The sequence below is a fragment of the Mycobacterium sp. NGS67 genome, from assembly GCF_059812185.1.
Map to the genome: position 1 here is coordinate 1 of NZ_JCALCF010000034.1, position 51541 is coordinate 51541.

The following is a 51541-nucleotide window of genomic DNA, read 5'->3' on the forward strand; positions in this document are numbered from 1 at the left end:
TGAAGTCGCCGGCCAGGTCGACCAGGGCGTTCAGGCCGCCCGTGACAGCAGCGTTGAGCGCGGGCAGTCCACCGGTCAGCACAGCGGAAAGGTTGCCGATGAGTCGTCCGCCGGTCGCCGCAAGTTCGGCCAGGTTGGGGAGGATGCCGCTGAAGTTTGCCGACAGATTCAGATTGAGGTTGGCGCCCAGAGCTGCATTCGCGAGTGCGGACAGCGCTGCATTCGCCTGGCCACTCAAGGCGGCACCAGATGCCGACAGGCTTGCCCCCAGGCCCTGGAAGGCCGCGCCGGCGCCGATGATGGCCTGACTGGTCTGCGCCAGTCCAGTGCCCAGACCAGAAGCCAACGCGCCACCAGTCTCAAGAGCAAGTCCCGCACCGAGGCTGGGAAGAGCCGTGAGAGCCCGCAATGCGGTGGCGGCGTTCAGGCCCAGAGACCCCGAACCTCCGATCGAGCCGCCGAAGCCACCGAGCGATCCGCTCAGGGCCCCTTGGAAACCAGCGGCGACGTTGTTGAGGCCGATCTCGATGTTGGCCGCAATGTTGTTCAGGTTGAACAGCGCCGAAATATTCAGCGCTTCCGCGGCGGCGTAGGACGTCGCGCCTCGGGTCAGTAGAGTGACGAACTCCTGGTGATACGCCGCCGCTTGAGCGTTGACGGCCTGGTATTCGCTACCGAAGGTGCCAAACAGCCGCGCAATAGCGGTCGATACCTCGTCCGCCGCGGCCGGCGCCAGCTCGGTCGTGGCGAGTACGGCCGACGAACTTACCTCGACTAGTGAAGACCCGATACCGGCCAACTGGTCGGCCGCAGCTTCCACGAACGCAGGTACAGCGATAACAAATGACATGTCCATCTCCCCAGATGACCCAAATAGACAAGCCTTGACTCGGCGACGCCCGAACGCCGCTGAGACAACACGTGCCCAATAGGTCCCCAAAGGGGAGGGCGCTTAAACCAGTTATTTCTAAGAGTTTCCGGCCCTGAATCTTAGGGTCTGCGATCGCCGCCGCAGTCCTACCTTTTGGCCGAAAACCGTTGTGCCCGAGAGCATTTGCTCCGATGTGAATGGGGCGAAATCGACACAATGGGACAGTACGCCGCGGCGTGTCGGTTTGACAACGATAACGCCGATCCTCCTCGCATGTGGCAGAACGAAAAATCTGCTCACAACGAATGAATTTGCGATCGACTGCATAAACATGCACAATCGCCGGATGGTCGACGCGATACGGGTAGCGGTTGCCGGAGCCACCGGATACGCGGGCGGCGAGGTCCTGCGCCTGCTGCTCGGACACCCCTCTTACTCGGACGGCCGGCTGGTCATCGGATCAGTGACGGCAGCGTCCAGCGCCGGCAGCACGCTCGGCGAGCATCACCCGCACCTTGTTCCGTTGGCTCATCGCGTCGTCGAACCCACCGAGGTTGCCGTCCTGCGCGGTCATGACGTCGTCTTCCTCGGTCTTCCGCACGGGCACTCGGGAGCGCTCGCCGAGCAACTCGGACCCGAAACGCTCGTCATCGACTGTGGTGCGGATTTCCGACTAACCGATTCTCAGGCATGGGAGCGGTTCTATGGCTCTCCGCATTCCGGGAGCTGGCCTTACGGTCTGCCCGAGCTACCGGGAGCGCGGGAGCGGTTGAAAGGAACCCGCCGTATCGCAGTACCGGGCTGCTATCCGACGGCAGCACTGCTGGCCCTCCTGCCTGCGGTCGCCGACGATCTCATCGAGCCCGCAGTCACCATCGTCGCTGTCAGCGGCACTTCGGGGGCTGGGCGCACAGCCAAGGCCGACCTGCTCGGGGCGGAGGTCATCGGATCGGCGCGCGCCTACAGCGTCGGCGGCGTCCACCGGCATACCCCCGAGATCGCACAAGGATTGCGGGCGGTGACCGACCGCAACGTCACAGTGTCGTTTACCCCGGTGCTCATCCCGACTTCACGCGGAATCCTCGCGACGTGCACCGCACGCACCCAAGCGCCGATCTCGCAACTGCGAACGGCATATGAGAAGGCCTATGACGCAGAGCCCTTTGTCCATCTGCTGCCTGACGGGCAGCTGCCCCGCACCGGGTCCGTGATCGGTAGCAACGCCGCACACATCGCCATCGCGGTGGACGAAGACGCCGCGACGTTCGTGGCGATCGCCGCGATCGACAACCTCGTCAAAGGCACCGGTGGGGCCGCCGTACAGTCGATGAACCTGGCGCTGGGTTGGCCGGAGGGCGAGGGGCTTTCGATCGTCGGGGTGGCACCGTGACCGATACCGTCGACTCCACGAGGCTGGTGCGGGCGCAAGGGGTGACGGCTCCGGCCGGCTTCCGCGCCGCCGGAATCGCGGCCGGCATCAAGGCATCCGGTGCGCCCGACCTGGCGCTGGTCTTCAACGAGGGTCCCGACTACGCGGCGTCGGGGGTGCTCACCCGCAACAAAGTCAAGGCCGCGCCGGTGCTGTGGACACAACAGGTGCTGACGACCGGGCGACTGCGGGCGGTGATCCTCAATTCCGGTGGCGCCAACGCCTGTACCGGTCCCGGTGGCTTCCAAGACACCCACGCGACCGCTGAAGCAGTGGCAACTGCGTTGTCGGACTGGGGAACCGAGACCGGCGCCGTAGAGGTCGCGGTGTGCTCCACCGGGTTGATCGGCGACCGGCTGCCGATGGATAAGGTACTGGCCGGCGTCCGCGACGTGGTGCACGAGATGCACGGTGGACTTACCGGCGGCGACGATGCCGCGCACGCCATCATGACCACCGATACCGTGCCCAAACAGGTTGCACTGCACCACAAAGACAACTGGACCGTCGGCGGGATGGCAAAGGGTGCCGGCATGCTGGCGCCGTCCCTGGCCACCATGCTGTGCGTGATCACCACCGACGCCGTGGCCGACGCCCACACCCTCGGGCAAGCGCTGCGACGCGCCACCATCCGCACATTCGACCGGCTCGACGTCGACGGAACCTGCTCGACCAACGACACCGTGCTCCTGCTCTCGTCGGGAGCCAGTGAAATCGCCCCGGCGGCAGAGGATCTCGAAGACGCGGTGTTGCGGGTCTGTGACGACCTGTGCGCTCAGCTGCAGGCGGACGCCGAGGGTGTCACCAAGCGGGTCCACGTGACCGTGAAAAGCGCTCGCACAGAAGACGATGCGGTGACCGCAGCGCGGGTGATCGCTCGCGACAGCCTGGTCAAGACCGCATTGTTCGGTTCCGACCCGAACTGGGGACGGGTCCTGGCCGCCGTTGGATTGGCCCCGGTCTACCTGGAACCCGATCGGATCACAGTGTCCTTCAACGGTTTCGTCGTCTACCGCGACGGCGTCGGCACCCCGGGCGCGCGCGACGTCGATCTGACCGGCAGCGATATCGACATCGTGGTGGATCTCGCTGTCGGCGACGGCACCGCCACCATCCGGACCACGGACCTGTCGCACGGATATGTCGAAGAGAATTCGGCCTACAGCTCATGACGGAGACCACCGAATCGCTGTCAACCCAGGTCAAGGCGCAGGTTTTGGCCGAAGCGCTGCCCTGGCTCAAGCAGTTGCACGGCAAGATCGTCGTCGTCAAATACGGTGGCCACGCCATGCTCGACGAATCACTGCGGCGGGCGTTTGCCTCCGACATGGCATTCCTGCGCAACTGTGGCATCCATCCGGTGGTTGTGCACGGCGGAGGGCCGCAGATCAGCGCCATGCTGCGTCGGCTGGGTATCGACGGTGATTTCAAGGGTGGATTCCGTGTCACCACACCGGAAGTGCTCGACGTGGCCCGCATGGTGTTGTTCGGGCAGGTAGGCCGGGAACTGGTCAATCTGATCAATGCGCATGGACCGTACGCGGTCGGCATCACCGGTGAAGATGCTCAGCTGTTCACAGCCGTGCGTCGCAGCGTCACCGTCGATGGCGTGGATACAGACATCGGTCTGGTCGGTGACGTCGAGCTGGTGAACACCGCCGCAGTGTTGGATCTCATTGCCGCACGGCGGATTCCGGTGGTCTCGACGCTGGCGCCTGACGTCGATGGCGTGGTGCACAATATCAATGCTGACACGGCGGCCGCGGCGCTGGCCGAAGCGCTGGGAGCCGAAAAGCTGCTCATGCTCACCGATGTCGAAGGTCTGTTCACCAGCTGGCCGGACCGAACTTCGTTGGTCAGCGAGATCGACACGGCCACCTTGGCCCAACTGTTACCCCGTCTGGAGGCGGGCATGATCCCCAAAGTGGAAGCGTGCCTGCGGGCCGTCACCGCCGGTGTGCCCAGCGCACACGTCATCGACGGACGCGTCGAGCACTGTGTGTTGGTGGAGTTGTTCACGAATGCGGGAACCGGCACCAAGGTGGTGTCGGCATGACGCAAACCGAAGCGGTGCAGCAGCGTTGGCAGGCCGTCATGATGAACAACTACGGCACACCGCCGATGGCGCTGGCTAGTGGTGACGGCGCCGTGCTCACCGACGTGGACGGCAAGACTTACGTCGACCTGCTCGGCGGCATCGCCGTCAACGTGCTCGGGCACCGCCACCCCGCCGTCATCGATGCTGTCACACAACAGATGTCGACATTGGGGCACACCTCCAACCTCTATGCCAACGAACCCGGTATCGCGCTGGCCGAGCAACTGATCGCCCTGCTCGGCGCCGAAGCCCAAGCGCGTGTGTTCTTCTGCAACTCCGGGACCGAAGCCAACGAGGTGGCGTTCAAGTTGACCCGCCTGACCGGTCGCACGAAACTCGTTGCGGCACAGGAGGCGTTTCACGGCCGCACGATGGGTTCCCTGGCCCTCACCGGACAGCCCGCCAAGCAGGCGCCATTCCAACCGCTGCCGGGCAACGTGACACACATCCCATACGGCGACGCCGATGCGTTGGCCGCCGCGGTCGACAACGACACGGCCGCAGTGTTTCTCGAACCGATCATGGGGGAGAGCGGTGTCGTCGTCCCCCCCGGGGGCTACCTGACGGCCGCGCGTGAGATCACCACCCGGCACGGCGCCTTGCTGGTGCTCGACGAGGTGCAGACCGGGATGGGCCGCACGGGAACGTTTTACGCCCATCAGCACGACGGCATCACTCCCGACGTGGTGACATTGGCAAAGGGCCTCGGAGGTGGGCTGCCGATCGGGGCGTGCATCGCGATAGGGCGGGCCGCAGATCTGCTGACTCCCGGATTGCACGGCAGCACCTTCGGCGGCAACCCTGTCTGCACCGCGGCCGCGATGGCGGTGCTCAAGGTGCTGGCCGCCGACGACTTGGTGCGTGGTGCCGATGTCAAAGGCAAGGCCCTGCGGCACGGCATCGAATCACTGGGCCACCCGTTGATCGACCACGTGCGCGGTAGGGGGTTGCTGCTGGGGATCGTGCTGACCGTCGCGAGCGCCAAAGACGCCGAGGCGGCCGCCCGAAGTGCCGGCTACCTGGTGAACGCGGCCGCACCCAACGTTATTCGGCTGGCGCCGCCGCTGATCATCACCGAGCAGCAGCTGGACGGCTTCGTCGCCGCGCTGCCGCGCATCCTCGACGCGGCGGGAACACAGACGTGACAAGACATTTCCTGCGTGATGACGACCTGAGCGCTGCGGAACAGGCCGAGGTCCTCCAACTTGCCGCTGAGCTGAAGAAGGACCCGTTCGCCCGTCGTCCCCTCGAGGGGCCCCGCGGAGTCGCGGTCATCTTCGACAAGAACTCCACCCGGACCCGGTTCTCCTTCGAGATGGGCATCGCGCAACTCGGCGGCCATGCCGTGGTCGTCGACGGACGCAGCACCCAACTGGGTCGCGACGAGTCCTTGGAGGACACCGCACGGGTGCTGTCCCGCTTCGTCGATGCCATCGTGTGGCGGACCTTCGGGCAAGAGCGCCTCGTCGCCATGGCCTCGGCTGCCACCGTGCCCGTCGTCAACGCGCTGTCCGACGAGTTCCATCCCTGTCAGGTGCTGGCCGACCTGCAGACGATCGCCGAGCGCAAAGGAAGCCTCCACGGCTTGAAGTTGACCTACCTCGGCGACGGCAGCAACAACATGGCTCACTCGCTGATGCTCGGTGCGGTGACCGCCGGCATGCACGTCACCATCGCTGCACCGGAAGGGTTTACACCCGATTCCGGCGTAGTCGCCGCCACCGACCGCCGCGCCCGGGAGACCGGCGCCGAGCTGACCGTGACCGATGACCCGGACTCAGGCGCCGACGGCGCCGACGTCCTGGTGACCGATACCTGGACGTCGATGGGACAGGAAGACGACGGCCTGGATCGCGTCAAGCCGTTCCGGCCGTTCCAGATCAACCAGCGTCTGCTCGACCTTGCGCACCCCGAAGCCATTGTGCTGCATTGCCTTCCGGCGCACCGCGGCGACGAGATCACCGATGAAGTGATGGACGGGCCGGCCAGCGCGGTGTGGGACGAGGCCGAGAATCGACTGCACGCGCAGAAGGCGCTGCTGGTCTGGCTGTTGGAGCGGTCACGATGACGAACGGAAACATCAAAGCGTCACCGGAGATCAGCGCCAATCGCGCCGGACGGCAGGCTCGCATCGTGGCGATGCTGTCCACCCGGGAGGTGCACAGTCAAAGCCAACTCGCGGCCCTGCTGGCGGCGGAAGGAATCGAGGTCACCCAGGCCACCCTGTCCCGGGATCTCGAGGAACTGGGCGCGGTCAAGCTGCGCGGCGCCGACGGCGGTGTCGGCGTCTACGTCGTCCCCGAGGACGGCAGCCCGGTACGCGGGGTCGCCGGCGGTACCGGACGGCTTTCCAGGCTGCTCGCCGAGCTGCTGGTGTCCACCGACGCCAGCGCCAACCTCGCGGTGTTGCGCACCCCGCCCGGGGGCGCCCACTACCTGGCCAGCGCGCTCGACCGCGCCGCGTTACCGTACGTGGTCGGCACCATCGCCGGTGATGACACCGTGTTCGTGGCAGCTCGTGAGCCGATGACCGGCGCCGATCTGGCCACCGCTATCGAGAACCTCAGATAAAGGAGATTGGTTCATGTCAGAGCGCGTCATCCTGGCCTATTCCGGCGGCCTGGACACCTCGGTGGCCATCAGCTGGATCGGCAAGGAGACCGGCCGCGAGGTCGTCGCCGTAGCGATCGACCTCGGCCAGGGCGGCGAGGACATGGAGGTCGTCCGCCAGCGGGCACTGGACTGCGGCGCCGTCGAAGCCGTCGTCGTCGACGCCCGTGACGAGTTCGCGGACGGCTACTGCCTGCCCACCATCCTCAACAACGCGCTCTACATGGACCGCTATCCGCTGGTGTCGGCCATCAGCCGGCCGTTGATCGTCAAGCATCTCGTCGCCGCGGCACGCGAGCACGGCGGCGGCATCGTCGCGCACGGCTGCACCGGCAAGGGCAATGACCAAGTTCGATTCGAAGTCGGATTCGCTTCGCTGGCACCCGATCTCGAGGTACTGGCCCCGGTCCGCGATTACGCCTGGACCCGCGAGAAGGCCATCGCGTTCGCCGAGGAGAACGCCATCCCGATCAACGTCACCAAACGCTCGCCGTTCTCGATCGACCAGAACGTGTGGGGCCGCGCGGTGGAAACCGGCTTCCTCGAACACCTTTGGAATGCGCCTACCAAAGACGTCTACGACTACACCGAAGACCCGACCGTCAACTGGAACACCCCCGACGAGGTGATCGTCGGCTTCGAACAGGGCGTGCCGGTATCCATCGACGGCAAGTCGACGTCTGTCTTGCAGGCCATCGAGGAACTGAACCGGCGCGCCGGCGCACAGGGCGTCGGGCGCCTCGATGTCGTCGAAGACCGGTTGGTGGGCATCAAGAGTCGCGAGATCTATGAGGCACCCGGCGCGATGGTGCTGATCACCGCGCACGCCGAACTCGAGCATGTCACCCTCGAGCGCGAGTTGGGCCGGTTCAAGCGTCAGACCGACCAGCGCTGGGCCGAACTGGTATACGACGGCCTGTGGTACTCGCCGCTGAAGATCGCATTGGAGAGCTTCGTCGCCAAGACCCAGGAGCACGTCACCGGCGAGATTCGGCTGGTCCTGCACGGCGGTCACATCGCCGTCAACGGGCGGCGCAGTGCGGAGTCGCTCTACGACTTCAACCTGGCCACCTACGACGAGGGCGACACCTTCGACCAGTCCATGTCGAAGGGCTTCGTCTACGTGCACGGGTTGTCGTCGAAGCTGTCCGCCCGCCGGGATCTGCGGTGACCGTCGTCTGGCGAGCAGACGCAAAAGCCCCCGACACGCCGGGCGCAAAGGGGCTTTTGCGTCTGCTCGGCACAAAAAAGTGAGCACCAACGAGGGGTCGTTGTGGGGCGGGCGGTTCGCCGGCGGGCCCTCCGACGCGTTGGCCGCGCTGAGCAAATCGACGCATTTCGACTGGGTGCTGGCACCGTACGACATCATCGCTTCGCGCGCCCACACCGTGGTGCTCTACCGGGCCGGCCTGCTCACCGAAGAACAGCGCGATGGCTTGCTGGCGGGACTGGACAGCCTGGCCGAGGACGTCGCCGACGGCAGCTTCGGTCCACTGGTCTCCGACGAGGACGTGCACGCGGCGCTGGAACGCGGACTCATCGACCGCGTCGGGGCGGATCTCGGTGGCCGCTTGCGGGCCGGGCGGTCGCGTAACGACCAGGTGGCGACGCTGTTCCGGATGTGGCTGCGCGACGCGGTACGGCGGGTCGCTGACGGCGTGCTCGACGTCGTCGCCGCGCTGGCAGACCAGGCCGCCGCCCACCCGACGGACATCATGCCGGGCAAGACGCACCTGCAGTCGGCCCAGCCGATCCTGCTGGCGCATCATCTGCTCGCCCACGCGCAGCCGTTGCTGCGCGATGTGGACCGCATCGTGGACTTCGACAAGCGGGCGGCGATCTCGCCCTACGGCTCGGGCGCGCTGGCCGGCTCGTCCCTGGGCCTGGATCCCGACGCGATCGCCGCCGACCTTGGCTTCACCGCCGCCGCCGACAACTCGGTCGACGCCACCGCGGCCCGGGACTTCGCGGCCGAGGCGGCGTTTGTCTTCGCGATGATCGCCGTCGATCTGTCCCGGCTGGCCGAAGACATCATCTTGTGGAGTTCGACGGAGTTCGGCTACGTCAGCTTGCACGACTCGTGGTCCACCGGCAGTTCGATCATGCCCCAGAAAAAGAACCCCGACATCGCCGAACTGGCCCGGGGCAAGTCCGGGCGGCTGATCGGCAACCTGGCCGGGCTGCTGGCCACGCTCAAAGCCCAGCCATTGGCCTACAACCGTGACCTGCAGGAGGACAAGGAGCCGGTGTTCGACTCGGTGCTGCAGCTGGAGTTGCTGCTGCCGGCGATGGCCGGGCTGGTGGGCAGCCTGACCTTCCATGTCGAGCGGATGGCCGCACTAGCGCCGGCCGGTTACACACTCGCCACAGATATCGCTGAATGGCTTGTGCGACAAGGTGTTCCGTTCCGGTCTGCGCACGAGGCGGCCGGCGCGGCGGTGCGTACCGCCGAACAGCGCGGGGTCGGGCTGCAAGAGCTCACCGACGACGAGCTGGCCGCGATCAGCACCGACTTGACGCCGCAGGTCCGCGACGTGCTGACCATCGAGGGTTCGGTCATGTCACGTGATCGCCGGGGCGGCACCGCGCCTAACCAGGTTGCCCAGCAACTCACCGCGTTGCGCTCGGCGGCCGACCGGCTGCGGGGGCAGCTGCAGCGCTGAGTGTCGTCCTGCTTCTTTGCCGGTCGGATTAGGGCGGACTAAACTTTGACCTTTGCGCGATCCGATTGACCGATCTTGGTGAACAATGTGGCCTTGATGTTCGTATCAAAGGGGTGGGACCAATGAGCGTCATCGCAGGTGTCTTCGGCGCCTTGCCACCGTATCGCTACTCGCAGCACGAACTGACCGACACCTTTGTCAACATTCCCGATTTCGAGGGTTATGAAGACATCGTCCGGCAATTGCACGCCAGCGCGAAAGTGAACAGCCGCCACCTCGTGCTCCCGCTGGAGAAGTACCCGAAACTCAACGACTTCGGCGAGGCCAACGGGATTTTCATCGAGAAGGCCGTGGATCTGGGCGTCGAGGCGCTGATGGGTGCGCTCGACGAGGCGGGGCTGGCGCCCGAGGATCTCGACGTGCTCATCACGACCACGGTGACCGGACTCGCCGTGCCTTCGCTGGACGCCCGGATCGCCGGTCGGGTCGGGCTGCGTCCCGACGTGCGCCGCGTGCCGCTGTTCGGGCTGGGTTGTGTGGCCGGCGCGGCGGGGGTGGCCCGGTTGCACGACTACCTGCGGGGCGCTCCCGACGGCGTCGCAGCATTGGTCGCGGTCGAACTGTGCTCGCTGACCTTCCCCGGGTACAAGCCGTCGGTAGCCGGACTGGTAGGTAGCGCACTGTTTGCTGACGGCGCGGCAGCGGTGGTCGGCGTCGGGGATCGCCGCGCCGAACAGCTGGCGGCGGCCGGCCCGTCCATCCTCGACTCGCGCAGCCATCTCTATCCCGACTCGTTGCGCACCATGGGTTACGACGTCGGCTCGGCCGGGTTCGAGTTGGTCTTGTCCAAGGACCTGGCCGCGGTCGTCAAGCAGTATCTGGGCAACGACGTCACCGCGTTCCTGGGCGAGCATGGCCTGAACGTCGCCGATGTCGGTGCGTGGGTGACCCACCCGGGTGGACCCAAGATCATCGAGGCGATCACCGAGACCCTTGATCTGCCAACGGAAGCGCTGGAATTGACCTGGCGCTCGCTGGGGGAGATCGGCAACCTGTCGTCGGCGTCGGTATTGCATGTGCTGCGTGACACCATCGCCAAACCGCCGCCCAGCGGAAGTCCGGGCCTGATGATCGCGATGGGGCCCGGGTTCTGTTCCGAACTGGTGCTGTTGCGCTGGCACTGAATACTTTTCGTGTGGCATGACCAGCACCCAAGACGAGCTCATCCAGGCCCTGCGGAGATCTCTCAAAGAAAACGAGCGCCTCAAGCGGGAAAACCGCGACTATCTGGCGCAAAGCACTGAACCAATTGCGTTGGTGGGCATGGGTTGCCGGTATCCCGGCGGGGTGGATTCGCCCGAGGCGCTGTGGCAGATGGTGGCCGACGGCCGCGACGTGGTCTCGGAGTTTCCGACGGATCGCGGCTGGGACAGCGCGGCGCTGTTCGATCCTGATCCCGACGCGGTCGGTAAGTCCTACACCCGTGCCGGGGGGTTCCTCGGCGACGTCGCCGGATTCGACGCCGAGTTCTTCGGGATCGCGCCCAGCGAGGTGCTCGCGATGGATCCACAGCAGCGGCTGCTGTTGGAGGTGTCCTGGGAAGCGTTGGAGCGAGCCGGAATCGACCCGCTCACGTTGCGGGGCTCGCCGACCGGCGTGTTCGTCGGCATCTTCCATGGTTCCTACGGCGGCCAGGGCCGGGTGCCCGGCGACCTGGAACGCTACGGGTTACGTGGTTCGACGTTGAGCGTGGCGTCGGGCCGGGTGGCGTATGTGCTGGGTCTGGAAGGGCCCGCAGTGTCGACCGACACCGCGTGTTCTTCGTCGCTGGTGGCGCTGCACCTGGCCGTGCAGTCGCTGCGGTCGCGGGAGTGCGACCTGGCCCTGGTGGGTGGGGTGACGGTGATGGCCACGCCCGCGATGTTCGTCGAATTCAGCCGGCAGCGGGCACTTTCGGTTGACGGCCGGTGCAAGGCGTACGCCGCCGCCGCTGACGGCACGGCTTTCGCCGAGGGTGCCGGTGCGCTGGTCGTGGAACGGTTGGCAGATGCGCAGCGGTTGGGTCATCAGGTCCTGGCGCTGGTGCGGGGTTCGGCGGTCAACCAGGACGGAGCGTCCAATGGCCTGGCAACCCCCAACGGTCCGTCCCAGCAGCGGGTGATCCGCGCGGCATTGGCGAGCGCGCGGCTGGGCGCCGCCGACGTCGACGTGGTCGAAGGGCACGGGACGGGAACTACCCTGGGAGATCCCATTGAGGCACAGGCGATCCTGGCGACATACGGTCAGGGGCGCACCGAGCCCCTGCGGCTCGGCTCGATCAAGTCCAACATGGGGCACACGTCGGCCGCGGCCGGCGTGGCCGGGGTGATGAAGATGACGTTGGCGATGCGGCACGGCGTCATGCCCAAGACGTTGCATGTGGATGCGCCCACGCCGCAGGTGGATTGGTCTGCCGGTGCGGTGTCGCTGTTGACCGAGGCACAGGCGTGGCCACGCTCTGGACGGCCACGTCGTGCTGCGGTGTCGTCGTTCGGGATCAGCGGGACCAACGCGCACGTGATTCTGCAGGAGGCGCCTGCGGTCGAAAGGGCTGTGCGCGAAGGGGTTGACGGTGCAGCGCCGTGGGTGGTGTCGGCACGCTCGCCCGCCGCGCTGCGCAACCAGGTGCGACGGTTGTCGGCCTGGGTCAGCGCCGACGACGCCCTGAGTGCGCCCGATGTCGGCTTGTCGCTGGTTGGCACACGGGCAATGTTTGAACATCGCGCGGTCCTGGTGGGCACCGATCGTCAGCAGTTGCTGGCCGAACTCGCGGGATTGGCTGCCGGCGAACAGGGTTCCGGCACGGTGGTCGGCCGGGCACGCACGATGATGGGCAAGACGGTGTTCGTGTTCCCCGGGCAAGGCTCACAGTGGGCTGGCATGGGCGCCGAATTGCTGGGTAGTGCACCGGTTTTCGCCGAGCAGATGCAGCGTTGTGACGAGGCGCTGCGCGCACATGTCGACTGGTCGGTGATCGACGTTCTCCGTTGCGCCCCCGACGCCCCGCGTCTGGACCGGGTGGACGTGGTACAGCCGGCGCTGTGGGCGGTGATGGTGTCCTTGGCTGAGTTGTGGCGTTCGATGGGCGTCACACCCGATGCGGTGATCGGACATTCGCAGGGTGAGATCGCGGCTGCTTGCGTGGCCGGGGCGCTGTCGTTGCAGGAGGCGGCGCGTGTGGTGGCGCGACGCAGTCGGCTGCTGACCCAGCTGTCCGGGGCGGGCGGCATGGCTTCGCTGGCCGTCGGACCGTCCGAAGCCGAGAGGCTGGTGGCGCCGTGGGGCGGGCGCTTGAGTATCGCTGCCGTGAACGGTGTTTCGGCGGTGGCCGTGTCCGGCGAAGTGGACGCCGTCGCCGAATTGGTGCGGCAATGTGACGCCGACGGCCTGCGCGCCCGCCGGATCGACGTCGACTACGCCTCCCACTGCGCCCACATCGATGCGATCCGCACCCCGCTCCTCGAGGCGCTCACAGGTATCGAGCCGCAATCGTCCTCCGTGACGTTCTTCTCCACGCTGACCGGGCACGTCATCGACACCGCCGAACTCACCCCGGACTACTGGTACGAAAGCCTGCGGCGCACAGTGCAATTCGAAAGCGCGGTGAGCGCGGCATCGGAAATGGGCTACCAGGTGTTCATTGAATCCAGCCCCCACCCGGTGCTGACCGCGGCCGTCGAAGACACGCTGGCCGTGCGCAATCCCGCTTCCCAACCGGTAATCGTACCCACTTTGGGTCGCGACGACGGCGGGCTGCGACGGTTCTGGCTTTCGGCGGCCCAGGCCCACGTGGCCGGCGTGACCGTGGATTGGCGGCCTGCGTTCCGCGGCGCCGAGCAAGTGGCGTTGCCGACGTACGGCTTTGCGCGGCGGCGGTTTTGGCTTGCCGAGTCGACGGCGCGGGATATACGCCGGGACGGGCTGCAGGGCGCCGAGCACGCGCTGCTCGGCGCGGTCGTGGAGCGGCCCGACTCCGGCGGCGTGGTGTTGACGGGCCAATTGTCCGCGGCCGCGCAGCCCTGGCTCACCGACCACGCGGTCAACGGCACCGTGCTGTTTCCGGGCGCCGGATTCGTCGAACTCGCCATCCGGGCCGGAGATCAAGTCGGACTCCCGGTGCTCGACGAGCTGACCCTGTCGACCCCGCTGCCGTTGCCTGACGACGCGGCGGTGCGGATACAGCTGGTGGTCGGTGCCTCAGACGAGTCTGATCGACGTACGATCTCGATCTATTCCGCCGCCGCTCAACCGGATTCGGGATGGGTTCTGCATGCCCAAGGGATGCTGAGCGGAGGTGAGCTGAGTCCGCAGACCCACATGTCGTCGTGGCCGCCGCCGAACGCCGAGCCGATCGAGTTGGCCGACGCCTACGCTCGGCTGGCCGCGCGGGGATACGACTATGGGCCGGCGTTTCAGGGCCTGCAGGCGGTGTGGCAGTCCGGCGGCGACCTCTATGCCGAAGTCGTGCTGGCCGAAGACGCCGGTCTGACCGCAACGGGTTTCGGTATGCACCCTGCGCTGCTGGACGGCGCGCTACACGCTTTGGGTGTTTGCGGTCCGCAGACCGACACGGTGTTGCCGTTCGCCTGGCAGGGTGTGTCGCTACATGCCGCGGGCGCCACCCGGTTGCGGGTCCGGATCAGCCCCGCCGGCACCCACGCGGTCCGGGTGGAGCTGGCCGACCCGACCGGGTTGCCCGTACTGACCGTGCGCAGCCTCACTTTCCGTCCCGTCTCCGCGCAGTCGTCGGTTGTGCGTGACGACGCCGGACTGTTCGAGGTCGCTTGGTCGCCGGTCGCGCTCGCCGACGGCGGCGACACTCCGATCACGGTGTGGCAGCCGCCATCTGGGGACGCCGACGACCCGTCGGCGGTTTATGCCGCCACTCACGCGGCCCTCGCGAGGCTGCAGAACTGGTTGGCCGGTGACGAGCCAGGGTTGCTGGTCGTGCTGACGCGCGGCGCGGTGGCGTTGGACGACGAGGCCGTCTCGGATCTGCCCGGCGCGGCGGTGTGGGGATTGGTGCGTTCGGCCCAGGCCGAACACCCGGGCCGGGTGCTGCTCCTTGATTCCGACGGATCCGTCGATGTCGGCAAGGTAATCGGTTGCGGGGAGACGCAACTGATCGTGCGGAGTGGGGTGGCCTATCGGGCCCGGCTGAAGCCCCTGAGTCCGAGACTCACACTGCCCGAGGCCGATGACGGATGGCGTCTGGTCACCGACGGTTCGGGGACGCTGGAGGGCGTCCAGGTAGGTTCCTGTGCGCGATCCGCCCTCGCCGCCGGGCAGCTGCGCGTCGCGGTGGCCGCGGTAGGGGTGAACTTCCGAGATGTGTTGGTGGCGTTGGGGATGTACCCGGGCGGCGGCGAGTTGGGCGTCGAGGGCGCCGGGGTCGTCCTCGAAGTGGGGCCGGGGGTTTCCGATGTCGCCGTCGGCGACGCCGTGATGGGACTGTTGGGAGTGGTCGGACCCGAAGCGGTGGTCGACCGACGCCTGGTCACAGCGGTGCCGGCGGGCTGGTCGCTGGAGTCGGCCGCGGGTGTGCCCGTGGTGTTCCTGACCGCCTGGTACGGACTGAAGGTGTTGGGTGCAGCCCGAGTCGGCGAGCGGGTGTTGATACACGCCGCCACCGGAGGTGTCGGCATGGCGGCGGTGCAGCTGGCCCGGCATTGGGGGCTGGAGGTGTTCGCCACCGCGAGCCGCGGCAAATGGGACACGCTGCGCGCGATGGGTTTTGACGACGATCACATCGGCGATTCCCGAAGTCTGGACTTCGAGCACAAGTTCCGGGTCACCGCAGGCGGCGCCGGCGTCGATCTGGTGCTGAACTCCCTGACCGGTGAATTCGTCGACGCCTCGCTGCGACTGTTGGCGCCGGGCGGACGATTCATCGAGATGGGCAAGACCGACCTTCGCGACGCGAACGCACTCACCGGGCACGGAATCCGGTACCGGGCATTCGACTTGATCGAGGCGGGACCCGATCACACCGCACAGATGCTCAGCGAACTGACCGGCTTGTTCCGGACCGGCAGCCTGGCGCCGTTGCCGGTCAAGACCTTCGACGTGCGCTCTACGCGGCAGGCGTATCGGTACGTCAGCCAGGCCCGCCATACCGGCAAGGTGGTGTTGACTCTTCCGGGCACCATCGCCGCCGCGATCTCGGCCGGCACCGTCCTGATCACCGGCGGTACCGGGATGGCCGGTGCTGCGCTGGCCCGACACTTGGTGTCCCACTACCGGGTCCCGCACGTGCTGCTCGTCAGCCGCTCCGGCGCGCAAGGCTCTTCGGAGTTGGTGCGCGAGCTGGAGGCGGGCGCGGCGCGGGTGTCGGTGGTCGCCGCTGACGTGGCCGATCGCGACGCCGTTGCCGCGCTGCTGGAACAGATACCCGAGGAGTTTCCACTCCGGGCAGTCATCCATGCCGCCGGAATCCTCGATGACGGGTTGATCGCATCGCTGACGCCGGAGCGGGTGGACGCGGTGCTGCGCGCCAAAGTCGACGGAGCATGGAACCTGCACACCTTGACCCGTGATCTCGAACCGGCTGTCTTCGTGGTGTTTTCCTCGATGGCCGGCTTGCTGGGCACCCCCGGCCAGGGCAATTACGCGGCGGCCAACAGCTTCCTCGACGCGTTGGTGGCACACCGGCGCACTCAGGGATTGCCTGGCCTGTCCCTGGCGTGGGGACTGTGGGAGCAGGCCAGCGCGATGACGCGGCATCTCGACGATCGCGACAAGGCCCGGATGGGCCGGGTGGGATTGGCGACGCTGTCCACGCGGCAGGCGCTCGCCTTGTTCGATGCCGCGATCGCCGCAGACCCGGGAGTGGTGGCCGCCACTCGCCTCGATGCCGCCGCACTGGCCGATGATGCCCCGCCGCTGCTGCAAGAACTGATGCGCCGCCCCATTCGACGGGTCGTCGATACCGGCCAAACCGATTCTCCGGCAACAGGCTTGGCTACGCGACTACGTCGCCTCGACGCTGAGCAGCGCTATCGCGAACTGGTCGACGTGGTGTGCAGCAATGCCGCCACCGTCCTGGGTCGTTCGAGTACCGCTGACATCAACGCTCAGCGCGCATTTCAGGAACTGGGGTTCGACTCGCTCACCGCCGTCGAATTGCGCAACCGGCTCAAAACTGCTACCGGACTTACACTTTCGCCCACCCTGATCTTCGACTATCCGAGTCCCAGCGCCCTGGCCGAGCACCTCGGCGTCCGGCTGGCGACCCCGACTGAACAGGCCGACCCACTGGCGCGCTTCCACGACATCACCCGTGAACTGGACGCTCTGGTGGACCGGGCGGACTGGACCCCGCAGGAAAGAAGCCAGCTGTCCCACCGACTGCAGGCCATCCTGGCCAACTTGACCACCGACGACGACCTGGCCGCCGCCAGCGATGACGAACTGTTCGCCATCCTCGACGAAGAACTCGGGTCCTAGAGCATGGATCAGGGTACGGAGGGCACCGCCAAGCACGTCGATTACCTGAAGCGGCTCACCGCGGATCTGCGGCGAACCCGGCGACGGTTGTCCGAACTCGAAGGCAAGCTGAACGAGCCGGTTGCCGTGGTGGGCATGGCGTGCCGGTATTCCGGTGGCGTCGATTCGCCGGAAGCGTTGTGGGACATGCTGATGGCCGGTCGCGACGGCGTCTCCGACTTCCCCATTGACCGCGGCTGGGATATCGACGGCATGTACGACCCGGATCCGGACCAGCCCGGTAAGACCTACACCCGCCGCGGTAGCTTCCTGCAAAATGCGGGCGACTTCGACGCCGGCTTCTTCGGGATCGGACCCAACGAGGCGCTCGCGATGGACCCACAGCAGCGGGTGATGCTGGAGTTGTCCTGGGAAGCGTTGGAACGCAGCGGGATTGATCCGACCACCCTGCGCGGCACCTCGACAGGCGTATTCGCCGGGGTGATCCACGCCGGTTACGGCGGCGAAGTCAAGGGGGACCTGGAAGGCTACGGACTGACCGGGTCGACGTTGAGCGTGACGTCGGGACGGGTCGCCTATGTGCTGGGCCTCGAGGGGCCGGCGGTGTCGGTGGACACCGCATGTTCCTCGTCCTTGGTGGCGCTGCATCTGGCGGTCCAGTCACTGCGTTCGGGGGAGTGCGATCTGGCGTTGGTGGGGGGCGTGACGGTGATGGCCACGCCGGCGGCGTTCGTCGAGTTCAGCCGGCAGCGGGCTTTGGCCGCCGATGGCCGGTGCAAGGCGTACGCGGGCGCAGCCGACGGCACGTCCTGGTCGGAAGGTGCCGGCGTGCTCGTCGTTGAGCGGTTGGCCGACGCGCAGCGCTCGGGCCGCCCGGTGCTGGCGGTGGTGCGGGGTTCGGCCGTCAACCAAGACGGCGCGTCCAACGGTCTGACCGCGCCGAACGGTCCGGCGCAGCAGCGCGTGATCCGGTCGGCGCTGGCCAGCGCGGGTCTCGGCACGGCGGACGTGGACATCGTCGAAGGGCACGGGACGGGCACCAGATTGGGCGATCCCATTGAGGCGCAGGCGATTTTGGCGACCTACGGGCAGGACCGCGCCGAACCGCTCTGGCTGGGCTCGATCAAATCCAACATCGGCCACACCTCGGCGGCCGCGGGTGTGGCGGGGTTGATCAAGATGGTGCTGGCCATGCAGCACCAGGTGATGCCCAAGACGTTGCACGTGGATATGCCGACGCCGCACGTGGATTGGTCGGCTGGTGCGGTGTCGCTGCTCACCGACACCAGGCCCTGGCCGTCGCCGGGACGGCCGCGCCGGGCCGGTGTCTCGTCGTTCGGCATCAGCGGCACCAACGCGCACGTGATCCTCGAAGAACCAGCGACCGCCGAAAGCCCGGTCGCACAACAGTTCAGCGGAGCAGTTCCGTGGGTGTTGTCGGCGCGTTCCGCCGACACCCTGGCCAACCAGGCGCGGCGCCTGCTGGCACACGCCGGCGCCGACGCCGATGTGCGAGCGCTGGATGTCGGCTGGTCGTTGGCCAGCACCCGAGCGGTCTTCGAGCATCGCGCCGTGGTGGTCGGCGCCGATCGCGCCGAGCTGATGGACCGACTAGGACGGGTCGCGGCCGGCGAGCCGGCCGCTGGTGTCGCGGTGGGCCGCGCGCACACGGTGGGCAAGACGGTGTTCATGTTTCCCGGTCAGGGTGCCCAGTATCTGGACATGGGCCGTGCGCTGCACGAGCGATTCCCGTTGTTCGCCAAGCAATTTGACGAAGTTGCCCGGGCACTGGACATCCACCTCAGAGTGCCGCTGCGGCAGGTGATTTGGGGAACGGATGCGGCGTTGCTGGAAAGCACCGAGTTCGCGCAGCCGGCCTTGTTCGCCGTCGAGGTCGCGTTGGCGGCCCTGTTGCAGTCGTGGGGGGTGGTCCCCGACCTGGTGCTGGGCCATTCGGTAGGAGAGATCGCCGCCGCGCAGGTGGCCGGTGTGCTGACGCTGCCGGACGCGGCCCGCCTGGTGGTGGCCCGGGGTCGGCTGATGGCTGAATTGCCGGCCGGCGGGTCGATGGTGGCCGTGGCCGTCGGCGAGGACGAAGCCGCGCCGCTGCTCGGCGACGGTGTCAGCATCGCCGCGGTCAATGCGCCTGACTCCGTGGTGCTTTCAGGTGAGCGGGCGGCGGTCGCCGCGGTGGTCGAGCGGCTGCCCGGCCGGCGGACGCACCGGCTGGCGGTCTCCCACGCGTTTCACTCGTCGTCGATGGAGCCCATGATCGCGGAGTTCTCCGCGCTGCTGGCCGATGTCGGCGTGACTGCGCCGCGGATCGGGTTGGTGTCGAACGTCACCGGGCGCCTCGCCGACACCGGGTATGGCTCGGCCTCGTACTGGGTGGAGCACGTGCGAAAACCGGTTCGTTTTGCCGACAGTGTGCAACTGGCGCGGTCTCTGGGAGCCGAGATCTTCGTCGAGGCGGGTCCCAGTGGCGGACTGACCGGTCTGGTCGAACAGTGCCTGGGTGAGCACGCGGTTTCGGTCCCCGTGCTGGTCAAAGACCGTCCGGAAGTCTCGTCGTTGTTCACCGCGTTGGGCCGGTTGTTCATCGAGGGCGTCGGAGTGAACTGGTCCGAGACGTTTGCGGGCCTGGAACCACAGCGCGTCGAGTTGCCGACGTACGGCTTTGTCCGGCAGCACTTTTGGCTTTCCGACCTCGGGGTCGGCGCCGCCGGTCTGAGCGCGGTGGGACTGGCCGGGCTCGGGCATCCTCTGCTTGGTGCGGCGGTGGCCCGGCCCGACGATGGCGGAGTGGTGCTGACGGGTTCGTTGTCGCCAGGCGTGCAGCGCTGGCTGGCCGATCACGTGGTGAGCGGTATGACGTTGTTCCCGGGCGCGGGATTCGTCGAACTGGTGCTGCGGGCCGGCGACGAGGTCGGTGCGCAGGTGATCGAGGAGCTGACGTTGTTGGCCCCCTTGGGATTACCTCCCGGAGGGGTGCGGATCCAGGTGGTCGTCGGCGCCGTCGACGACGCCGGGCGCCGGAATGTGTCGGTGTACTCGGTTGCGGCCGAATCCGATTCATGGCTGTTGCATGCCGAGGGCGTGCTGGGTCCGGGTGGCGTTGGCGGGGGAGCGGACCTCTCGGCGTGGCCGCCGGTCGGGGCCACGGCGGTGGACATATCCGACGTGTACGAGCGGCTGACCGAACGGGGCTACGGCTACGGTCCGACATTCCAGGGTCTGCGCAAGGTATGGCGGCGCGGGCGGGAGGCGTTCGCCGAGGTGGTCGCTCCCAGGGGTCTGAGCCTGGGCGGCTTCGCGCTCCATCCGGCGATGCTGGACGCGGCATTACACGCCTGGGGGGTGGTCGACGGTGACCAGCAATTGGCGTTGCCGTTCTCCTGGCAGGGCGTGGCGTTACACGGCGCCGGGGCCTCCCGGCTGCGGGTCCGGATAGCGCCGACCGGTGCGGGATCGGTTTCGGTGGAAATGGCGGATTCTTCGGGGTTGCCGGTGTTGTCGGTGCGGGAACTGATCGTGCGCCCGATTTCCGCGCAGGCATTGTCGGCGGCGATCTCGGCGGGCCTGCCCGCCGGTGCTGAATTGTTGGACGTCGCATGGACACCGCTGGAGCGCGACGTCGTCGATGCCGACAGTGATCTGACGATCTGGGAGCTGGATTCGGACACCGTGCCCACGGCCACTCATCGGGCGCTGGAGGTGTTGCAGGCGCATCTGCGTAGCGACGGGTCTGGTCTCCTCGCTGTGCTCACCCGTGGCGCGGTGGGACTGCCGACTGAGGCCGTGTCGGATCTGGCCGGTGCGGCGGTCTGGGGGCTGGTGCGAGCGGCGCAGGCCGAGCATCCGGGCCGAGTGGTGCTGGTCGATACCGACGACTCGGTGGCGGTCGCAGACGCGGTGCGTTGCGCGGAGCCGCAACTGGCCGTGCGGTCGGGTGCGGTGTACGGGGCCCGGCTGGCGCGGGTCGGGTCATCATCCGTGCTGGAGCTGCCAAATGGGTTGTGGCGGTTGGCTGTCGGTACCGCGGACACACTGGACGACGTGACCGCCCGTCCCACCGAGCAAGTGGAGTTGAGGCCCGGGCAGCTGCGCATCGCCGTGGCCGCGGTGGGCGTGAACTTCCGGGATGTGCTGGTGGCGTTGGGCATGTACCCCGGTGGCGGAGAGCTCGGCGCCGAGGGTGCCGGGGTGGTCGTCGAGGTGGGACCCGGGGTGACCGGGTTCTCGCCGGGCGACCAGGTCATGGGCCTGTTGGGTGTGGTCGCTTCCGAAGCGGTCGTGGACCAGCGCATGGTGACCGCGGTACCTCCCGACTGGTCGTTGGACAGGGCCGCAAGCGTTCCGGTGGTGTTCATGACGGCCATGTACGGACTGTCGCTGCTCGCCGGGCTGAAAAGCGGCGAACGGGTGCTGGTGCATGCCGCCACCGGCGGGGTGGGCATGGCGGCGGTCCAGCTGGCGCAACACTGGGGTTGTGAGGTCTTCGCCACCGCCAGCCGCGGTAAATGGGACACGTTGCGGGCGATGGGTTTTGACGACGAACACATCGCCGACTCCCGCACCCTGGACTTCGAAACACAGTTCACCGAGGTCACCGACGGCGCCGGGATCGACGTGGTGCTCAACTCCCTGGCCGGCGAATTCACCGATGCGTCGCTGCGGCTGATGGCCCCCGCCGGGCGGTTCGTCGAGATGGGCAAGACCGACCGACGCACCCCCGAGGCCGTCGCCGAGAAATACCCAGGCATCACCTACCAGGCGTTCGACCTGATGGACGCCGGCCCGAATCGCATCGCCGCCATGCTTACCGAGGTGCTGGCCATGCTGAGGTCCGGTGCCCTGAAGCCGTTGCCGGTCCGGGTTTTCGACGTTCGCAGCGCCCGGCAGGCGTACCGGTTCGTCAGCCAGGCCCGCCACATCGGCAAGGTGGTGCTGAGCCTGCCATCCGCGCCGGACGGGCCAGTAGGAGCGCAGTCGCCGCTCACGGGTGGCACCGTTCTGATTACCGGCGGCACCGGCATGGCGGGGGCGGCGGTCGCCAGGCATCTGGCCGAGCGCTACGGCGTTGCTCACCTGATGTTGCTCAGTCGCTCCGGGGTGGACGCGGATGGAGTGGGCGAGTTGGTGTCCGAGCTCGACCGGACCGGAGCGCGGGTGACGGTCGCCCGATGCGATGTCTCCGACCGCGACGCGGTGGCCGCACTCCTGGCGCAGATACCCGAGAAATGGCCCCTCAAGGGCGTTTTCCACGCTGCGGGAGTACTCGACGACACGGTCGTCACCTCCCTGACCGCCGACCGTATCGACGCGGTGTTACGGGTCAAGGTCGACGGGGCCCGGAACCTGCATGAGCTGACGCGCGACGCGAATTTGGCTGCCTTCGTGATGTTCTCGTCCCTGGCTGGGATCGTGGGGAGCCCGGGTCAGGGAAACTACGCAGCCGCCAACGCCTACCTCGACGGGCTGGCCAGTCAGCGGCGCCAACAAGGACTTCCGGGCTTGTCGATCGCCTGGGGACTGTGGGAGCAGACCAGCGCGATGACCCGTCACCTCGGCGATCGAGACCTGGAACGGATGAGGCGGGTCGGGCTGTCACCGCTGACCACCGAGCAGGCGCTGCAATTACTCGACGCCGCGCTGCTCACCGATCAGGCGCTCGTCGTCGCGGCGCGGTTGAGCAGCACCGCGGTGACCGCCGAGACCGAACTGCCGCCGCTGTGGCGAGATCTGGTCACCCGCCGGACCCGCCGCGTCGTAGACGCCACCGACAATGCGGCCGCGGCCACCGGCCTCGTCGCGCGGCTGCACACCTTGTCGCCCGAGCAGCGGCAGCGTGAACTCACCGAATTCATCGCCGACAACGCCGCAACCGTATTGGGCCACAACAGCACCATCGACATCGACGCGCAAAAGGCGTTCCAGGAACTCGGATTCGACTCGCTGACCGCGGTCGAACTGCGCAACCGGCTCAAAACCGCCACCGGACTGACACTTTCGCCGACGCTGATCTTCGACTATCCGACGCCGGCCGCGCTGGCCGAACATCTCGCCGACCGACTGGCCACCAGTGCGCCACCCGTCGCCGAGCAACCCCACCTGTTAGGCCGATTCAACGACATCACCCGCGAACTCGACGCACTCATCCAGCAGCCGGACTGGACCGAGGAAGAAAAGACGCACGCCAGTGCCCGGCTGCAGGCACTGATCGCCGACCTGACCGCGCCGCACACCAACGGGCAGAACACTGTTCGCGGCGAGGACATCGGCAGCGCCACCGACAGCGAGCTGTTCGCCATCCTCGATGACGAACTGGGCCCCTGATGCGCCCGACGGACATTGCGGTCATCGGGATGGCCTGCCGCTTCCCGGCAGCGGCCAGTACGCGCGATTTCTGGCAACTGATCTGTGACGGACGTGAAGTCACCGAACCCCTCGAGAACGTCGCCGAATTCGACGCGGACTTCTTCAACGTGTCCCCCCGCGAAGCGGCCGCGATGGACCCGCGGCAACGGCTGGCCCTGGAGTTGGCCTGGGAGGTGTTCGAAGATGCGTTCGTCGTGCCGCAAAAGCTGCGGGGCACACCGCTCGGCGTCTATCTCGGCGCGATGAACGACGACTATGCGTTGCTGATGATGCGCGACGCCGCCGGCGACGTCGATCACCATGCCTTCGCCGGGCTCGGTCGGGGGATGATCGCCAACCGGCTCTCGTATTTCTACGGTCTGCATGGTCCCAGCTTCACCGTCGACTGCGGCCAGTCGTCCTCCCTGGTCGCAGTGCATCTGGCCTGTGAAAGCCTGCGTAGCGGGGCCACCGAGATGGCCATCGCCGGTGGCATTCACCTCAACGTGGCGCCCGAAACCGCAATGCTGGAAACGAAATTCGGGGCCGTCTCGGCGTCCGGGCACACCTACGCCTTCGACGAACGTGCGGACGGTTACGTGCGGGGTGAAGGTGGAGCGCTGATTGTGCTGAGGCCGTTACGCGCCGCGCTGGATGACGGGAACCGCATCCACGCGGTCATCTCGGGAAGCGCGGTCGGCAACGCGGGCCACGACACCGCGGCGGTGACGGTGCCCTCGTCCCGGGCGCAGGCCGAGGTGATACGTCGTGCCCTGGCCGACGCCGGCCTGAACCCCGACCAGGTCGACTACGTCGAGGCGCACGGTACCGGCACGCAGGTGGGAGATCCGGTCGAGGCCACGGCACTGCACGAGGTGTTCGGTGCGCGCCGGCACCGTCCGGTCGCGGTCGGGTCGGTCAAGACGAATATCGGGCACACCGGCGCCGCCGCCGGAGTGGCGGGCCTGGTCAAGACGGTGCTGTCGATCGAGAACGCCGCCATCCCAGCGAGTCTCAACTTCGTCAAACCGGGCATGGCACTTCAGGAACTGGGTCTGAAAGTCAACGACACCATGACGCCGTGGGGTGCTGCGCAGCCGCGCCGGGCCGGTGTCTCGTCATTCGGAATGGGCGGTACCAACGCGCACGTCATCGTCGAACAGGCACCGGCAGCGAAAACGGCCGTGAGTGGGCGCGTCGGCGAGGTGACGGTGCCGTGGGTGCTGTCCGCCCGCTCGGCCGAGGCGTTGACGGGTCAGGCTCGCCGATTGGCCGATCGGGCAACGACACTCGACATCGTCGACGCGGGTTGGTCGTTGGCGACCACCCGCGCCGTCTTCGAACATCGCGCGGTGCTGGTCGGCGACCGCGCGGGCCTGACGGCCGGGCTGACGGGTTTGGCCGCCGGCGCGCGCGGTGCAGGAGTGGTGGCCGGACGGGCGCGGTCGTTGGGCAAGACGGTGTTCGTGTTTCCCGGGCAGGGGTCGCAATACCTCGGCATGGGTCACCAGTTGTATCAACGGTTTCCGATCTTCGCCGACGCGTTCGACCGGACGGCCGACGAGTTGGACCTGCATCTCAGAGTGCCGTTGCGGCAGGTGATCTGGGGCGGCGATGCGAAGCTGCTGGAAAGTACCGAGTTCGCGCAGCCCGCTCTGTTCGCCGTTCAGGTGGCCTTGGCCGCGCTGCTACGGAGTTGGGGTGTGACACCTGACGTTGTGCTGGGGCACTCCGTCGGGGAAATCGCCGCGGCGTACGAAGCCGGGGTGTTGACGTTGCCGGATGCGGCGCGGGTGGTGGCCGTGCGGGGGCAGTTGATGGCGGGGCTGCCGCGGGACGGAGTGATGGTCGCGGTGGCCGCAGGAGAGGCCGAGACGTTGCCGCTGCTCGATGATCGGGTCAGCCTGGCGGCGGTGAATGCGCCGGACTCGGTGGTGCTGTCCGGGCCGGAGGCCGCAGTCAACGCGGTGGTTGATCGGCTGTCGAGGGGTGGACGGCGGGCGCGCCGACTAGCGGTGTCGCACGCGTTCCATTCGGCGCTGATGGAACCCATGCTGGACGGCTTCGCGCAACTGCTCGCCGGTGTGTCGGCGCACCACGCGCGAATTCCGTTGATTTCCAACGTTTCCGGTCACCTCGGCGGTGTTGGATACGGGTCGGTCCAGTACTGGGTCCAGCACGTGCGGGAGCCGGTCCGGTTTGCCGATGGTGTGCAGACGGCGCTGGGTCTGGGTGCCGAAGTCTTCGTCGAGGTGGGTCCGGGCGCCGGACTGACCGCGGACCAGGACGTCTCGGTGGTGACGCTGGTCGAGGACCGCCCCGAAGTCGACGCCGTGCTCACCGGTGTAGGCCGACTGTTCGTCGCCGGGATGGACGTGGATTGGGCTCCCGTGTTCGACGGCCTCGGCGCCCGCCGGGTGGACCTGCCAACCTATGCGTTTGCACGGCAAAGCTTTTGGCTGGAAGCCGGTGCCGCAGAAACTACGCACGCCCCCGGCACGGAGCGGTTGCGGGACTTGGATGCCGCGGAGCGGCGTCGTGTGCTGGTGGATTTGGTGTGCTTCCACGCGGCCGTCGTGCTGGGCCACGCCGACGGCCGGCGCGTGGATGCCGAGCGTGCCTTCCAGGATCTCGGGTTCACCTCGATGACCGGTGTGGAACTGCGCGATCGCCTCAAATCCGAGCCTCGCCTGGCGGGATTGGCGCTAGCCCGCACGCTGATTTTCGACTATCCCACCCCGTCCGCCCTTGCCGGGCACCTGGTCGAACAATTATCGGGCCACGGCGAAGGGCAATCCGAGGAAGAAAGCATTTGGAGGCTTTTGCGCAACATTCCCATCGCCGAGCTGCGCCGAACCGGATTGCTCGAAAGGCTGCTACTACTGGCCGGACAACCGGAAAAGGCCAGCACAGCACCCGATGTCGGCGAAGAGGTCATCGACTCGCTCAGTCCCGATGCGTTAATCGCGATGACCCTCGAATCGCAAGAATGAACCGTCGAGAAAAGGAAATTCGGGTCCGAAATCGGCCCGGATACGACAGGTGTCGAATAAGCGGAATCTTTGCGACGTCCCGAATTGACCACTAAACTGCACATTCGGGCAACAGATCAGCGGGGGCAACCAATCGAGGCAGGTGCATGAGCGTCATCGCAGGTGTGTACGGGGCATTGCCGCCACACCGATACAGCCAGAGTGAGATCACCGACCTTTTCGTCGGGTTCCCGGGTCTTCAGGAACACGAGGACATCGTGCGGCGTCTGCACAAATCCGCCAAGGTCAACGGTCGCCACTTCGTGCTGCCGCTCGAGCAGTACCCGGCGCTGACCGACTTCGGCGCCGCCAACGAGATCTTCATCGACAAGGCGGTCGATCTCGGCATCGAGGCACTGATGGGCGCCCTCGACGAAGCCGGGCTACAACCGCAGGACATCGACCTGATCGTCACCACGACCGTCACCGGGGTGGCCGTGCCGTCGTTGGATGCCCGGATCGCCGGCCGGCTCGGCCTGCGTCCCGACGTCCGACGGATGCCGCTGTTCGGCCTGGGCTGCGTCGCCGGCGCGGCGGGGGTGGGGCGACTGAACGACTATCTGCGTGGTGCCCCGGACGACGTCGCCGTCCTGATCTCCGTCGAGCTGTGCTCGCTCACCTACCCCGCGGTCAAGCCGACGGTGTCGGGGCTGGTGGGTTCGGCGCTGTTCGGCGACGGCGCAGCAGCTGTGGTCGCCGTCGGAGACCGGCGCGCTGAAAAACTGAGTGCCGCCGGCCCGGACATCATCGATTCACGCAGCAGCCTGTACCCCGAATCCCTGCACATCATGGGCTGGGACGTGGGCTCGCACGGTCTGCAGCTGCGGTTGTCACCGGATCTGACCGATCTGATCGAGCAATACCTGGCCTCCGACGTCGACGGCTTCCTTACCGCGCACGGCTTGACCAAGGACGACATCGGTGCCTGGGTGAGCCACCCCGGCGGACCGAAGGTCATCCACGCGATCACCGACAGCCTGCAGTTGGCGCCCGAGGCGCTGGAGCTGACGTGGCGTTCGCTCGGCGAAATCGGGAACCTGTCGTCCTCGTCGGTCCTGCACATCCTGCGCGACACCATCGAGAAGCGTCCGCCCACCGGCAGTCCCGGCCTGATGCTGGCGATGGGTCCCGGGTTCTGCGCGGAACTGGTGTTACTGCGCTGGCACTGACTCGTCCACCTGCACCGTCAGACCCGGCCGCGGACTCAACGCGGCGAAGTTGACCGCGCGAATGCGCTGAGGTGGCAGTCGAAGTCGGGTCCGGGCCACCAGTCGCGCCAGCATGACTGTCATCTCGGTGACCGCCATGACCGCGCCGATGCACCGGTGCAACCCGCCACTGAACGGAATGAATTCGTGCGGAGCGGGTTTGCGGTAACCAGCTGTTGAGGGGTCCCACCGCTCCGGGCGAAATTCGCGGGGATGAGGCCATGACGCGGCGTCTCGGTGCGTCACATACGCACTGAACACGATCATCCGCCCGGTCCGGATCCGGTGCCCGTCGAAAGACAGGTCGCGCATCACCCGCCGGGCCGAGATCACCCCCGGTGAGTACAGCCGAAGTGTTTCGTGCACAACGCCGTTGAGGTAGGTCAGCGCAGTGAGATCCGCAGCCGTAGGCGTCCGGCCGCCCAGCACCCGGTCCACTTCTTCGGCGGCGGCGTCCCACGCGCCGGGCAGCGTGAGCAAGGTATAGGCCGCCCATGCCAGTGCGGCGCTGGTGGTTTCGAAACCGGCGGTGATCATCGACACGATCTGATCGCGAATCTCGTTGTCGCTCAGGGTTGCACCTTCGTCGGAGCGACCGTTGAGCAAGATGGTCAGCAGATGGTCGTCGGGTCTGGGATTGGCCCGCGCATCGGCGATCTCACGGTCCATCAGGTCGTCGATGCGCTTGCGGGCGTTCATCGCTGCCCGCCAGCCCCGCGAGTTGAACCGCCGCTGCAGGCGCATCACCTGCGGGGGCCGGTGAGTGAGGTCGAGCAGGGGTTGCAGTTGCTCGCCCAGGAAGTCCGAATGCGCGGCCATGCGCGAACCGAACAGACTCTCAGCGGTGCTGCGCCGCACAACCGAGCGGAACTCGGCATAGATGTCCAGCCGCTGGCCGGCCCGCCAGCCGTCGATCGCGCTGTCCACGGTGGACACCATGGTCTGCACATAGTCCTGAATCTGCCGGTGCCGCAGACCGGGTGCGACCACACTGCGCCGCCGGCGATGGTCCGCACCGTCACTGACGATCAGCGCGGTCGGGCCGTCGACGGGCGCCAGATTCTCGAACGTCTCGCGCCAGCTGAACGCGTCGGCGTTGGCGAAGATGAACTTGTTCGCCTCGGGGCCCAACAGATATACGAACCCGTGCCGCCCGATGCCGGCATTGGTCACCGGACCATGACGCTTGTACAGCGCGAGCAGCGCTTCGCCGGGCGGATACGAGATCGGCTTCATTCGAGTGTTTCCGACAATTCGAGCCATTGCCCCTCCAATACGACGACGTCGTCTTCCAGCGTGCGCAATCGCTGGGTCAGCGCCGTGATGCCGACGTGGTCGGATTGGTCGTGCTCGGCGAGTTCGGTGTGCATGGCGGTGATCCGCTCGGTCAGGCGCGCGAGTTGACGGTCGATGGAGGCCAACTCCTTCTCGGCGGCGCGCCGCTGCGCACCCGACATCGCCTGTGCCGTTTGCGCCGGTGCGTCTGCGGCGGTCCTGGCCGTGGTGCGGGTGGCGAGCTCGAGATATTCGTCGATGCCGCCGGGCAGATGCCGCAACCGGCCGTCCAGGATCGCGTACTGCTGGTCGGTGACGCGTTCGAGCAGGTAACGGTCGTGGGATACCACGATCAAGGTGCCCGCCCAGGAGTCGAGCAGGTCTTCGGTGGCGGTCAACATGTCGGTGTCGACGTCGTTGGTGGGTTCGTCGAGTAGCAGCACATTCGGCTCGGCCAGCAGGGTGAGCATGAGCTGCAGACGCCGTCGCTGACCACCGGACAGCTCACCGACACGCGCCGACAGCTGCCCGCGGCCGAAGCCCAGCCGCTCGAGCAACTGGGTGGGCGTCATCTCCCGGCCCTCCACCTCATAACCGGTCTGCAGGCGGCCCAGTACGTCGGCGATTCGCTCGGCGGCGAGAGCTTTCAGCTCGTCCCCACGCTGGTCCAGCACCGCCAACTGCACCGTCTTGCCGCGCTTGACCCGCCCGCTGTCCGGCTGGACCGTACCGGCGATCAAGCCCAGCAGCGTCGACTTTCCGGCACCGTTTGCTCCGACGATGCCGGTGCGTTCCCCGGGCGCGATGCGCCACTCGACGTCGCGCAACACCGCGCGACCCTGGTAGGAGACCGATACGTCGAGCAGATCGACGACGTCTTTGCCCAGCCGGGAGGTGGCCAGTTTGGCCAACTCGACCGGGTTGCGCAGCGGCGGGACGTCCGCGATCAGCTGGTTGGCGGCCTCGATCCGGAATTTGGGCTTGGAGGTGCGCGCGGGGGGCCCGCGGCGCAACCACGCCAATTCCTTGCGCATCAGGTTCTGCCGTTTGGCTTCTGCCGCGGCGGCGATCCGGTCCCGTTCGACCCGTTGCAGCACATACGCTGCGTATCCGCCTTCGAACGGTTCGACGACGCCGTCGTGCACTTCCCAGGTTGTGGTGGCGACTTCGTCCAGAAACCAGCGGTCGTGGGTGACCAGCAACAGTCCGCCGCTGTTGCGTGCCCAGCGCTGACGCAGATGGCGCGCCAGCCAGGTGATGCCCTCGATGTCGAGATGGTTGGTGGGTTCGTCGAGGGCGATCACATCCCATTCGCCGATCAGCAATTGGGCCAGTTGCACCCGTCGCCGCTGACCACCGCTGAGGGTCGAAATCGTTCCGTCCCAATCGATGTCGGATACGAGTCCGTCGACCACGTCGCGGATGCGGGCGTCGCCGGCCCATTGGTGTTCGGGTTGGTCGCCGACGAGCGTCGCGGCGACGGTGCTGCCTGCGTCCAGGATGTCGGCCTGGCTGAGCGCGCTGACTCGCAGCCCGCTCCGGTGGGTGACCCGGCCGGAGTCCGGCCGGACCGAGCCGGTGAGCAGGCCCAGCAAGCTGGACTTACCGTCCCCGTTTCGGCCCACGATGCCGATGCGGGCGCCGTCGTTCACGCCGAGCGTGACCGAATCGAAGATCACCTGGGTCGGATATGCCAGGTGCACGGCCTCGGCTCCGAGCAGGTGTGCCACTTTGACGACGGTAGTAGGTGCGGCCGCGGGTGGGCATGCGCGGACCGTGTGCGTGACAGCGGCCGCCACGATCAACCCGATCACGGGCCCGCGCTCTGCGCCGCGCGGTCGCCAAAAGGCGCGACAGACAACGCATCTCGTCCCGCTGTGACAGACCGCTGGCTGGTGGGTGACCCAAAACCCAGTGACCCAGACCACACTTCGACAGCGATGTGCCATGATGTCCACGCTGGTCAAGGCCAACTCAGCGAGCAGTCAGGAGCAGCGGTGGATCTCAATTTGTCGATGGTGACCAGGCCGGTCGAGCGGTTGGTGGCCACAGCCCAGAACGGGTTGGAAGTGCTGCGACTGGGGGGCCTGGAAACGGGCAGCGTCCCGTCGCCGTCTCAGACCGTCGAGAGCGTACCCATGTACAAACTCCGGCGGTACTTTCCGCCGGACAACCGGCCGGGACAACCGCAGGTGGGTCCGCCGGTGCTGATGGTGCACCCGATGATGATGTCGGCCGACATGTGGGATGTGACCCGCGAGGACGGTGCGGTGGGAATCCTGCACGCCGGCGGGCTGGACTGCTGGGTCATCGATTTCGGCTCTCCCGACAAGGTCGAAGGCGGCATGCGCCGCAACCTCGCCGACCACATCGTCGCCCTCAGCCAGGCCATCGACACGGTGAAGGACGCCACCGGGCAGGACGTGCACCTGGTCGGGTATTCGCAGGGCGGAATGTGGTGCTACCAGGTCGCGGCGTATCGGCGCTCCAAGAGCCTGGCCAGCATCGTCGCGTTCGGTTCCCCGGTGGACACGCTGGCCGCGCTTCCGATGGGACTGCCGGCGAACCTGGCTCCCGGCATGGCCGATTTCATGGCCGACCACGTATTCAACCGGTTGAACATCCCAAGCTGGATGGCGCGCACCGGTTTTCAGATGATGGATCCGTTGAAGACGGCCAAGGCGCGCGTCGACTTCGTGCGTCAACTGCACGACCGTGAGGCGCTGCTGCCGCGCGAACAGCAGCGCCGATTCCTCGAGCGTGAAGGCTGGATCGCCTGGTCGGGGCCGGCGATCTCGGAGTTGCTCAAGCAGTTCATCGCGCACAACCGGATGATGACCGGCGGTTTCGCCATCAACGGCCAGCTGGTGACGCTCACCGACATCACCGTCCCGGTCCTGGCGTTCGTCGGTGAGGTCGACGACATCGGCCAGCCGGCCTCGGTACGCGGCATCCGCCGGGCCGCACCCAACACCGAGGTCTACGAATGCTTGATCCGGACAGGTCATTTCGGCCTGGTAGTGGGATCCCGGGCGGCTCAACAGAGCTGGCCGACCGTCGTCGAGTGGGTGCGCTGGATCTCCGGCGGCGGCGACAAGCCCGGCAGCATCGGGTTGATGGTCGAGCAGTCCGCCGAGAGCACCGACAGCGGGGTCGCACTCAGCTCCCGGCTCGCACACGGGGTGGGGGAGGTGTCCGAGGCGGCGCTGGCGATGGCCCGCGGTGCCGCCGACGCCGTCGTCGCGGCCAACCGATCGATGCGCACCCTGGCCGTCGAGACCGTCCGCACCCTGCCGAGGCTGGCCCGACTCGGGCAACTCAACGACCACACCCGAATCTCGTTGGGCCGCATCATCGAGGAACAGGCCCGAGACGCCCCGCAGGGTGAATTCCTGTTGTTCGACGGCCGCGTGCACACCTACGAGGCGGTCAACCGCCGGATCAACAACGTCGTGCGTGGCCTGATCGAGGTGGGGGTACGGCAGGGCGACCGGGTGGGGTTGCTGATGGAAACCCGGCCCAGCGCGCTGGTCGCCATCGCTGCCCTGTCCCGCCTCGGTGCGGTCGCCGTGATGATGCGCCAGGACGTCGACCTGGCCGCGCAGGTGCGGCTCGGGGGAGTCAGCGAAATCCTGACCGACCCCAGCAACCTCGAGGCCGCCCGGCAGCTGCAGGGCCAGATCCTGGTGCTCGGCGGTGGCGAGTCGCGCGATCTGCACCTACCCGAAGACGCGGACGTGATCGACATGGAGCAGATCGATCCCGACGCCGTGCAGTTGCCGGCCTGGTACCGGCCCAACCCGGGCTTCGCGCGGGACCTGGCGTTCATCGCGTTCAATGCCGCCGGCGGCGAACTGGTCGCCAAGCAGATCACCAACTTCCGGTGGGCTCTGTCGGCGTTCGGAACGGCCTCGACGGCGGCACTGGACCGCAAGGACACCGTCTACTGCCTCACGCCGCTGCATCACGAGTCCGCGCTGCTGGTCAGCCTGGGCGGGGCGGTGGTCGGCGGTACCCGCATCGCGTTGTCCCGCGGCATCCGACCGGATCGGTTCGTCTCCGAGGTCCGTCAGTACGGCGTCACGGTGGTCTCCTACACCTGGGCCATGCTGCGCGACGTCGTCGACGACCCGGAGTTCGCGCTGCACGGCAACCATCCGGTGCGGTTGTTCATCGGCTCCGGCATGCCCACCGGTTTGTGGCGCCGGGTGGAAGATGCGTTCGCTCCCGCTCACGTCGTGGAGTTCTTCGCCACCACCGACGGGCAGGCGGTGCTGGCCAACGTGTCCGGCGCCAAGGTCGGCAGCAAGGGACGGCCGCTGCCGGGTGCCGGTCGAGTGGAACTGGGCGCCTACGACGCCGAGCAGGATCTGATCCTGGAGAACGACGACGGCTTCGTGCAGGTTGCCGAGACCAACCAGATCGGGGTGCTGTTGGCGCAGTCCCGTGGGCCGATCGATCCGAGCGCTTCGGTCAAGCGCGGGGTCTTTTCTCCCGCCGACACCTGGATCTCCACCGAGTACCTGTTCCGCCGGGACGAGGACGGGGACTTCTGGTTGGCCGGCCGGCGCGGCTCGGTGGTTCGCACGGCGCGCGGCATGGTGTACGCCGAACCGGTCACCGATGCACTCGGGTGCATCAGCGCGGTCGACCTCGCGGTGACCTACGGCGTCCCGGTGGGCGACCGTTATCTGGCGGTGTCCGCGGTGACGCTGCGGCCGGGTGCCACCATCACCGCCGCCGACCTGACCGAGGCAATCGCGGGCATGCCGGTGGGGCTGGGTCCCGACATCGTTCATGTGGTGCCCAAGTTCGAGCTCAGCGCCACCTACCGGCCCACGGTCAGCGCGCTGCGGGCCGCCGGTATCCCCAAATCCGGCCGTCAGGCCTGGTATCTGGATGCCGGCAGCAACGAGTTCCGCCGACTGACCCCGGCGGCACGCACCGAGATCAGCGGCAAGAAGGTGCCCGCCGATGCTTGACGACACCTTGCTGCAGATCCTGGTGTGCCCGGCCGACCGGGGGCCGCTGCTGCTGGTCGACGACGGCAAAGCGCTCTACAACCCGCGGTTGCGGCGTGCCTACCGCATCGACGACGGCATCCCGGTGCTGCTCGTGGACGAGGCCCGTGACGTCGACGACGACGAACATGCGCGCTTCACGGCGCAAGGCCTTCCGGAAGATCCCCGGTGAGATAGCGCTGTAGGTTCGGCGCGATGGTCTGCACGATCTGCTCGGTCGGCAGTGACGCGAACGGTTCGACCTTGATGATGTAGCGGGCCATCACGACGCCCATCAATTGCGAGGCGACGAACTGGGTGCGGATCTTTCCCGTTCCGGGCGGATTGTCGACCCGCGTACCCACCGCGCCGCCGACGATTTCCTGCAGGAACGAGCGCGCCAGACCCACGTCGTTGCCCGAGATCAGCGAGCGCAGCGTGGCGATCAACTGCGCGCCCAGCTCCGAATCCCACAGCGGCAACAGCAGCGAGGGCAGCCGCAGCCCCATCTCCTCGATCGGTGCTTCCAGCACCGGCCCGATCACCTGCATCGGGTTGATCGGGATGTGGATGGCGGCGGCGAACAGTTGCTCCTTGGTGCCGAAATAGTGATGCACCAGGGCGGCGTCCACTCCGGCCGCCGCGGCCACCGCCCGAATCGAGGTCTTGTCAATCCCTTTGTCGGCGAACATCTCTCGCGCACAGACCAGGATTCGCTCCCGGGTGTCGGAGTTGCCGGCGGGCCGGCCGGGCCGCTTCTTGCCGGTGGCTGCCGCCACGCTACGGGGTCCTCCGCCGCAAGGTCGCGGCGGCCAGGCACAGGGATGCGACGGCGAAGCCCAGGACGACGACCATGTCACGCACGGTAGTCGGGGTCAGTCCCGGATGCGCACCCACCTGCTGCAGCGCCTCGAGTGCGTAGCTGGCCGGCATGGCGTTGCTGATCCAGTGCAGCCAGTCCGGCATCGCCGCCCGCGGCACGATTACCCCGGCCAGCAACAGCTGCGGCACCATCACCAACGGGATGAACTGCACGGCCTGAAATTCCGTGCGCGCGAAGGCACTGAACAACAATCCGAGCCCGACCCCCAGCATCGCGTTGGCGATCGCGATCACGAACACCCATGCCGGGCTGCCGGTGGTCTCGAAGCCCAGCAGCCAGAACGAGACCAGGCACGCCACCGTGGCCTGGGCCGCCGCGGCGATAGAGAACGCAGTGCCGTATGCCATCAGCAGGTCGAAGCGCCGCAACGGCGTGGTCAGGATGCGTTCCAGCGTTCCCGACGCGCGCTCGCGTTGCATGGTGATCGACGTGATGATGAACATCACGAACAGCGGGAACAGGCCCAGCAGGATCAGGCAGGCATTGTTGAACGGCGTCGGAGCGCCCGGGCGGTGGGGAGCATTCTGAAACATGAAGTACATCAACGTGATAACCAGCACGGGCACCACCATGATCATGGCGACGCTGCGGTGGTCGGCGGCCAACTGGCGCAGGATTCGCGCCGTGGTCGCGGTGTATCCCTTGAGCCCTAGCCGGCCTTCGGTTGCTGCTCGGTGCTGCGCTGGATGATGGACAGAAACGCTTCCTCCAGTGACGTGCATGAAGTTTCCTCTCGTAGTCGGGCCGGGGTGGTGTGCGCGACCAGGTGGCCTTCGCGCATCAACAACAGATCGCCGCAGTGGTCGGCTTCGTCCATCACGTGGCTGGACACCAGCAAGGTGGTACCAGTGTCGGCCAGCTCCTGGAATTGCCGCCAAAGGTCAACCCGCAGAACGGGATCCAGTCCCACGGTGGGTTCGTCGAGCACCAGCAGCTCGGGCCGGCTGACCAGTGCGCACGCCAGTGACACCCGGGTGCGCTGGCCGCCGGAAAGGTTGGTGCAGAACGCCGTTCGGTGATCGGTCAGTCCCACCCGGTCGATGGCCTCGTCGGCGGCGTCCCCGTCGAAGCCGTACAGCGACGCGAGATAGCGGACGTTGTCGACCACCCGCAGGTCCTGATAGATGGTCGGGTCCTGGGGCACGTACCCGACCCGTCGGCGCAGCGCGGCGGATCCGGCCGGCCGCCCGAGCACCGTGACCTTGCCGCCGGCGACGATCTGGCTGCCGACGATGCAGCGGATCAGGGTGGTCTTACCGCACCCGGACGGACCGAGCAGGCCGGTGATGCTGCCGCGCCCGATCTCGACGGAGAAGTCGTGCAGAGCCGGGCGTTTGCCGCGGATCACGCGGAGGTGCTCGATGCTGACCGCAGTGTCCTCCGTCATTAATTCATCGCGTGATGAAGTCATCATGTGATGAATATCCACCCGATGTCTGCTGCTGTCAATAGGGGAGACTTTGGTCGCGGTGACCCGCTGCGCCCAGCTTCGCTGCGCTTGCGGTCACCACGGGCAGAATCGGTGCGGTGAGCGCCTCCGAATTGTCGGTCGACCCCCTTACCGCCGCCCACCGCCTACTCGGCGCCACCCTCGTCAGCCGCGGCGTCACAGCGGCGATCGTCGAGGTCGAGGCCTACGGCGGAGTCCCGGACGGACCGTGGCCGGACGCCGCCGCGCACTCCTACCGCGGTCCCACCCCCCGCAACGCGGTTATGTTCGGGCCCCCCGGGCGGCTATACACCTACCGCAGTCACGGAATCCACGTGTGTGCCAACGTCGCGTGCGGTCCCGACGGCACCGCCGCGGCGGTGCTGCTCAGGGCGTGTGCCATCGAGGACGGGTTCGACACGGCACGGTACCGCCGCGGCGAGCTCGTGCGCACCGTTGCGCTGGCCCGGGGTCCGGGCAACCTCTGCTCAGCCTTGGGAATCACCATGGACGACAACGGCATTGACCTTTTCGATCCCGACGCGCCAGTGCGGTTGGAGCTGCACGGTCCGCTCACACCCACCGAAGGACCGCGCGTCGGAGTGAGCAAAGCCGCCGACCGGCCCTGGCGGTTGTGGCTGGCCGGTCGGCCGGAGGTGTCGGCATACCGACGCAGTCCGCGAGCGCCCGCGCCCGGCGAAAGTGACTAGTCGCCGCCACGTTCGGCTCCACCTGGACCTTCAGCGTGAAGCTATGGATTTGAGTGTGAATCCTGGGATTTGCGCGTGAAAACTGGGCGGGATTTCGCCGATTTTCCCGCCGTGTGTTCACCCCGAAAGCCGTCATTTCACTATCAACGCCAAGGCTGCACACTCAACGCCAAGGATGCACACTCAACGCCAAACGCCTTACGACCACGAAAACCCCGCCGACCCTGACGCCGTGGCCAGTGACTAACCCGAAGATTTCTCGATGAGGGTGTCGTCGGGGTCCGGCGTGGCACGGTAGGCGGCGTCCAGGCGGCGAACAGCAAAGACGAACGGTAGCGCGACGAAGGGCGCGAGAACTCCGTAAACGGCAGCGGGAGTGGCTATCTCGGCGTTGTTCAGCAGTTGCGGGCTCAACGCGATGCCGATTGCCACCACGGCATTGTGCAGTCCGATCTCCAAACTGACCGCGATGGCCTGTCGCGGCGCCAGGCGCAGCCAGCGGGGCACCAGGTAGCCCACGGTGAGGCTGATGGCGCAGAAGGACAACACTGCGGCGCTGAGCACGCCGAAGTTGTTCCACAGCGTCGCCTGGCCGCCCGCAACCCCGGCGGCGATGGCAACCACCAGGAGCACCGCGGCAGCGATCCTGACCGGCTTCCGTAGCCGTCGGGCCAGATCAGGGAAGCGGTGGCGTACCGCGACACCGACCGCCGTCGGGATCAGCACGAGGCCGACCACGGTGAGGAATTTGTCGAATTGCAACGGGATGAAACGTCCGTCGCCGAGGAACCAGGTCATCGAGAACGCCAGGATCGCCGGTATCGCGAAGATCGCCAACACCGCGTTGATCGCCGTCAAAGTCAGGTTGAGCGCGAGGTCACCGTCGACGAGATGGCTCAGGACATTCGCCAGCATTCCGCCCGGGGTAGCGGCCATCAGCATGAGGCCGACCGCAAGGTTGGGCGAAAGGTGTAGTAATTCGGCGATCAGCAGGCACACGGCGGGCAACAGCAGCGACTGACAGATCAGCGCCACCAGCAGTGGGCGCCGGAGCGTGGCGGCGCGTCGGAAGTCCTCGACGGTCAGCGTCAAACCGAGGGCAAGCATCACCGCCACGACGACCAACGGGAAGAACTGGTTCTGCATATCGCTCCGTGACTGGGGGTCAGATTCGCCTCGGCTGGCCGCAAGTCACTCTACGACTGGTCGTCTTCGAGGCGCTCGGCTCAAATCATCCTGAGCGAATCGCGGGCACGTATCGGCAGCAACGACGGCCCTGCAAGACTCTGTGCCATGGTTACCGAGCCCTCCGGGATCCTCGACGAGCTCAACTGGCGTGGATTGATCGCCCAGTCCACCGATCTCGCCGCGCTGTCCGCCGAGGCGCAACGCGGTCCGATGACCGTCTACGCCGGATTCGACCCCACCGCGGCGAGCCTGCACGCGGGGCATCTGGTGCCGCTGTTGGCGTTGCGCCGTTTCCAACGCGCCGGGCACCGCCCGATTGTGCTGGCCGGCGGTGCCACCGGCATGATCGGTGACCCCCGCGAGGTCGGTGAGCGCAGCCTGCACGGGGCCGACATCGTCGCCGAATGGACCGAACGGATCCGGGGACAGCTGGAGCGTTTCGTCGACTTCGGCAATTCACCGACCGGTGCCATCGTCGAGAACAATCTCGATTGGACCCGCCCGATGTCGGCAATCGAGTTCCTGCGCGATATCGGCAAGCACTTCTCGATCAACGTGATGCTGGACCGCGACACCGTGCGCCGTCGGCTCGAAGGCGACGGGATCTCCTACACCGAGTTCAGCTACATGCTGCTGCAGGCCAACGACTACGTGGAACTGCACCGCCGGCACGGTTGCACGCTGCAGATCGGCGGCTCGGATCAGTGGGGCAACATCATCGCCGGGGTACGGTTGGTGCGCCAAAAGCTCAGTGCCGCAGTGCATGCGCTCACCGTCCCGCTGGTGACCGCAGCAGACGGCACCAAGTTCGGCAAATCGACCGGCGGTGGCAGCCTGTGGCTCGACCCGCAGCTGACCAGCCCGTACGCCTGGTACCAGTACTTCGTCAACACCGCCGACGCGGACGTGATCCGCTACCTACGGTGGTTCACCTTCCTGACGGCCGAGGAAATCGCCGAGTTGGAGCAGGCCACCGCAGAACGCCCCCAGCAGCGCGCGGCTCAGCGCAGATTGGCCGCTGAACTCACCACTTTGGTGCACGGCGAGGCAGCCACCGCAGCGGTCGAGCATGCCAGCCGGGCGCTGTTCGGGCAGGGTGAATTGGCGGACCTCGACGAGGCGACGTTGTCGGCGGCCCTGCGTGAGACCAGGGTCGCCGAGCTGAAACCCGGTGACGCGGAAGGGATTGTCGACCTACTGGTGGCCAGCGGGCTTTCGGACAGCAGGAAGGCAGCACGTCGCACGATCGCCGAAGGTGGCGTGTCCGTCAACAACATTCGCGTGGAAAGCGACGAATGGTCACCGCAGACAACCGATTTCCTGCACGGGCGGTGGCTGGTGCTGCGTCGCGGCAAACGCAACATCGCCGGCGTCGAACGAACCCCGTAGCGCGCCACCACGGCGGCGTATCGCGGCGACGGTCCGAAACGCGGTAGTGCGCAAATCTTTACCCCACCGTGTCGCGGACGTGACCAGCGTTGCGCACTGTTGTCACGATGACCACACCCGGGATCGCGCTCAGGGTTTTGGCGTTGACCGCCGGTGTATTCAGCGTCTCGGCCGGCGTGGCTGCCCCGATCCACGCAGACATGTTGGGCAACGCATTCCTCAATGCGTTGACCAACGCAGGTATTGCGTACAGCCAGCCCGCCACCGCGGTCGCGATAGGCCGATCGGTGTGCCCGAAGGTACTTGCGCCCGGCGGCACGTTCGAGGCCGTCGTCGCCGAAATTGCGGAACTCAACGACATGTCGCGCGAGCGGGCCGCAGGATTCACCATCCTCGCGATCGCCACCTATTGTCCGTCGTTGCTCTCGCCGTTGTTCCCGAACAAGTTGCAGGCCTGACCCCAAGCCGGGTTGTGGTGCGGCCGAACTCGCAAATTGTGTCTCTGTCCCGGGTGCCCGTAACCTCTAGCGGGTGGTCGACGACAGGCAGGGGCGCGACGACGCGCGGCGTCCGAGACCTCCGTCGGGCGATTCACGTCGGCGCGATCCGCGTCGCGAGCGAAACGGGTCCTGGTCGGGTCCCGGACGAGCCCGTCCCGCGCAACCCAGGCCCGACGTCGAACGTCCCGCTCAGGACGGACCCCCGATCCCGGCGGACATCGACGCCCGACAACTGGCGCCCGACGTCCGGCGTGAACTGAGCACCCTGGACCGAGCCACCGCGGACGCCGTCGCGAGGCACCTGGTCGCCGCCGGAGGACTGCTCGACGACGACCCGCAATCCGCGCTGGGCCACGCCCGTGCGGCCCGCGCCCGGGCCAGCCGGATCGCCGCGGTCCGTGAGGCGGTCGGCATCGCCGCGTATCACTGCGGTGACTGGGCGCAGGCGCTGGCCGAGTTCCGTGCCGCCCGCAGGATGGGCAGCAAGTCCGCGCTGCTGGCGCTCATCGCCGACTGCGAACGCGGCCTCGGTCGCCCGCAGCGGGCCATCGACCTGGCGCGCGGGCCCGAGGCGGCCCAGCTCACCGGTGACGACGCGGACGAGTTGCGCATCGTGGCCGCCGGAGCCCGCGCCGACCTCGGGCAGCTCGAGCAGGCGCTGACGGTGCTGTCCACCCCGCAGCTGGACCCGGCGCGCACCGGTTCGACGGCGGCACGGTTGTTCTACGCCTACGCCGAAACGTTGCTGGCGCTCGGACGCGATGAGGACGCCCTGCAATGGTTTTTGCGGTCGGCGGCCGCCGACATCGAGGGCGTCACCGATGCCGAAGACCGGGTCAGCGAACTTGGCTGACACCAAAAACATTGCACAGCAATACGATTGCTTGCTATTGGACCTGGACGGCACCGTCTTCCGCGGCCAAGAGCCCACTGCGGGGGCGGTGGAATCGTTGGAGGAAATCGACAGCCGCAAGCTCTTCGTCACCAACAATGCCTCCCGCAGCGCCGGCGAGGTCGCCGCGCACCTGCGTGAGCTCGGGTTCGATGCCGACAGCCAGGATGTGGTCACCAGCGCGCAGAGCGCGGCCAATCTGCTTGCCGCACAGTTGGATCCGGATTCCAAGGTGCTGGTCGTCGGCACCGACGCACTGGCCGACGAGATCTCCGCGGTCGGCTTGCGTCCGGTCCGGTGCTTCGATGACGGACCCGACGCCGTCGTGCAAGGTTTGTCCAAAACCCTCAACTGGTCCGACCTCGCGGAAGCAACGCTGGCGATCCGGGCCGGTGCGTTGTGGGTTGCGGCCAACGTCGACAAGACACTGCCCACCGAGCGGGGTCTGTTGCCCGGCAACGGATCTCTGGTCGCCGCGCTGCGAGCGGCCACCGACGAGGACCCGCAGGTGGCCGGCAAGCCGGGTCCGCAACTGATGAAAGATGCGGTGGGCCGCGGTGACTTCCGCGCCCCACTGGTGGTCGGAGACCGGTTGGACACCGACATCGAAGGCGCCAACGCCGCCGACTTGCCCAGCCTGATGGTGCTCACCGGGGTGAACTCCGCGCGCGACGCGGTCTACGCCGAACCCGATCAGCGGCCTACCTACATCGGCCAGGACTTGCGGTCCTTGCTGCTGGAATCCGATCAGCTCAAGGTCGGCCCGCAGCCGTGTTGGCGGGTCGAGAGCCGGGACCAGACGGTAACGGTCACCGCGACCGGAGACGACCAAGGCGACGGCCTGGCCATCGTGCGCGCACTGGCCGCGGCCGTCTGGGATCTGGACGAGGTGCCGCGCATCGAGGCCGGCGACGAGCAGGCCCGCGACGCCCTGCAGAAGTGGTCGCTGATGCCCACCGACTAGCCGGTGACTAGCGTAGGGAGCGCAATGACTATCGATCCTGACCAGATTCGCGCCGAAATCGAAGAACTGCTCGCCCAGCTGCCCGACCCGGACAACGCCGGAGCCGGGCCGTCGCTCGAAGAGCTCGAAGACATCGCCCGCCGCCTGTCCGAGGCGCACGACGTGCTGATGCGGGCGCTGGAGTCGGCGGAGAAGGGCTGAGTGCTCGCGTGCCACGGCGTGCCCGCGTCGACGCCGAGCTGGTCCGGCGTGGTCTGGCACGCTCCCGGCAGCAGGCCGCGGAGTTGATCGGCGCCGGGAAGGTGCGTATCGATGGCCTGCCGGCGGTCAAGCCGGCCACGGCGGTGTCTGTCACTGCGGCGCTGACCGTGGCCGACGACGGCGGACGCACCTGGGTGTCGCGCGGCGCGCACAAACTGATCGGGGCCCTGGACGCCTTCGCGATTCCCGTCGAGGGCCGCCGCTGTCTGGACGCGGGCGCATCGACCGGCGGATTCACCGAGGTCCTCCTGGACCGGGGCGCCGCCGAGGTCGTCGCCGCCGACGTCGGGTACGGCCAGCTGGCCTGGTCACTGCGCAGCGATCCGCGGGTGATGGTGGTCGAGCGAACCAACGTCCGGGACCTGACTCCCACGGCGATCGGCGGTCCCGTCGGCCTGGTGGTGGCTGACCTGTCGTTTATCTCGTTGGCGACGGTGTTGCCCGCGCTGGTTGGTTGCGCTTCGCCCGGCGCGGATATCGTTCCCATGGTGAAGCCGCAATTCGAGGTGGGCAAGGGCCAGGTGGGACCCGGCGGGGTCGTCCAGGACCCGCAGTTGCGCACGAATGCGGTGCTGACGGTGGCGCGCCGGGCCGCGGAGTTCGGCTGGCCCGCGGTGGGCGTGACCGCCAGTCCGTTGCCGGGGCCGTCGGGCAACGTCGAGTATTTCCTGTGGCTGCGTGCCGAACCCGGTCGCGGGCTGGCTGGCGAGGAGTTGACGGCTGCGGTGCAGCGTGCTGTCAGGGAGGGGCCGCAGTGACATCGCAACGGACCGTGCTGCTGGTCGTCCACACCGGCCGTGACGAAGCGACCGAAACCGCCCGGCGCGTGGAAAAGATATTGAACGACAACGGCATTGAACTGCGTGCGCTGTCGGCCGAAGCGGTCGACCGCGGATCGCTGCGGTTGGCTCCCGGCGACATGCGGGCCGTGGGCAGCGATATCGAGGTGATCGACGCCGACCCTAGGGCCGCGGACGGCTGTGAACTGGTCCTCGTGCTGGGCGGCGACGGTACGTTCCTGCGCGCGGCCGAGCTGGCGCGCAACGCCGGCATCCCGGTGCTGGGCGTGAACCTGGGCCGCATCGGATTTTTGGCCGAAGCCGAGGCCGAAGCCATCGACGTCGTGCTCAATCACATCTGCGCCAGAAGCTACCGGGTGGAGGACCGTCTGACGCTGGATGTGGTTGTGCGCCAAGGCGGCGATGTGATCGACCAGGGCTGGGCACTCAACGAAGCCAGTCTGGAGAAGGGTCCCCGGCTGGGGGTGCTGGGCGTAGTGGTGGAGATCGACGGTCGGCCGGTTTCGACGTTCGGCTGCGACGGGGTGCTGGTGGCCACTCCCACCGGATCCACCGCGTACGCGTTCTCCGCGGGCGGACCGGTGTTGTGGCCCGATCTGGAAGCAATCCTGGTGGTGCCCAACAACGCTCACGCGTTGTTCGGGCGCCCGATGGTCACCAGCCCGGATGCAGTCATTGCGATCGAAGTCGAGGCCGACGGTCACGATGCGCTGGTGTTCTGCGACGGACGCCGGGAGATGCTGGTGCCGGCCGGCAGTCGGTTGGAGGTGAGTCGCGCTGTCACACCGGTGAAGTGGGCGCGGCTGGACAGCGCGCCGTTCACCGACCGCTTGGTGACCAAGTTCCGGTTGCCCGTAACAGGTTGGCGCGGGCAGTAACTGGTGCTCACCGAGATCAGAATCGACTCGCTGGGCGCCATCAGCGTCGCGACCGCCGAGTTCGGTAGCGGCTTGACGGTACTGACCGGCGAGACCGGCACCGGCAAGACCATGGTGGTCACCGGGTTGCATCTGCTGGGCGGCGGGCGTGCCGATCCGGCCCGGGTCCGGTCCGGGGCCGAGCGCGCCGTCGTCGAAGGCCGTTTCAGCACAAGCGATGTCGCCGACGCGATGACCGCGGATCTGGACGCCATCCTGGACGCATCCGGTGCCGAGCGTGACGAAGACGGCAGCGTGATCGCGCTGCGCACAGTCAATCGGGACGGGCCGTCGCGCGCCTACCTCGGCGGCCGCAGCGTGCCGGCAAAGTCGTTGAGCGGGTTCACCACTCAGCTGCTGGCGCTGCACGGGCAGAACGACCAGCTGCGGCTGATGCGTCCCGACGAACAACGTGGTGCGCTGGACCGGTTCGCGGCCGTCGGGCCCGCGCTGGAGCGCTACCGCAAGTTGCGCGACGCCTGGTTGACGGCCCGACGCGATCTGGCCGACCGCCGCGATCGCGCCCGTGAACTCGTCCAGGAAGCCGACCGCTTGAAGTTCGCGCTGACCGAGATCGATGCCGTCGACCCGCTGCCGGGGGAGGACGAGGCACTGGTCGCCGATATCGTCCGACTGTCCGAACTGGACACGTTGCGCGAGGCTGCGGCGGTTGCCCGCGAATCGCTGTCGAGCTCGTCGGAGGACGGATTCGGCGCCGCAGAGGCGCTGGGGCGGGCGCGCTCGGCGCTGGAATCGACCGGCGATGCCCGGCTGCGGACGCTGGCCGAACAGATTTCCGGTGCCCTGACGGTGATCGTCGATGCTGTGGGCGAGCTCGGCGACTACCTGGACGGGTTACCCGTCGACGCCAGCGCGCTGGAGGCCAAGCTGGCCCGCCAGGCTCAGCTGCGAACTTTGACCCGCAAGTACGCGCCCGACATCGATGGGGTGTTGCGGTGGGCGCAGGAGTCCCGCGAACGGTTGGCCCAGCTCGACGTCTCCGAAGAGGGTCTGGCCGCGCTGGAGCGGCGCGCCGACGAACTCGGCCACCAATTGGCGCAGGTAGCAACGGATCTGAGCAGAAGCCGGCACAAGGCAGCAAAAAAGCTCGCCAAGGAGGTCACCGCCGAGCTTTCGGCGCTGGCGATGGCCGACGCGGAATTCAGTATCGACGTGACCGCCGACCTGACCGACTCCCACGATCCGCTGGTACTGCCTTCAGGTGAGACGGTGCGGGCCGGCATCGACGGCGTCGACGTGGTCGAGTTCGGCTTTGCCGCGCACCGCGGCATGTCGGTGCTGCCACTGGCCAAGAGCGCTTCGGGGGGCGAGCTGTCGCGGGTGATGCTGGCGCTGGAGGTTGTGTTGGCCGGGTCGGCGACCGGCACGACGATGGTGTTCGACGAAGTCGACGCCGGGGTCGGCGGTTGGGCGGCGGTACAGATCGGCCGGCGGCTGGCCCGGCTGGCCCGAACCCATCAGGTCATCGTCGTGACGCATCTACCCCAGGTTGCGGCGTACGCCGACGTCCATCTGGTGGTGCACAGCCAAGGACCCACGGGTGCCAGCGGGGTTCGCCGGCTGGACAGCGACGACCGGGTGGCGGAGCTGGCGCGGATGCTGGCCGGGCTGGGGGAGTCCGACAGTGGTCGGGCTCACGCCCGCGAGCTGCTCGACACCGCGCAGAACGAACTCTAGGACTTCTTGGCACGCCGGGATGGTGTGCGGCAGCGAGCGGCCCCATATGTACGCAGAATGCTGGTTTTGGCGTACATATGAGGACTTTCGCGCCTGAAGGCGCCAGCAATGCGGCGGCCATACAGCAGTGTGCCCAAACCGCTGATGCCGGACCGCAACGCACCTGTTACAGATGTGACAGTTTTAAACTTATGAGGCAGATGTTACGGCGCGCCTCCCCACCTGCGGCGGCCGTCGCGGACAGAATCAGCCCCCATGAAGATGTCAGCGCTGCTATCTCGCAACAGTGACCGTCCCGGCCTGATCGGCACCGCACGTGTGGACCGGAACATCGACCGACTCCTGCGCCGCGTGTGCCCGGGCGACATCGTCGTCCTCGACATCCTCGACCTGGACCGCATCACCGCCGACGCATTGGTCGAAGCTGACATCGCCGCCGTCGTCAACGCGTCCCCGTCGGTCTCGGGCCGCTACCCCAACCTCGGCCCCGAGGTGTTGGTGAACAACGGCGTCACTCTGATCGACGAGACCGGGCCGGAGATCTTCAAGAAGGTCAAGGACGGCTCCAAGATCCGGTTGCACGAAGGCGGCGTGTACTCCGGGGACCGACGGCTGATCCGCGGCACCGAGCGCACCGACCACGACATCGCCGACCTGATGCGCGAGGCGAAGAGTGGGTTGGCAGCCCATCTGGAAGCGTTCGCAGGCAACACGATTGAGTTCATCCGCAGCGAAAGCCCGCTGCTGATCGACGGCATCGGCATTCCCGACATCGACGTCGACATGCGCCGCCGGCACGTGGTGATCGTCTCGGAGGAGGACAGCGCCGCCGAGGACCTGAAGTCGCTCAAGCCGTTCATCAAGGAGTACCAACCGGTGCTCGTCGGTGTCGGACAGGGTGCCGACGTGCTACGCAAGGCGGGCTATCGCCCGCAGCTCATCGTCGGCGATCCCGACCAGATCAGCACCGAGGTCCTCAAGTGCGGCGCGCAGGTGGTGTTGCCCGCCGACGCCGACGGGCACGCGCCCGGCCTGGAACGCATCCAGGACCTGGGGGTGGGGGCCATGACTTTCCCCGCGGCCGGTTCGGCAACCGACCTCGCGCTGCTGTTGGCCGACCACCACGGGGCGGCGCTGCTGGTCACCGCGGGTCACACCGCCAACATCGAGACGTTCTTCGACCGCACCCGCTCGCAGAGCAACCCCTCGACGTTCCTGACCCGGCTTCGGGTCGGCGAGAAGCTGGTGGACGCCAGAGCGGTCGCCACCCTGTACCGCAACCACATCTCCGGCGGCGCCATCGCGCTGTTGGCGCTGACCATGCTGATTGCCATCATCGTGGTGCTGTGGGTGTCCCGCACCGACGGCGTGGTGCTGCACTGGGTCGTCGACTACTGGAACCAATTCACCCTCTGGATCCAGCAATTGATCTCCTAGATCGGAACCATCATGATCTCGTTACGCCAACATGCAATCTCACTGGCCGCGGTCTTCCTGGCGCTGGCCATCGGAGTGGTGCTGGGCTCCGGCTTCTTCTCCGACACGGTGCTGTCCAGCCTGCGTAACGAGAAGCGCGACCTCGCCGCCCAAGTCAACGGACTCAACGACCAGCGCAATGCGCTAAACGAAAAGCTCAGCGCCGCAAACAGTTTCAATGCCCAGGTGCTCGGCCGCATCGTGCATGACGCGTTGACCGGCAAGACGGTGGTGCTCTTCCGCACCCCCGACGCCAAGGACGACGACGTTGCGGCGATATCGAAGATCGTGGGACAGGCCGGTGGTTCGGTCACCGGAACGGTGTCGCTGACACAGGAGTTCGTCGAAGCCAACTCGGGGGAGAAGCTGCGCTCGGTGGTCAACTCGGCCGTCCTGCCGGCCGGGACGCAACTCAGCACCAAACTCGTCGACCAGGGTTCCCAGGCCGGTGACCTGCTCGGCATCGCGCTGCTGACCGCAGCCAAACCTGATGCGCTGCCGGTCGATGACACCCAGCGCGACACCGTCCTGGCCGCCCTGCGGGAAACCGGGTTCATCACCTACCAGCCCAGCCAGCACGTCGATGTGGCAAACGCCGCGATCGTCGTGACCGGCGGGGGACTGCCCGCCGATGCCGGCAATCAAGGAGCCACGGTGGCGCGATTCGCGGCTGCCCTGGCCCCGCATGGCTCGGGCACGGTGCTGGCCGGTCGCGACGGTTCGGCCGGTGGCAGCGCCGCGGTGGCGGTGGCACGCGCCGACGCCGCGATGGCCGGGGCGATCAGCACGGTCGACGACGTCAACGCCGAGTCCGGGCGGATCACCGCGATCCTCGCCCTGCACGACCTGCTCGGCGGTGCCCGTCCCGCCCACTACGGCACCGGACACGGGGCCGCGTCGGTCACCGTTCCCCAGTAGGGCGTGTTCCCCGCGGCGTGACGCGGCGGATGTTAGGGTGGGTTTCCGTGGGTCGGCAGGCCCAGCTCGTTGTTTTTCCTGCACCATGCCCTGCCCGTCTTCACGGAGGTCGCCCAGTTGCGCAAGCATCCGCAGACTGCCACCAAGCACCTCTTCGTCAGTGGTGGGGTCGCTTCCTCGTTGGGCAAAGGGCTGACGGCCAGCAGCCTGGGTCAGTTGCTGACCGCGCGCGGACTGTACGTCACGATGCAGAAGCTGGACCCCTATCTCAATGTCGACCCCGGCACCATGAACCCGTTCCAGCACGGTGAGGTGTTCGTCACCGAAGACGGGGCGGAGACCGATCTCGACGTCGGGCACTACGAGCGTTTCCTGGACCGAGACCTGTCCGGGTCGGCGAATGTCACTACGGGGCAGGTGTATTCGACGGTAATCGCCAAAGAACGCCGTGGCGAATACCTCGGCGACACCGTCCAGGTGATTCCGCACATCACCGACGAGATCAAACGTCGCATCCTGGCAATGGCCGAACCGGACGCCGACGGCAACCGCCCGGACGTGGTGATCACCGAGATCGGCGGCACGGTCGGCGACATCGAATCCCAGCCGTTCCTGGAGGCGGCCCGTCAGGTCCGCCACTACCTGGGCCGCGAGGACGTGTTCTTCCTGCACGTGTCGCTGGTGCCTTATCTGGCTCCGTCGGGCGAACTCAAGACCAAACCGACCCAGCACTCGGTGGCCGCCCTGCGCAGCATCGGTATCAGCCCGGACGCGCTGATCCTGCGCTGCGACCGCGTCGTTCCCGAGGCGCTGAAGAACAAGATCGCGCTGATGTGTGACGTCGACATCGACGGTGTCATCTCCACCCCGGACGCGCCGTCCATCTACGACATCCCCAAGGTGTTGCACCGCGAGGAACTCGACGCGTTCGTGGTGCGTCGACTCAACCTGCCGTTCCGTGACGTCGACTGGACCGAGTGGGACGACCTGCTGCGTCGCGTGCACGAACCGCACGACACGGTGCGAATTGCGTTGGTAGGAAAATACATCGAGCTCTCGGACGCCTACTTGTCGGTCAGCGAGGCGCTCCGCGCCGGTGGCTTCAAGCACCGCGCGAAGGTCGAAATGCATTGGGTGGCTTCCGATGACTGTGAGACGCCCAGTGGTGCGGCGCACGCTCTGGGCGACGTGCACGGGGTGCTGATTCCCGGCGGGTTCGGCATCCGCGGCATCGAGGGCAAGATCGGGGCCATCCGGCATGCGCGGGCCCGCGGGTTGCCGGTGTTCGGATTGTGCCTCGGGCTGCAGTGCATCGTGATCGAAGCCGCCCGCTCGGTGGGGCTGACCGAGGCGAATTCGGCCGAATTCGAACCGGACACACCGGATCCGGTGATTTCTACGATGGCCGACCAGGAGCACATCGTGGCTGGTGAGGCCGACCTCGGCGGCACCATGCGACTCGGTGCCTATCCTGCGGTACTGGACGCGGATTCGATTGTGGCGCAGGCATACCAGAGCACCGAGGTGTCTGAGCGGCACCGGCACCGTTACGAGGTGAACAACGCTTACCGGGACAAGATCGCCGAAAGCGGTCTGCGGTTCAGCGGGACCTCACCCGACGGGCACCTGGTGGAGTTCGTCGAATACCCACCCGATCAGCACCCGTTCATCGTCGGCACCCAGGCCCACCCGGAATTGAAGAGCCGGCCCACCCGCCCGCACCCGTTGTTCGTCGCCTTCGTCAGGGCGGCCATCGACTACAAGGCCGGTGAGCTGCTGCCCGTGGAGATCCCGGAGATACCCGAACACGGGCCCAACGGCAACGAGCACCGGAGTGGCATCGCGCAGTCGCTAGCCGAACCCATCACCCGTGGCTGAGCACGACTTCGAGACGGTATCGTCCGAATCCCTTTATCAAGGAGCCATTTTCGCGCTACGCCGCGACGAAGTGCGGATGCCGGGCGGCAACACCGCCAAGCGCGAAGTGCTCGAACATTACGGCGCGGTCGCCGTCGTCGCGATGAACGACGACAACGAGATCGCGTTGGTCTACCAGTACCGCCACACCTACGGGCGCCGGATCTGGGAGTTGCCCGCCGGACTGCTCGACGCCGCGGGCGAACCGCCGCACCTGACCGCCGCACGTGAGCTCGAGGAAGAGGTCGGGCTGCACGCCACCACCTGGCAGGTGCTGCTCGACGTCAACACCGCCCCCGGCTACAGCGACGAATCGGTGCGGGTGTACCTGGCCACCGGGCTCAGTGACATCGGACGCCCCGAGGCGCAGGACGAAGAAGCCGACATGACGATGCGCTGGTACGCCCTCGACGACGCGGTCCAACGGGTACTGAGCGGTGAGATCGTCAATTCCATTGCCATTGCCGGGATTCTGGCGACGCACTCGGTGACCGAGGGGCTGGCCCAGCCGCGCCCGGTGGACAGTCCGTGGGTCGACAAACCCACGGCGTTCGCCGAACGCAAGGCCGCGCAGTGACGACGGCACTGACGCTGGACGGGCAGCTGCAGGGCTACCTCGACCATCTGACCATCGAGCGCGGCGTCGCCGCCAACACCCTCAGCTCCTATCGCCGCGACCTGCGTCGCTACGCGAAACACTTGGAAGAGCGCGGAATTCACGATCTGGCCCGGGTCGGGGAGAACGACGTCAGCGAGTTCTTAGTGGCGCTGCGGCGCGGTGATCCGGATTCCGGGGCTACGGCGCTGTCCGCGGTGTCGGCGGCGCGGGCGCTGATCGCGGTGCGCGGACTGCACCGCTTCGCCGCCGCCGAAGGGCTGGCCGATCTGGACGTCGCGCGCGCGGTGCGCCCGCCGACGCCGGGGCGGCGGCTACCCAAAAGCCTCACCATCGACCAGGTGTTGGCGCTGCTGGAAGCCGCCGGCGGCGAGGATGCCTCCGACGGTCCGCTGACGTTGCGTAACCGGGCGCTGCTGGAGTTGTTGTACTCCACCGGTTCCCGGATTTCCGAAGCGGTCGGCCTGGACGTCGACGACGTCGACACCCACGCCAGGTCGGTGTTGTTGCGCGGCAAGGGCGGCAAGCAGCGGCTGGTGCCGATCGGGCGGCCGGCGGTGCACGCGCTGGACGCCTATTTGGTGCGCGGTCGCCCGGATCTGGCCCGACGGGGCCGTGGCACTGCGGGCATCTTCCTCAATGTCCGCGGCGGCCGGTTGTCCCGGCAGAGCGCATGGCAGGTGCTGCAGGACGCCGCAGACCGGGCCGGCATCACCTCGGGTGTGTCGCCGCACATGCTGCGGCACTCCTTCGCCACGCACCTGTTGGAGGGCGGCGCCGACGTGCGCGTGGTCCAGGAGCTGTTGGGCCACGCGTCGGTGACCACGACGCAGATCTATACGTTGGTCACCGTGCACGCGCTGCGCGAGGTGTGGGCCGGAGCCCATCCGCGGGCCACCTAGCCTGCGCGAGCAGACGCAAAAGCCCCCATTTTCGACGCGAAAATGGGGCTTTT

General features: G+C 67.3%; 35 protein-coding genes and 1 pseudogene. 29 read left to right on the forward strand and 7 right to left on the reverse strand.

Annotation, left to right across the window (positions count from 1 at the left end):
- Positions 1–799: PE family protein (locus AC5Y4D_RS23525; RefSeq protein ID WP_500038347.1), on the reverse strand; the 799-nt coding region annotated here is incomplete at its 3' end.
- 418 nt (positions 800–1217) lie between these two features.
- Between AC5Y4D_RS23525 and argC the strand changes: the two genes are divergently transcribed.
- From argC to AC5Y4D_RS23590, 13 genes and pseudogenes are all read left to right on the forward strand, one after another.
- Positions 1218–2261: an N-acetyl-gamma-glutamyl-phosphate reductase gene (gene argC, locus AC5Y4D_RS23530; protein ID WP_500038348.1), complete on the forward strand. Its 1044-nt coding sequence runs from the start codon at positions 1218–1220 to the stop codon at positions 2259–2261.
- Positions 2258–3472, forward strand: coding sequence for a bifunctional glutamate N-acetyltransferase/amino-acid acetyltransferase ArgJ (gene argJ / locus AC5Y4D_RS23535; protein WP_500038349.1), 1215 nt, complete (start codon positions 2258–2260; stop codon positions 3470–3472). The genes argC and argJ overlap by 4 nt, the downstream gene beginning before the upstream one ends.
- Positions 3469–4356, forward strand: coding sequence for an acetylglutamate kinase (argB, locus tag AC5Y4D_RS23540; RefSeq protein WP_499989942.1), 888 nt, complete (start codon positions 3469–3471; stop codon positions 4354–4356). The genes argJ and argB overlap by 4 nt, the downstream gene beginning before the upstream one ends.
- Positions 4353–5543 (forward strand): acetylornithine transaminase, encoded by a 1191-nt coding sequence (locus AC5Y4D_RS23545; protein ID WP_500038350.1) that lies wholly within the window; start codon positions 4353–4355, stop codon positions 5541–5543. Before argB ends, AC5Y4D_RS23545 begins: the two co-directional genes overlap by 4 nt.
- A complete protein-coding gene (gene argF, locus AC5Y4D_RS23550) occupies positions 5540–6466 on the forward strand; it encodes an ornithine carbamoyltransferase (protein ID WP_500038351.1) in 927 nt (308 codons plus the stop codon). The genes AC5Y4D_RS23545 and argF overlap by 4 nt, the downstream gene beginning before the upstream one ends.
- Entirely contained in the window at positions 6463–6969 is a 507-nt protein-coding gene (locus AC5Y4D_RS23555) for an arginine repressor (RefSeq protein WP_500038352.1), read from the forward strand. The genes argF and AC5Y4D_RS23555 overlap by 4 nt, the downstream gene beginning before the upstream one ends.
- 13 nt (positions 6970–6982) lie before the next feature.
- On the forward strand, positions 6983–8179 hold the full coding sequence (locus AC5Y4D_RS23560) for an argininosuccinate synthase (RefSeq protein ID WP_499942829.1): 1197 nt from the start codon (positions 6983–6985) through the stop codon (positions 8177–8179).
- A 79-nt stretch (positions 8180–8258) separates the two neighbouring features.
- Positions 8259–9671, forward strand: coding sequence for an argininosuccinate lyase (gene argH, locus AC5Y4D_RS23565; protein WP_500038353.1), 1413 nt, complete (start codon positions 8259–8261; stop codon positions 9669–9671).
- Between the two features lie 122 nt (positions 9672–9793).
- Positions 9794–10855, forward strand: coding sequence for a type III polyketide synthase (locus AC5Y4D_RS23570; protein WP_499989946.1), 1062 nt, complete (start codon positions 9794–9796; stop codon positions 10853–10855).
- 16 nt (positions 10856–10871) lie between these two features.
- The gene (locus tag AC5Y4D_RS23575) at positions 10872–17156 is read left to right on the forward strand and encodes an SDR family NAD(P)-dependent oxidoreductase (RefSeq protein WP_500038354.1); all 6285 of its coding nucleotides are present in this window, start codon (positions 10872–10874) and stop codon (positions 17154–17156) included.
- A 3-nt stretch (positions 17157–17159) separates the two neighbouring features.
- The gene (locus AC5Y4D_RS23580) at positions 17160–23492 is read left to right on the forward strand and encodes an SDR family NAD(P)-dependent oxidoreductase (protein WP_500038355.1); all 6333 of its coding nucleotides are present in this window, start codon (positions 17160–17162) and stop codon (positions 23490–23492) included.
- Positions 23492–26506 carry a type I polyketide synthase gene (locus AC5Y4D_RS23585; RefSeq protein WP_500038356.1) on the forward strand — a complete coding sequence of 1005 codons (3015 nt, stop codon included), beginning with the start codon at positions 23492–23494 and terminating at the stop codon, positions 26504–26506. The genes AC5Y4D_RS23580 and AC5Y4D_RS23585 overlap by 1 nt, the downstream gene beginning before the upstream one ends.
- Positions 26507–26649: 143 nt before the next feature.
- A pseudogene (locus AC5Y4D_RS23590) lies at positions 26650–27714 on the forward strand (type III polyketide synthase); the annotation flags it as partial.
- On the opposite strand, the gene AC5Y4D_RS23595 reads toward AC5Y4D_RS23590, so the two are convergent.
- Positions 27697–28980: a cytochrome P450 gene (locus AC5Y4D_RS23595; protein ID WP_500038370.1), complete on the reverse strand. Its 1284-nt coding sequence runs from the start codon at positions 28978–28980 to the stop codon at positions 27697–27699. The pseudogene AC5Y4D_RS23590 and the gene AC5Y4D_RS23595 sit on opposite strands and share 18 nt — an antisense overlap.
- A gap of 5 nt (positions 28981–28985) precedes the next feature.
- Positions 28986–30758: an ABC-F family ATP-binding cassette domain-containing protein gene (locus tag AC5Y4D_RS23600; protein WP_500038357.1), complete on the reverse strand. Its 1773-nt coding sequence runs from the start codon at positions 30756–30758 to the stop codon at positions 28986–28988.
- Between the two features lie 210 nt (positions 30759–30968).
- On the opposite strand from AC5Y4D_RS23600, the gene AC5Y4D_RS23605 reads away from it, so the two are divergent.
- Both AC5Y4D_RS23605 and AC5Y4D_RS23610 read left to right on the forward strand, forming a co-directional pair.
- Positions 30969–34010 (forward strand): acyl-CoA synthetase, encoded by a 3042-nt coding sequence (locus AC5Y4D_RS23605; RefSeq protein WP_500038358.1) that lies wholly within the window; start codon positions 30969–30971, stop codon positions 34008–34010.
- The gene (locus tag AC5Y4D_RS23610) at positions 34003–34221 is read left to right on the forward strand and encodes a Trm112 family protein (protein ID WP_499942810.1); all 219 of its coding nucleotides are present in this window, start codon (positions 34003–34005) and stop codon (positions 34219–34221) included. Before AC5Y4D_RS23605 ends, AC5Y4D_RS23610 begins: the two co-directional genes overlap by 8 nt.
- On the opposite strand, the gene AC5Y4D_RS23615 is transcribed toward AC5Y4D_RS23610, so the two are convergent.
- Genes AC5Y4D_RS23615 through AC5Y4D_RS23625 form a run of 3 tightly spaced genes read right to left on the reverse strand, consistent with a single transcriptional unit; the run spans position 34187 to position 36325 of the window.
- Positions 34187–34807 (reverse strand): TetR/AcrR family transcriptional regulator, encoded by a 621-nt coding sequence (locus AC5Y4D_RS23615; RefSeq protein ID WP_500038359.1) that lies wholly within the window; start codon positions 34805–34807, stop codon positions 34187–34189. The two genes, AC5Y4D_RS23610 and AC5Y4D_RS23615, sit on opposite strands and share 35 nt — an antisense overlap.
- 1 nt (position 34808) lies before the next feature.
- Entirely contained in the window at positions 34809–35633 is an 825-nt protein-coding gene (locus tag AC5Y4D_RS23620) for an ABC transporter permease (RefSeq protein WP_500038360.1), read from the reverse strand.
- Positions 35561–36325: an ABC transporter ATP-binding protein gene (locus AC5Y4D_RS23625; RefSeq protein WP_500038361.1), complete on the reverse strand. Its 765-nt coding sequence runs from the start codon at positions 36323–36325 to the stop codon at positions 35561–35563. Before AC5Y4D_RS23625 ends, AC5Y4D_RS23620 begins: the two co-directional genes overlap by 73 nt.
- Before the next feature lie 113 nt (positions 36326–36438).
- Here AC5Y4D_RS23625 and AC5Y4D_RS23630 point away from each other — a divergent pair, with 113 nt between their 5' ends.
- Positions 36439–37050: a DNA-3-methyladenine glycosylase gene (locus AC5Y4D_RS23630; RefSeq protein WP_500038362.1), complete on the forward strand. Its 612-nt coding sequence runs from the start codon at positions 36439–36441 to the stop codon at positions 37048–37050.
- Between the two features lie 243 nt (positions 37051–37293).
- Here AC5Y4D_RS23630 and AC5Y4D_RS23635 read toward each other — a convergent pair whose 3' ends face one another.
- Entirely contained in the window at positions 37294–38196 is a 903-nt protein-coding gene (locus tag AC5Y4D_RS23635; RefSeq protein ID WP_500038363.1) for a bile acid:sodium symporter family protein, read from the reverse strand.
- Positions 38197–38343: 147 nt separating this feature from the next.
- Here AC5Y4D_RS23635 and tyrS point away from each other — a divergent pair, with 147 nt between their 5' ends.
- From tyrS to xerD, 13 genes are all read left to right on the forward strand, one after another.
- Positions 38344–39627, forward strand: coding sequence for a tyrosine--tRNA ligase (gene tyrS / locus AC5Y4D_RS23640; protein WP_500038364.1), 1284 nt, complete (start codon positions 38344–38346; stop codon positions 39625–39627).
- Positions 39628–39734: 107 nt separating this feature from the next.
- Positions 39735–40085, forward strand: coding sequence for a DUF732 domain-containing protein (locus AC5Y4D_RS23645; RefSeq protein ID WP_500038365.1), 351 nt, complete (start codon positions 39735–39737; stop codon positions 40083–40085).
- A 73-nt stretch (positions 40086–40158) separates the two neighbouring features.
- The gene (locus AC5Y4D_RS23650) at positions 40159–40980 is read left to right on the forward strand and encodes a tetratricopeptide repeat protein (RefSeq protein WP_500038366.1); all 822 of its coding nucleotides are present in this window, start codon (positions 40159–40161) and stop codon (positions 40978–40980) included.
- Positions 40949–41983: an HAD-IIA family hydrolase gene (locus AC5Y4D_RS23655; protein WP_499942785.1), complete on the forward strand. Its 1035-nt coding sequence runs from the start codon at positions 40949–40951 to the stop codon at positions 41981–41983. Before AC5Y4D_RS23650 ends, AC5Y4D_RS23655 begins: the two co-directional genes overlap by 32 nt.
- A gap of 24 nt (positions 41984–42007) precedes the next feature.
- Positions 42008–42184, forward strand: a complete 177-nt coding sequence (locus tag AC5Y4D_RS23660) for a hypothetical protein (protein ID WP_499942782.1) — start codon at positions 42008–42010, stop codon at positions 42182–42184.
- A gap of 8 nt (positions 42185–42192) precedes the next feature.
- Positions 42193–43002, forward strand: coding sequence for a TlyA family RNA methyltransferase (locus AC5Y4D_RS23665; protein WP_499942778.1), 810 nt, complete (start codon positions 42193–42195; stop codon positions 43000–43002).
- Entirely contained in the window at positions 42999–43922 is a 924-nt protein-coding gene (locus tag AC5Y4D_RS23670) for an NAD kinase (protein WP_499942775.1), read from the forward strand. The genes AC5Y4D_RS23665 and AC5Y4D_RS23670 overlap by 4 nt, the downstream gene beginning before the upstream one ends.
- Before the next feature lie 3 nt (positions 43923–43925).
- Entirely contained in the window at positions 43926–45659 is a 1734-nt protein-coding gene (recN, locus tag AC5Y4D_RS23675; RefSeq protein WP_500038367.1) for a DNA repair protein RecN, read from the forward strand.
- A 255-nt stretch (positions 45660–45914) separates the two neighbouring features.
- Entirely contained in the window at positions 45915–47096 is a 1182-nt protein-coding gene (gene steA / locus AC5Y4D_RS23680; protein ID WP_499942769.1) for a putative cytokinetic ring protein SteA, read from the forward strand.
- 12 nt (positions 47097–47108) lie between these two features.
- On the forward strand, positions 47109–48053 hold the full coding sequence (locus tag AC5Y4D_RS23685) for a copper transporter (RefSeq protein ID WP_500038368.1): 945 nt from the start codon (positions 47109–47111) through the stop codon (positions 48051–48053).
- Between the two features lie 117 nt (positions 48054–48170).
- Entirely contained in the window at positions 48171–49931 is a 1761-nt protein-coding gene (gene pyrG / locus AC5Y4D_RS23690; protein ID WP_500038371.1) for a CTP synthase, read from the forward strand.
- Positions 49924–50547: an NUDIX domain-containing protein gene (locus tag AC5Y4D_RS23695; protein ID WP_500038369.1), complete on the forward strand. Its 624-nt coding sequence runs from the start codon at positions 49924–49926 to the stop codon at positions 50545–50547. Before pyrG ends, AC5Y4D_RS23695 begins: the two co-directional genes overlap by 8 nt.
- Positions 50548–50555: 8 nt before the next feature.
- Positions 50556–51488, forward strand: coding sequence for a site-specific tyrosine recombinase XerD (gene xerD / locus AC5Y4D_RS23700; protein WP_500038372.1), 933 nt, complete (start codon positions 50556–50558; stop codon positions 51486–51488).
- Positions 51489–51541: the final 53 nt, after the last annotated feature.

Bases quoted from the DNA above. Each gene is read 5' to 3' on its own strand.
- argC (WP_500038348.1), top strand. From the start codon at position 1,218: ATGGTCGACGCGATACGGGTAGCGGTTGCCGGAGCCACCGGATACGCG.
- argB (WP_499989942.1), top strand. From the start codon at position 3,469: ATGACGGAGACCACCGAATCGCTGTCAACCCAGGTCAAGGCGCAGGTT.
- AC5Y4D_RS23545 (WP_500038350.1), top strand. From the start codon at position 4,353: ATGACGCAAACCGAAGCGGTGCAGCAGCGTTGGCAGGCCGTCATGATG.
- AC5Y4D_RS23555 (WP_500038352.1), top strand. From the start codon at position 6,463: ATGACGAACGGAAACATCAAAGCGTCACCGGAGATCAGCGCCAATCGC.
- AC5Y4D_RS23560 (WP_499942829.1), top strand. From the start codon at position 6,983: ATGTCAGAGCGCGTCATCCTGGCCTATTCCGGCGGCCTGGACACCTCG.
- AC5Y4D_RS23570 (WP_499989946.1), top strand. From the start codon at position 9,794: ATGAGCGTCATCGCAGGTGTCTTCGGCGCCTTGCCACCGTATCGCTAC.
- AC5Y4D_RS23575 (WP_500038354.1), top strand. From the start codon at position 10,872: ATGACCAGCACCCAAGACGAGCTCATCCAGGCCCTGCGGAGATCTCTC.
- AC5Y4D_RS23580 (WP_500038355.1), top strand. From the start codon at position 17,160: ATGGATCAGGGTACGGAGGGCACCGCCAAGCACGTCGATTACCTGAAG.
- AC5Y4D_RS23585 (WP_500038356.1), top strand. From the start codon at position 23,492: ATGCGCCCGACGGACATTGCGGTCATCGGGATGGCCTGCCGCTTCCCG.
- AC5Y4D_RS23605 (WP_500038358.1), top strand. From the start codon at position 30,969: ATGTGCCATGATGTCCACGCTGGTCAAGGCCAACTCAGCGAGCAGTCA.
- AC5Y4D_RS23610 (WP_499942810.1), top strand. From the start codon at position 34,003: ATGCTTGACGACACCTTGCTGCAGATCCTGGTGTGCCCGGCCGACCGG.
- AC5Y4D_RS23620 (WP_500038360.1), bottom strand. From the start codon at position 35,633: ATGCACGTCACTGGAGGAAGCGTTTCTGTCCATCATCCAGCGCAGCAC.
- AC5Y4D_RS23625 (WP_500038361.1), bottom strand. From the start codon at position 36,325: ATGATGACTTCATCACGCGATGAATTAATGACGGAGGACACTGCGGTC.
- AC5Y4D_RS23635 (WP_500038363.1), bottom strand. From the start codon at position 38,196: ATGCAGAACCAGTTCTTCCCGTTGGTCGTCGTGGCGGTGATGCTTGCC.
- tyrS (WP_500038364.1), top strand. From the start codon at position 38,344: ATGGTTACCGAGCCCTCCGGGATCCTCGACGAGCTCAACTGGCGTGGA.
- AC5Y4D_RS23645 (WP_500038365.1), top strand. From the start codon at position 39,735: ATGACCACACCCGGGATCGCGCTCAGGGTTTTGGCGTTGACCGCCGGT.
- AC5Y4D_RS23655 (WP_499942785.1), top strand. From the start codon at position 40,949: ATGCCGAAGACCGGGTCAGCGAACTTGGCTGACACCAAAAACATTGCA.
- AC5Y4D_RS23660 (WP_499942782.1), top strand. From the start codon at position 42,008: ATGACTATCGATCCTGACCAGATTCGCGCCGAAATCGAAGAACTGCTC.
- steA (WP_499942769.1), top strand. From the start codon at position 45,915: ATGAAGATGTCAGCGCTGCTATCTCGCAACAGTGACCGTCCCGGCCTG.
- AC5Y4D_RS23685 (WP_500038368.1), top strand. From the start codon at position 47,109: ATGATCTCGTTACGCCAACATGCAATCTCACTGGCCGCGGTCTTCCTG.